This window comes from Streptomyces sp. NPDC101166, from assembly GCF_044768125.1.
In the GTDB taxonomy this organism is placed as follows: domain Bacteria; phylum Actinomycetota; class Actinomycetes; order Streptomycetales; family Streptomycetaceae; genus Streptomyces.
Window position 1 is genome coordinate 1 of sequence record NZ_JBIWPF010000003.1, and the last position, 54,483, is coordinate 54,483.

The 54,483-nt window shown below is 71.8% G+C and carries 57 protein-coding genes (1 of these 57 only partly in view); 26 read left to right on the forward strand and 31 right to left on the reverse strand.

Annotation, left to right across the window (positions count from 1 at the left end; all coding sequences use genetic code 11):
- Positions 1–432: 432 nt before the first annotated feature.
- Positions 433–1,074, reverse strand: a complete 642-nt coding sequence (locus ACIRS4_RS06820; RefSeq protein ID WP_404191100.1) for a DNA-3-methyladenine glycosylase — start codon at positions 1,072–1,074, stop codon at positions 433–435.
- A 154-nt stretch (positions 1,075–1,228) separates the two neighbouring features.
- Here ACIRS4_RS06820 and ACIRS4_RS06825 point away from each other — a divergent pair, with 154 nt between their 5' ends.
- From ACIRS4_RS06825 to ACIRS4_RS06835, 3 genes are all read left to right on the forward strand, one after another.
- Positions 1,229–2,011, forward strand: a complete 783-nt coding sequence (locus tag ACIRS4_RS06825; RefSeq protein ID WP_130437498.1) for a sporulation protein — start codon at positions 1,229–1,231, stop codon at positions 2,009–2,011.
- Positions 2,012–2,074: 63 nt separating this feature from the next.
- Positions 2,075–2,614 carry a YbhB/YbcL family Raf kinase inhibitor-like protein gene (locus ACIRS4_RS06830; RefSeq protein ID WP_404191104.1) on the forward strand — a complete coding sequence of 180 codons (540 nt, stop codon included), beginning with the start codon at positions 2,075–2,077 and terminating at the stop codon, positions 2,612–2,614.
- Between the two features lie 198 nt (positions 2,615–2,812).
- Complete coding sequence (locus tag ACIRS4_RS06835; protein WP_130437496.1) at positions 2,813–3,319, forward strand: HNH endonuclease; 507 nt, start codon at positions 2,813–2,815, stop codon at positions 3,317–3,319.
- A gap of 35 nt (positions 3,320–3,354) precedes the next feature.
- On the opposite strand, the gene ACIRS4_RS06840 is transcribed toward ACIRS4_RS06835, so the two are convergent.
- From ACIRS4_RS06840 to ACIRS4_RS06850, 3 genes are all read right to left on the reverse strand, one after another.
- Complete coding sequence (locus ACIRS4_RS06840) at positions 3,355–4,314, reverse strand: SPFH domain-containing protein (RefSeq protein ID WP_404191107.1); 960 nt, start codon at positions 4,312–4,314, stop codon at positions 3,355–3,357.
- A 141-nt stretch (positions 4,315–4,455) separates the two neighbouring features.
- Positions 4,456–4,887: an NfeD family protein gene (locus tag ACIRS4_RS06845; RefSeq protein WP_404191110.1), complete on the reverse strand. Its 432-nt coding sequence runs from the start codon at positions 4,885–4,887 to the stop codon at positions 4,456–4,458.
- A gap of 84 nt (positions 4,888–4,971) precedes the next feature.
- The gene (locus ACIRS4_RS06850; RefSeq protein ID WP_404191113.1) at positions 4,972–5,769 is read right to left on the reverse strand and encodes an ABC transporter ATP-binding protein; all 798 of its coding nucleotides are present in this window, start codon (positions 5,767–5,769) and stop codon (positions 4,972–4,974) included.
- A 208-nt stretch (positions 5,770–5,977) separates the two neighbouring features.
- On the opposite strand from ACIRS4_RS06850, the gene ACIRS4_RS06855 reads away from it, so the two are divergent.
- Positions 5,978–6,760 (forward strand): hypothetical protein, encoded by a 783-nt coding sequence (locus ACIRS4_RS06855; RefSeq protein WP_404191115.1) that lies wholly within the window; start codon positions 5,978–5,980, stop codon positions 6,758–6,760.
- A 28-nt stretch (positions 6,761–6,788) separates the two neighbouring features.
- Here ACIRS4_RS06855 and ACIRS4_RS06860 read toward each other — a convergent pair whose 3' ends face one another.
- Positions 6,789–7,430 (reverse strand): response regulator, encoded by a 642-nt coding sequence (locus tag ACIRS4_RS06860; protein ID WP_404191117.1) that lies wholly within the window; start codon positions 7,428–7,430, stop codon positions 6,789–6,791.
- Positions 7,423–8,592, reverse strand: coding sequence for a GAF domain-containing sensor histidine kinase (locus tag ACIRS4_RS06865; protein ID WP_404191120.1), 1,170 nt, complete (start codon positions 8,590–8,592; stop codon positions 7,423–7,425). The genes ACIRS4_RS06860 and ACIRS4_RS06865 overlap by 8 nt, the downstream gene beginning before the upstream one ends.
- A gap of 238 nt (positions 8,593–8,830) precedes the next feature.
- Between ACIRS4_RS06865 and ACIRS4_RS06870 the strand changes: the two genes are divergently transcribed.
- The 3 genes from ACIRS4_RS06870 (at position 8,831) to ACIRS4_RS06880 (ending at position 11,709) form a co-directional block, all read left to right on the forward strand.
- Positions 8,831–9,526: an SDR family NAD(P)-dependent oxidoreductase gene (locus ACIRS4_RS06870; protein WP_404191123.1), complete on the forward strand. Its 696-nt coding sequence runs from the start codon at positions 8,831–8,833 to the stop codon at positions 9,524–9,526.
- Complete coding sequence (locus ACIRS4_RS06875; protein WP_404191126.1) at positions 9,526–10,605, forward strand: S-adenosylmethionine:tRNA ribosyltransferase-isomerase; 1,080 nt, start codon at positions 9,526–9,528, stop codon at positions 10,603–10,605. The genes ACIRS4_RS06870 and ACIRS4_RS06875 overlap by 1 nt, the downstream gene beginning before the upstream one ends.
- Positions 10,606–10,956: 351 nt before the next feature.
- Positions 10,957–11,709 carry a transglycosylase SLT domain-containing protein gene (locus ACIRS4_RS06880; RefSeq protein WP_404191129.1) on the forward strand — a complete coding sequence of 251 codons (753 nt, stop codon included), beginning with the start codon at positions 10,957–10,959 and terminating at the stop codon, positions 11,707–11,709.
- 84 nt (positions 11,710–11,793) lie between these two features.
- Here ACIRS4_RS06880 and ACIRS4_RS06885 read toward each other — a convergent pair whose 3' ends face one another.
- The gene (locus ACIRS4_RS06885; protein WP_404191132.1) at positions 11,794–14,334 is read right to left on the reverse strand and encodes an FHA domain-containing protein; all 2,541 of its coding nucleotides are present in this window, start codon (positions 14,332–14,334) and stop codon (positions 11,794–11,796) included.
- A gap of 387 nt (positions 14,335–14,721) precedes the next feature.
- On the opposite strand from ACIRS4_RS06885, the gene ACIRS4_RS06890 reads away from it, so the two are divergent.
- A complete protein-coding gene (locus ACIRS4_RS06890) occupies positions 14,722–16,491 on the forward strand; it encodes a streptophobe family protein (RefSeq protein ID WP_404192076.1) in 1,770 nt (589 codons plus the stop codon).
- Between the two features lie 130 nt (positions 16,492–16,621).
- Positions 16,622–17,833, forward strand: a complete 1,212-nt coding sequence (gene serB / locus ACIRS4_RS06895; RefSeq protein WP_404191135.1) for a phosphoserine phosphatase SerB — start codon at positions 16,622–16,624, stop codon at positions 17,831–17,833.
- Between the two features lie 57 nt (positions 17,834–17,890).
- Here the strand turns inward: serB and ACIRS4_RS06900 are convergent, their stop codons facing one another.
- The 4 genes from ACIRS4_RS06900 to ACIRS4_RS06915 all read right to left on the reverse strand — a co-directional run bounded on the left by ACIRS4_RS06900 (position 17,891) and on the right by ACIRS4_RS06915 (position 20,782).
- Positions 17,891–18,409, reverse strand: a complete 519-nt coding sequence (locus ACIRS4_RS06900) for a SixA phosphatase family protein (RefSeq protein ID WP_404191138.1) — start codon at positions 18,407–18,409, stop codon at positions 17,891–17,893.
- Positions 18,410–18,517: 108 nt separating this feature from the next.
- Entirely contained in the window at positions 18,518–18,727 is a 210-nt protein-coding gene (locus tag ACIRS4_RS06905) for a hypothetical protein (RefSeq protein ID WP_404191140.1), read from the reverse strand.
- Between the two features lie 197 nt (positions 18,728–18,924).
- Positions 18,925–19,041, reverse strand: coding sequence for an SGM_5486 family transporter-associated protein (locus tag ACIRS4_RS06910; RefSeq protein ID WP_278044734.1), 117 nt, complete (start codon positions 19,039–19,041; stop codon positions 18,925–18,927).
- Between the two features lie 433 nt (positions 19,042–19,474).
- A complete protein-coding gene (locus ACIRS4_RS06915) occupies positions 19,475–20,782 on the reverse strand; it encodes a CynX/NimT family MFS transporter (protein ID WP_404191143.1) in 1,308 nt (435 codons plus the stop codon).
- Positions 20,783–20,831: 49 nt separating this feature from the next.
- Here ACIRS4_RS06915 and ACIRS4_RS06920 point away from each other — a divergent pair, with 49 nt between their 5' ends.
- The gene (locus ACIRS4_RS06920; RefSeq protein ID WP_404191146.1) at positions 20,832–21,512 is read left to right on the forward strand and encodes a FadR/GntR family transcriptional regulator; all 681 of its coding nucleotides are present in this window, start codon (positions 20,832–20,834) and stop codon (positions 21,510–21,512) included.
- A gap of 27 nt (positions 21,513–21,539) precedes the next feature.
- On the opposite strand, the gene ACIRS4_RS06925 is transcribed toward ACIRS4_RS06920, so the two are convergent.
- From ACIRS4_RS06925 to fabG, 3 genes are all read right to left on the reverse strand, one after another.
- Positions 21,540–21,890: a hypothetical protein gene (locus ACIRS4_RS06925; protein WP_404191149.1), complete on the reverse strand. Its 351-nt coding sequence runs from the start codon at positions 21,888–21,890 to the stop codon at positions 21,540–21,542.
- A 163-nt stretch (positions 21,891–22,053) separates the two neighbouring features.
- Positions 22,054–22,821: an enoyl-ACP reductase FabI gene (fabI, locus tag ACIRS4_RS06930; RefSeq protein ID WP_130437479.1), complete on the reverse strand. Its 768-nt coding sequence runs from the start codon at positions 22,819–22,821 to the stop codon at positions 22,054–22,056.
- Between the two features lie 5 nt (positions 22,822–22,826).
- Positions 22,827–23,531: a 3-oxoacyl-[acyl-carrier-protein] reductase gene (fabG, locus tag ACIRS4_RS06935; protein ID WP_404191153.1), complete on the reverse strand. Its 705-nt coding sequence runs from the start codon at positions 23,529–23,531 to the stop codon at positions 22,827–22,829.
- Between the two features lie 237 nt (positions 23,532–23,768).
- Here fabG and ACIRS4_RS06940 point away from each other — a divergent pair, with 237 nt between their 5' ends.
- The 3 genes from ACIRS4_RS06940 (at position 23,769) to tyrS (ending at position 28,205) form a co-directional block, all read left to right on the forward strand.
- A complete protein-coding gene (locus ACIRS4_RS06940; protein WP_404191155.1) occupies positions 23,769–25,292 on the forward strand; it encodes a TldD/PmbA family protein in 1,524 nt (507 codons plus the stop codon).
- Positions 25,293–25,460: 168 nt separating this feature from the next.
- On the forward strand, positions 25,461–26,855 hold the full coding sequence (locus ACIRS4_RS06945) for a metallopeptidase TldD-related protein (protein ID WP_404191156.1): 1,395 nt from the start codon (positions 25,461–25,463) through the stop codon (positions 26,853–26,855).
- A gap of 66 nt (positions 26,856–26,921) precedes the next feature.
- A complete protein-coding gene (gene tyrS / locus ACIRS4_RS06950; RefSeq protein ID WP_404191160.1) occupies positions 26,922–28,205 on the forward strand; it encodes a tyrosine--tRNA ligase in 1,284 nt (427 codons plus the stop codon).
- Positions 28,206–28,411: 206 nt separating this feature from the next.
- On the opposite strand, the gene ACIRS4_RS06955 is transcribed toward tyrS, so the two are convergent.
- Positions 28,412–28,690: a GlsB/YeaQ/YmgE family stress response membrane protein gene (locus ACIRS4_RS06955; RefSeq protein WP_404191163.1), complete on the reverse strand. Its 279-nt coding sequence runs from the start codon at positions 28,688–28,690 to the stop codon at positions 28,412–28,414.
- Positions 28,691–28,891: 201 nt separating this feature from the next.
- Here ACIRS4_RS06955 and ACIRS4_RS06960 point away from each other — a divergent pair, with 201 nt between their 5' ends.
- Both ACIRS4_RS06960 and ACIRS4_RS06965 read left to right on the forward strand, forming a co-directional pair.
- Positions 28,892–29,308 (forward strand): DUF3099 domain-containing protein, encoded by a 417-nt coding sequence (locus ACIRS4_RS06960; RefSeq protein ID WP_404191165.1) that lies wholly within the window; start codon positions 28,892–28,894, stop codon positions 29,306–29,308.
- A gap of 211 nt (positions 29,309–29,519) precedes the next feature.
- Positions 29,520–29,738 carry a hypothetical protein gene (locus ACIRS4_RS06965; protein WP_404191167.1) on the forward strand — a complete coding sequence of 73 codons (219 nt, stop codon included), beginning with the start codon at positions 29,520–29,522 and terminating at the stop codon, positions 29,736–29,738.
- A gap of 26 nt (positions 29,739–29,764) precedes the next feature.
- Here the strand turns inward: ACIRS4_RS06965 and moaA are convergent, their stop codons facing one another.
- The 3 genes from moaA to ACIRS4_RS06980 all read right to left on the reverse strand — a co-directional run bounded on the left by moaA (position 29,765) and on the right by ACIRS4_RS06980 (position 32,877).
- On the reverse strand, positions 29,765–30,754 hold the full coding sequence (moaA, locus tag ACIRS4_RS06970; protein WP_404191170.1) for a GTP 3',8-cyclase MoaA: 990 nt from the start codon (positions 30,752–30,754) through the stop codon (positions 29,765–29,767).
- A 150-nt stretch (positions 30,755–30,904) separates the two neighbouring features.
- Entirely contained in the window at positions 30,905–32,524 is a 1,620-nt protein-coding gene (locus tag ACIRS4_RS06975) for a cation acetate symporter (RefSeq protein ID WP_404191173.1), read from the reverse strand.
- On the reverse strand, positions 32,521–32,877 hold the full coding sequence (locus ACIRS4_RS06980; protein ID WP_404191176.1) for a DUF485 domain-containing protein: 357 nt from the start codon (positions 32,875–32,877) through the stop codon (positions 32,521–32,523). Before ACIRS4_RS06980 ends, ACIRS4_RS06975 begins: the two co-directional genes overlap by 4 nt.
- A gap of 293 nt (positions 32,878–33,170) precedes the next feature.
- Here ACIRS4_RS06980 and ACIRS4_RS06985 point away from each other — a divergent pair, with 293 nt between their 5' ends.
- Positions 33,171–34,703: a S8 family peptidase gene (locus ACIRS4_RS06985; RefSeq protein ID WP_404191178.1), complete on the forward strand. Its 1,533-nt coding sequence runs from the start codon at positions 33,171–33,173 to the stop codon at positions 34,701–34,703.
- A gap of 72 nt (positions 34,704–34,775) precedes the next feature.
- On the opposite strand, the gene ACIRS4_RS06990 is transcribed toward ACIRS4_RS06985, so the two are convergent.
- The gene (locus ACIRS4_RS06990; RefSeq protein ID WP_404191181.1) at positions 34,776–35,474 is read right to left on the reverse strand and encodes a lysoplasmalogenase; all 699 of its coding nucleotides are present in this window, start codon (positions 35,472–35,474) and stop codon (positions 34,776–34,778) included.
- Positions 35,471–36,373: a sterol desaturase family protein gene (locus ACIRS4_RS06995; protein ID WP_404191183.1), complete on the reverse strand. Its 903-nt coding sequence runs from the start codon at positions 36,371–36,373 to the stop codon at positions 35,471–35,473. The genes ACIRS4_RS06990 and ACIRS4_RS06995 overlap by 4 nt, the downstream gene beginning before the upstream one ends.
- A gap of 336 nt (positions 36,374–36,709) precedes the next feature.
- Here ACIRS4_RS06995 and ACIRS4_RS07000 point away from each other — a divergent pair, with 336 nt between their 5' ends.
- The 3 genes from ACIRS4_RS07000 (at position 36,710) to ACIRS4_RS07010 (ending at position 38,871) form a co-directional block, all read left to right on the forward strand.
- Positions 36,710–37,717 carry a DEDDh family exonuclease gene (locus ACIRS4_RS07000; RefSeq protein ID WP_404191186.1) on the forward strand — a complete coding sequence of 336 codons (1,008 nt, stop codon included), beginning with the start codon at positions 36,710–36,712 and terminating at the stop codon, positions 37,715–37,717.
- Positions 37,718–37,796: 79 nt separating this feature from the next.
- Positions 37,797–38,030 carry a hypothetical protein gene (locus ACIRS4_RS07005; protein ID WP_188291435.1) on the forward strand — a complete coding sequence of 78 codons (234 nt, stop codon included), beginning with the start codon at positions 37,797–37,799 and terminating at the stop codon, positions 38,028–38,030.
- Positions 38,031–38,079: 49 nt separating this feature from the next.
- On the forward strand, positions 38,080–38,871 hold the full coding sequence (locus ACIRS4_RS07010) for an SURF1 family protein (RefSeq protein ID WP_404191189.1): 792 nt from the start codon (positions 38,080–38,082) through the stop codon (positions 38,869–38,871).
- 125 nt (positions 38,872–38,996) lie between these two features.
- Here ACIRS4_RS07010 and ACIRS4_RS07015 read toward each other — a convergent pair whose 3' ends face one another.
- Both ACIRS4_RS07015 and ACIRS4_RS07020 read right to left on the reverse strand, forming a co-directional pair.
- Positions 38,997–39,212, reverse strand: coding sequence for a YbdD/YjiX family protein (locus ACIRS4_RS07015; RefSeq protein WP_404191191.1), 216 nt, complete (start codon positions 39,210–39,212; stop codon positions 38,997–38,999).
- Positions 39,209–41,365 (reverse strand): carbon starvation CstA family protein, encoded by a 2,157-nt coding sequence (locus ACIRS4_RS07020; protein WP_404191194.1) that lies wholly within the window; start codon positions 41,363–41,365, stop codon positions 39,209–39,211. Before ACIRS4_RS07020 ends, ACIRS4_RS07015 begins: the two co-directional genes overlap by 4 nt.
- 239 nt (positions 41,366–41,604) lie before the next feature.
- Here ACIRS4_RS07020 and ACIRS4_RS07025 point away from each other — a divergent pair, with 239 nt between their 5' ends.
- The 5 genes from ACIRS4_RS07025 (at position 41,605) to ACIRS4_RS07045 (ending at position 47,253) form a co-directional block, all read left to right on the forward strand.
- A complete protein-coding gene (locus ACIRS4_RS07025; protein ID WP_404191197.1) occupies positions 41,605–43,161 on the forward strand; it encodes a sodium:solute symporter in 1,557 nt (518 codons plus the stop codon).
- 593 nt (positions 43,162–43,754) lie between these two features.
- Positions 43,755–44,360 carry an RNA polymerase sigma factor gene (locus ACIRS4_RS07030; protein ID WP_404191200.1) on the forward strand — a complete coding sequence of 202 codons (606 nt, stop codon included), beginning with the start codon at positions 43,755–43,757 and terminating at the stop codon, positions 44,358–44,360.
- Positions 44,357–44,671, forward strand: coding sequence for a hypothetical protein (locus ACIRS4_RS07035; protein WP_404191202.1), 315 nt, complete (start codon positions 44,357–44,359; stop codon positions 44,669–44,671). Before ACIRS4_RS07030 ends, ACIRS4_RS07035 begins: the two co-directional genes overlap by 4 nt.
- Positions 44,672–44,704: 33 nt before the next feature.
- On the forward strand, positions 44,705–46,492 hold the full coding sequence (locus tag ACIRS4_RS07040) for a glycoside hydrolase family 15 protein (protein ID WP_404191205.1): 1,788 nt from the start codon (positions 44,705–44,707) through the stop codon (positions 46,490–46,492).
- Positions 46,493–46,497: 5 nt separating this feature from the next.
- Positions 46,498–47,253 (forward strand): SDR family oxidoreductase, encoded by a 756-nt coding sequence (locus ACIRS4_RS07045; RefSeq protein WP_404191208.1) that lies wholly within the window; start codon positions 46,498–46,500, stop codon positions 47,251–47,253.
- 24 nt (positions 47,254–47,277) lie between these two features.
- On the opposite strand, the gene amaP is transcribed toward ACIRS4_RS07045, so the two are convergent.
- Genes amaP through ACIRS4_RS07070 form a run of 5 tightly spaced genes read right to left on the reverse strand, consistent with a single transcriptional unit; the run spans position 47,278 to position 49,653 of the window.
- A complete protein-coding gene (amaP, locus tag ACIRS4_RS07050; protein WP_404191210.1) occupies positions 47,278–47,856 on the reverse strand; it encodes an alkaline shock response membrane anchor protein AmaP in 579 nt (192 codons plus the stop codon).
- A gap of 4 nt (positions 47,857–47,860) precedes the next feature.
- Positions 47,861–48,562 (reverse strand): DUF6286 domain-containing protein, encoded by a 702-nt coding sequence (locus ACIRS4_RS07055; protein WP_404191212.1) that lies wholly within the window; start codon positions 48,560–48,562, stop codon positions 47,861–47,863.
- A complete protein-coding gene (locus ACIRS4_RS07060) occupies positions 48,559–48,942 on the reverse strand; it encodes a hypothetical protein (RefSeq protein ID WP_404191214.1) in 384 nt (127 codons plus the stop codon). Before ACIRS4_RS07060 ends, ACIRS4_RS07055 begins: the two co-directional genes overlap by 4 nt.
- A gap of 5 nt (positions 48,943–48,947) precedes the next feature.
- The gene (locus ACIRS4_RS07065) at positions 48,948–49,133 is read right to left on the reverse strand and encodes a hypothetical protein (protein WP_351096822.1); all 186 of its coding nucleotides are present in this window, start codon (positions 49,131–49,133) and stop codon (positions 48,948–48,950) included.
- A 40-nt stretch (positions 49,134–49,173) separates the two neighbouring features.
- Positions 49,174–49,653 carry an Asp23/Gls24 family envelope stress response protein gene (locus ACIRS4_RS07070; protein WP_404191217.1) on the reverse strand — a complete coding sequence of 160 codons (480 nt, stop codon included), beginning with the start codon at positions 49,651–49,653 and terminating at the stop codon, positions 49,174–49,176.
- 108 nt (positions 49,654–49,761) lie between these two features.
- On the opposite strand from ACIRS4_RS07070, the gene ACIRS4_RS07075 reads away from it, so the two are divergent.
- On the forward strand, positions 49,762–50,511 hold the full coding sequence (locus tag ACIRS4_RS07075) for a nucleopolyhedrovirus P10 family protein (RefSeq protein ID WP_404191220.1): 750 nt from the start codon (positions 49,762–49,764) through the stop codon (positions 50,509–50,511).
- Positions 50,512–50,541: 30 nt separating this feature from the next.
- On the opposite strand, the gene ACIRS4_RS07080 is transcribed toward ACIRS4_RS07075, so the two are convergent.
- The 3 genes from ACIRS4_RS07080 to abc-f form a co-directional block, all read right to left on the reverse strand.
- Positions 50,542–51,345 (reverse strand): enoyl-CoA hydratase/isomerase family protein, encoded by an 804-nt coding sequence (locus ACIRS4_RS07080; RefSeq protein ID WP_404191223.1) that lies wholly within the window; start codon positions 51,343–51,345, stop codon positions 50,542–50,544.
- Positions 51,346–51,508: 163 nt separating this feature from the next.
- Positions 51,509–51,730 (reverse strand): helix-turn-helix domain-containing protein, encoded by a 222-nt coding sequence (locus ACIRS4_RS07085; RefSeq protein WP_004002281.1) that lies wholly within the window; start codon positions 51,728–51,730, stop codon positions 51,509–51,511.
- A gap of 358 nt (positions 51,731–52,088) precedes the next feature.
- Positions 52,089–53,687: a ribosomal protection-like ABC-F family protein gene (gene abc-f / locus ACIRS4_RS07090; protein ID WP_404191225.1), complete on the reverse strand. Its 1,599-nt coding sequence runs from the start codon at positions 53,685–53,687 to the stop codon at positions 52,089–52,091.
- 284 nt (positions 53,688–53,971) lie between these two features.
- On the opposite strand from abc-f, the gene ACIRS4_RS07095 reads away from it, so the two are divergent.
- Complete coding sequence (locus ACIRS4_RS07095; RefSeq protein WP_404191228.1) at positions 53,972–54,385, forward strand: VOC family protein; 414 nt, start codon at positions 53,972–53,974, stop codon at positions 54,383–54,385.
- Between the two features lie 83 nt (positions 54,386–54,468).
- On the opposite strand, the gene ACIRS4_RS07100 is transcribed toward ACIRS4_RS07095, so the two are convergent.
- Positions 54,469–54,483 carry the end of a hypothetical protein gene (locus ACIRS4_RS07100; RefSeq protein WP_404191232.1) on the reverse strand. Its footprint extends 1,419 nt past the window's final position, so only the last 15 of its 1,434 coding nucleotides appear in the window; the start codon falls outside the window, past its right edge; it ends in the stop codon at positions 54,469–54,471.

A 54,483-nucleotide genomic window follows, 5' to 3' on the forward strand; every position in this document is an offset into this window, starting at 1 on the left:
ACGGCTATCACTGCCGCAGACGGGGTATCAACATATCTGGCGTTGATTTTTGGCACGCTGTTGAGTTCTCAAGGAACGGACGCTTCCTTTGTACTTACCCGAGAGACTCTCTCAGGCTTTCCTCCGGGCGCTTCCCTTCGGTCTTGCGTTTCCGACTCTATCAGACCCTTTCGGTGTCCGATTCCCAGTCGGCGGGTTTGTCTTCGGGCTTTCAGCTTTCGCCTGTCGGCCTTTCGACATTCACTACGTTAGCCGATCCCCTCGCCAACTCATAATCGAGTTCAATCGAGTTCGAATTCAGGCATGCGGACATGACGAATTCGACCCCGCTGAGGGGCGTCGTAGGTAGTGGGTTGGCCGCTTCCAGCTACTGGCGAACGCCGTAACCGGGTCAAGCGGCTCGGGCTACATTACGCCCCGGCCCAAGGCGCGTCAACTTCGTCGGCGCCTGGGGACATGGGCCCGGTACGGGCTCACCGTCGGGTCGTCAGCTACCCAGTAACGCCAGGGGTGGACGGCTCCGTCGCCGGAGACTCCGGTGCGGGGGCCGTTGCGCACCTGGTCGGACGCCACGGGCGTACCCGCCAGGACGCGCAAAGGGGTGTCCGCGGCGGTGCAGGCGTCCGCGCCGTCGAGGGACCGGTCGACGTCCAGAGCTGTCGCCAGGCGGGCGGGGCCTTTGGCGAGTTCGTTGTCGTTGCGGGCCGAGAGCCGACGTTTGCGCACCGGCTCGGCCCCCTCGACGATCTCGCCGGCCCGAAGCAGAACCGCGCTCGCCCGCCCCTCGGGACCGCACACAAGGTTCATGCAGTGCCACATGCCATAGGTGAAGTAGACGTACACGTGTCCGGGTGGGCCGAACATCGTGTCGTTGCGGGCCGTGCGGCCGCGATAGGCGTGGGAGCCGGGGTCGTTCGGGCCGTCGTAGGCCTCGACCTCCGTGAGGCGCAGGGTGATCGGACCGTCCGGCGTCGTGCGGACGAGGAGGCGGCCGAGGAGGTCGGGGGCGACTTCCAGGACGGGGCGGTCGAAGAATGACCGGGGCAGGGGCGTACGGTCGGGGGTCGCGATCATGCCCTCCGAGCGTAGTGCAGACGGGTGGGTGCGTCGGGGTGGTCAGCGGGCACTCGGCTTGCCAGGGTGGGATCGCGGAACCGACCGCGGCTGGATCGCGTTGGTAGGGATCAGGGATCCCGTCACAGAGGTCGTAGGTCGTAAAGGGAGAGTCATGGCGTTCAAGAAGCTGCTCGCGAGTCTCGGTGCCGGCGGTGCTTCCGTGGAAACGGTGCTGACCGAGGCCAACGTCGTTCCGGGCGGCGTCGTCCAGGGCGAGGTGCGGATCCAGGGCGGCTCCGTCAACCAGCAGATCGAGGGGCTGTCGGTCGGTCTGCAGGCCAAGGTCGAGGTGGAGAGCGGCGACCAGGAGTACAAGCAGGACATCGAGTTCACCAAGCAGCGGCTGGGCGGGGCGTTCGAGCTGCAGGCCGGCGCGGTGCACGCGGTGCCGTTCGGGCTGGAGATCCCGTGGGAGACGCCGGTCACGATGATCGACGGTCAGGCGCTGCGGGGGATGAACATCGGGGTGACGACCGAGCTGGAGATCGCCCGGGCCGTGGACTCCGGTGACCTGGACCCGATCAACGTGCACCCGCTTCCGGCGCAGAAGGCGATCCTGGACGCCTTCATCCAGCTGGGCTTCCGGTTCAAGAGCGCGGACCTCGAGCGCGGCGTGATCCGGGGTACCCGGCAGAAGCTGCCCTTCTATCAGGAGATCGAGTTCTATCCGCCGGCGCAGTACCGGGGGCTGAACCAGGTCGAGCTGAGCTTCGTGGCCGACGCGCACGCCATGGACGTCGTGCTGGAGATGGACAAGAAGCCCGGGCTGTTCAGCGAGGGCAGCGACACGTTCCGTTCCTTCCAGGTGGGGCTGCACGACTACCAGGGGACCGACTGGGCGGCGTACCTCAACCAGTGGCTCTCGGAGGTCGGCAGCAAGCGCAACTGGTTCTAGCCTGTTCTAGGCTCGGCACGGAACGGAACTACTGACTCCAGAACCGATTCAGGAGGTACCGAGGTGACCGAGCTCAAGCGGCGGCCGCTGCCCCACGACTTCCACCCGCCCGTGCCGTCGTTCACGGTGGCCAGCGAGGATGTCGTGGAAGGCGCGACGCTCAGGAGTGCTCAGGTCCAGGCGGCGGGGAACACCTCGCCGCACCTGCGGTGGGAGGGCTTCCCGCCGGAGACCAAGAGCTTCGCTGTGACCTGCTACGACCCCGACGCTCCGACGGGGAGCGGGTTCTGGCACTGGGTCGTCTTCGACCTTCCGGCCTCGGTGACGGAGCTGCCGGTCGGTGCGGGCAGCGGCAAGTTCGAGGGGCTGCCGGAGGGCGCCGTCCACGCGCGCAACGACGCCGGTACCAAGGAGTTCGTCGGGGCCGCTCCGCCGCCCGGGGACGGTCCCCATCGGTACGTGTTCACGGTGTACGCGGTGGACCAGGAGAAGCTGGGGCCGGACTCCGACGCGTCGCCGGCCGCCGTCGGCTTCAACCTGCGCTTCCACACGATCGCGCGGGCCCAGCTGATCGGTGAGTACGAGGTTTCCGCCGGGGACTGACCCTCGTCATCGTTCATTCAACGTTTGCCCGCCTCTGGTCTTGGAATTGATCAGAGGCGGGCATTTTTGTTGCCGGGGGTCGCGAGGGTCACCCCGCGTCGGAGCAGCAGATATTGCGTTGTCCATCTCGGCGTGCCCGGCCAGAGTTGATCCCAGCCCGCCAGGGGGTGGGCCGGTGCACACAGGAGGTGGGCTGGTATGCGGGACACGCTGGTACTGAACGCGAGCTTCGAGCCGCTGTCGACGGTGACGTTGAACCGAGCCGTCGTTCTCGTGCTTCAGGACAAGGCCGTCGTCGAGCAGGCCCACCCCGAACTGCGGATGCGTGGAGCCGCGGTCGACATACCGGCGCCCCGGGTGATCCGGCTGTGCAGGTTCGTGCGGGTGCCGTTCCGAAGACAAGCTCCGTGGTCGAGGCGGGGTGTGCTGGTCAGGGACCGGCACCGGTGCGCGTACTGCGGGCGGCGGGCGACGACCGTGGACCACGTGGTGCCGCGGGCGCAGGGTGGGCGGGACTCGTGGCTGAACACGGTCGCCTCGTGCGCGGAGGACAACCACCGTAAAGCGGACCGGACTCCGGAGCAGGCGGGGATGCCGTTGCTGCGGGAGCCGTTCGAACCCTCGCCGCAGGACGCCATGTTGCTGGCGCTGGGGCAGGAGGACCTGGCCGCGTTGCCGGAGTGGTTGTCCGTGGACGCGGCTTAGGTATGTCGCCCTGCGGGTCCTGAGGGAGGGCGCCGTCAGTCGATCGACGGCTTCTCGCGGCGTTCCGGGATCCGCTTCTCCGTGCTGCCGCCATTGCCGCCGCTGCTCGAACCGCCTCCGAGGTTGCCGAAGTTGCCCATGGCGCCAGAGAGGCCCTTGAGGGCGTCGCCGATCTCGCTGGGGACGATCCAGAGCTTGTTGGCGTCGCCCTCGGCGATCTTCGGGAGCATCTGGAGGTACTGGTAGGAGAGCAGCTTCTGGTCCGGGTCGCCGGCGTGGATAGCCTCGAAGACGGTGCGGACGGCCTGGGCCTCGCCTTCGGCGCGCAGAGCGGCGGCCTTGGCCTCGCCCTCCGCGCGCAGGATCTGGGACTGCTTCTCGCCCTCGGCGGTGAGGATGGCCGCCTGGCGGGTGCCCTCGGCGGTGAGGATCGCGGCGCGCTTGTCGCGGTCGGCGCGCATCTGCTTCTCCATCGAGTCCTGGATGGAGGTGGGCGGTTCGATGGCCTTGAGCTCGACGCGGTTGACGCGGATGCCCCACTTGCCGGTCGCTTCGTCGAGGACGCCGCGCAGGGCCGCGTTGATCTCCTCGCGGGAGGTCAGGGTGCGTTCGAGGTCCATGCCGCCGATGATGTTGCGCAGTGTGGTGACGGTGAGCTGCTCGATCGCCTGGATGTAGCTGGCGACTTCGTAGGTGGCGGCCCGGGCGTCGGTGACCTGGTAGTAGATGACCGTGTCGATGTTGACCACCAGGTTGTCCTGGGTGATCACCGGCTGGGGCGGGAAGGGCACGACCTGTTCGCGCAGGTCGATGCGGTTGCGGATGGTGTCGATGAACGGGACGACGATGTTGAGGCCCGCGTTGAGCGTCCGCGTGTAGCGGCCGAAGCGCTCGACGATGGCGGCGCTCGCCTGCGGGATGACCTGGATCGTCTTGATCAGGGCGATGAAGACCAACACCACCAGGATGATCAGGACGATGATGACCGGTTCCATCGCGTTCCCCGTACCCTTCTCCGCCTCGGCGCTTCTGGAAGATCTTATGCTTGTCGAAGATCTTGCTGGTCGAGTCTGACAGACCGTCGTGTGGCTCGTGGGGCGTTCGGTTCACTTACGTGGTGCGGGAGTTGTGCAAGGTCAGATGACGATCGCCGTGGCCCCCTCGATCTCCACGACGTCGACCTCCTGTCCGACCTCGTAGGCGCGGTCCGTGTCGAGCGCGCGGGCCGACCAGACCTCCCCGGCGAGCTTGACGCGTCCGCCCGAGCCGTCGACGCGTTCCAGGACGACGGCTTGCTTTCCGCGCAACGCGTCCACTCCGCTGGCGAATTGGGGCCGCTGGGTGCGGTGCCGGTTCGCGATGGGGCGGACTACGGCGATGAGGGCGACGGACACCGCGACGAACACGAGGACTTGGGTGACGGCGCCGAAGCCCAGTGCCGCGGCGACCGCGGCCGCGACGGCGCCGGCCGCGAACATGCCGAACTCCGGCATCGCGGTCACCACGAGCGGAATGCCCAGCGCTGCCGCGCCGACGAGCCACCACACCCACGCGTCGATGTCGTTCACGCGCTCATCGTAGGACCGAGGGTCCCGCTGCCGACAGGGCGCGAAGGGGGGCGGTCGCCGGGATGTGCCGTCCGCGGGGCGGGGTCAGGACATCGGGAGGCCCTGGGCGGTCCAGCGGTCGCCGACCTGTTCCACGACGAGGGGCAGGCCGAAGCAGTGGGAGAGGTTGCGGGAGGTGAGCTCCAGCTCGACCGGGCCGGCGGCGAGGACCTTGCCCTGGCGGATCATGAGGACGTGGGTGAAGCCGGGGGCGATCTCCTCGACGTGGTGCGTGACCATGATCATCGAGGGGGCGATGGGGTCGCGGGCGAGGCGGCCGAGGCGGCGTACGAGGTCCTCGCGGCCGCCGAGGTCGAGGCCGGCGGCGGGCTCGTCGAGGAGGAGCAGCTCCGGGTCGGTCATCAGGGCGCGGGCGATGAGGGCGCGCTTGCGCTCGCCCTCGGAGAGGGTGCCGAACCTGCGCTCCAGGTAGTCGCTCATGCCGAGGCGGTCGAGGAAGGCGCGGGCGCGCTGCTCGTCGATGGCCTCGTACTCCTCCTGCCAGCCGGCCGTCATGCCGTAGGCGGCGGTGAGGACGGTCTGCAGGACGGTCTGGCTCTTGGGCAGCTTGTCGGCCATGGCGATGCCGGCCATGCCGATGCGGGGGCGCAGCTCGAAGACGTCGGTGCCGGGGGTGCCGAGGGTCTCGCCGAGGATGGTGGCGGTGCCCTTGCTCGGGTAGAGGTAGCTGGAGGCGACGTTCAGCAGGGTCGTCTTGCCGGCTCCGTTGGGGCCGAGGATGACCCAGCGCTCGCCCTCCTTGACCGACCAGGAGACCTGGTCCACGAGAGCCCGGCCCTCGCGGACCACGGATACGTCCTGAAGCTCCAGAACATCGCTCATGAGCGCGTTGTCTCCCCTTGCAGTGTGGCCGGACTCGGTCGTCGCGTACGCCTGTGGCTCGGACCGCCGCGCGCGGGTGGGCGCGGCCCTCCGGGAAAATCTACGCCACCGGTCGGGGGACCCGTCCCCTCGGTCCGGTCCTTGGGCCCTTCCGACGGTTCCGGGCGACGCCGGGATGGGTCTCGATCGGTGCGCCTAGGGTGGGGGGATGCTTTCGGAACCGCGCTCTGGTCGCCTTGCCGCTTGGGGAAATGCCCTTTTGGCCGGACTTGTCTCGCCGGACGACGCCGTGCTCGCCATCGTCGGGGAGGACGCCGTGCACCGGGTGGAGGGGCTGCCCGGCGAGGGGGCGCCCGTGGGGCTCACGCTGGCGCTGGGGCGGCTGCGGGCGCTGGGGGTGCGGGGTCTGCGGCTGGCTCTGCCGGCGCCGGGGCATCCGCTGGGGTTGAGCGGGCCGCCGGAGTTCAACGTGCGGGCGTTGGAGGCGCGGGAGGCGGTGGTGTGTCACGGGGCGGCGTTCGGGCTGGTGCCCGAGGTGTTCGAGGCCGGGCCTTCGGGCGATGTGCATGTCGAGGTGGTGTGGCACTGCCTCGCGGTGCGGGAGGCGCCGCCGGCGGATGTTCCGTCGCTGGGTGAGGCGGAGCGGGAGTTGGCGGAGGCGTTGCGGGAGGCGACGGCTGCGCTGTCGCGGTTGGACGTGGCGGGGTCGGGGCCGGTGGCGGAGGCGGCGATCGACGCGTACCGGGCGCGGGCGGAGCGGGGGCGTGAGGTGCTGGCGCCCGGATATCCGCCTCGGGCGGTGCGGGTGCTGGAGTTGGCGCAGCGGGTGTCGTTGCTGGTGTCTCTGGCTCAGCAGCGGGGGGAGGGGGGTGCGGTGAGCGCTTCCGAGATGGCGGCGCGGGGGGAGGCGTTGCGGCCGGTGGAGCGGACGGCCCGGCGGGCGCAGGTCGCCGCGTACAACTCCGTCGGGGAGACGTGGGGGGTGAGGTGAGCCGGGGTTCGGGCCGGTGACGCGGCTGTCAGCCGGCCATTCCGTGGCGTACGGCCCACAGGGCGGCCTGGGTGCGGTCGGCGAGGTCGAGCTTCATCAGGATGTTCGAGACGTGGGTCTTGACCGTCTTCTCCGAGAGCACCAGGGCGCGGGCGATCTCGCGGTTGGAGCGGCCGTCCGCTATCAGGCCCAGCACCTCTCGCTCCCGCTCGGTGAGCGAACCTCCCCTGCCCTGGCCTGAGTTGGCTTCCTCCTGGGACAGGAGCGCGCCTGCGACCTCCGGCTGGAGCAGGATGTGCCCGGCGTGGACGGAGCGGATCGCGCCGGCCAGCGCGTCGGGGTCCACGTCCTTGTAGACGTATCCGGCGGCGCCGGCGCGCAGGGCGGGGACCACCGTGCGCTGTTCGGTGAAGCTGGTGACGATCAGCACGCGCGCGGGGTTGTCGAGTTCGCGGAGGGTGCGCAGCGCCTCCACACCGTCCATGCCGGGCATCTTGACGTCCATCAGCACGACGTCGGGCCTCAACTCCTCGGCGCGGGCGACGCCTTCGGCGCCGTCGGAGGCCTCGCCGACGACTTCGATGTCGTCCTGCACCTCGAGGAACGTGCGCAGTCCGCGGCGGACGACCTGGTGGTCGTCGACGAGCAGCACCTTGATTGGGTCAGCCACCGGGGGCCTCCATCTCGATCGTGGTGCCCTTCCCGGGCGCCGAATCCACCGTCAGGCTGCCGCCGATCCCGCCGGCCCGGTCCCGCATCGACACCAGGCCGAGGTGGCGGCCGGCCCGGCGGACCGTGGTGGGGTCGAAGCCCTCGCCGTCGTCGGTTATGCGCAGCACCGTGTCGGGGCCGCGTTTGTGGAGGGTGACGTCGACGTGGTCGGCCCCGGAGTGGCGCAGGGCGTTGTGCAGCGCCTCCTGGGCCACGCGCAGCAGGGCCTCCTCCTGTGCGGCGGGCAGGGCGCGGACGCCTCGGCTGGTGAAGGTGACGCGCGCGGTGTGGGCACGGTCGAGGACCTGGGCGTGGGTGCGCAGGGTGGCGACGAGGCCGTCCTCGTCCAGTGCGGCGGGGCGCAACTCCACCACGGCGGCGCGCAGTTCGTCGGCGGCCTCGGCGGCGAGCGCGGTGACCTGCTGGAGTTCGCCTTTGGCGCGGGAGGGGTCGCGGTCGACGAGGGCGGCGGCGGCCTGGGCCGTCAGGCGCAGGGAGAACAGCTTCTGGCTGACCGCGTCGTGCAACTCGTGGGCGAGCCGGGAGCGTTCCTCGGCGATGGTCAGTTCGCGGCTGCGCTCGTAGAGGCGGGCGTTGGTGAGGGCGATCGCGGCGTGCTGGGCGAGGATGGACAGGAGTTCCTCGTCGTCCTCGGTGAAGCCGCAGCCGCTCTCGCACTGCCGGTTCGAGGAGTCCGTGCTTTCCGGGCGCAGTTTGTTGGCCAGGAAGAGGGCGCCGATGATCTCGTCGCCGTCGCGGATGGGCAGGCCCAGGAAGTCGGACATGTCGGGGTGGGCGGCGGGCCAGCCCTCGAAGCGGGGGTCCTCGCGGACGTCGGCGAGTCGCTCGGGGCGGGCCTGGTGCAGCATGGCGGCGAGGATGCCGTGCTGGCGGGGCAGAGGGCCGATGGCCTTCCACTGCTCCTCGCTGACGCCGTCGACGACGAACTGGGCGAAGCCGCCGTGGTCGTCCGGGACGCCGAGCGCGGCGTACTGCGCGTCGAGCAGCTCGCGGGCGGAGGCGACGATCGTCTTGAGGACGTCGCGCACCTCCAGGTGCCTGCTCATGGCCAGCAGCGCGGAGCTCACCGCGGCGAGGCCGGACCGGGGGCCTTGACTCATGTCCTCACGGTACCGGCGGGGTGTGACAGCGCGGATCGGGCCTGTGACGCACCGGGGTAGGACCGCGGACCTAGGACCGGGGTCCCTCTCTCGTGGACGTGGATCGCGGGGCCCGGGTGCCGGGGCGTACGACGAAGGGTCCCGGTGGCACCGGTCCGACGGCCGAGGCGGTGGGGGTGTGCGCGTTCCTAGCGTGAGGGGACCGCCGTGCGGCGGTTCGGACGAGGGGACGGTTGTCATGCCGGTAGCGATCATCACGGGGGCGTCGAAGGGGCTGGGGCGGGCGCTGGCCGAGGCGCTGGCCGCGCGGGGCTGGGATCTGGTGCTGGACGCCAGGAACGCGGAGGTGCTGAAGGAGACGGCGGCGGCGGTCGCGGTGCATGGGACGAGGGTGGAGGCGCTCGCGGGGGACGTCGTGGACGCGGGGCACCGCTCGGCGCTGGTGGCAGCGGCCTGGGGGCTGGGGGGCTGCGATCTGCTGGTGAGCAACGCGAGCGCGCTGGGCGCCGAGCCGCTGGTGCGGCTGGAGGAGCTGGCCCTGGACGGGCTGCGGCGGGCGCTGGAGGTGAACGTGGTGGCGGCGCTGGGTCTGGTGCAGGAGGCGCTGCCGCTGCTGCGGGCGGCGCCGGCCGGGGCGGTGATCGCGGTCAGTTCGGACGCGGCGGCCGAGGCGTATGCGACGTGGGGCGGTTACGGGGCGTCGAAGGCGGCCCTGGACCAGCTCGCGGCGGTGCTCGCGGCGGAGGAGCCGGGGCTGCGGGTGTGGGCGGTGGATCCGGGGGACATGGCCACCGACCTGTACGCGGCGGCCGTGCCGGGGGACGGGGACGCGCGGCCGGAGCCGGGCGTCGTGGCGCCGGCCTTCCTGCGGCTGGTCGAGGAGCGGCCGGCGAGCGGCCGGTACGCGGCGCCGGCGCTGCTGGAGGTGCGGTGATGTCGTCGGCCGTGCGGGCGCCGGGCGGGCTTTCGGCGGGGAGGTCGGCGCGGGTGCCGGCCGAGCGGCGCGGGCCGGGGTGGGGGCGGGACGACGTACGGCTGCTGGTGTCGCGGGGCGCCGAGGTGACGCATCACGCGTTCCGTGAGCTTCCGTCGATGCTGCGGGCCGGGGATCTGCTGGTGGTGAACACCTCTCCCACGCTGGCGGCGGCGGTGGACGGGTCGATCGGGTCCGCGCGCGTGGTGGTGCACTTCTCCACCCGGGGCGACGACGGCCGGTGGGCGGTCGAGCTGCGGGACCCGGACGGGAAGGGGACCACGCGTGCGCGTGCGGGCGGGCCGGCGGGGGTGCGGGTGGGGCTGCCGGGCGGTGCGGGGCTGGTGCTGGAGGAGCCGCTGAGCGGGGGCAGCGGGCGGCTGTGGTGGGCGCGGGTGTCGGGTGGGGCGGTGCCGGGGCTGCTGCGGGAGCACGGGCGTCCGATCCGGTACGGGTACACGGAGCGGGACCAGCCGTTGTCGGCGTACCAGACGGTGTTCGCGTTGCCTTCGGCGGACGGGGCGGGCAGTGCGGAGATGCCGAGTGCGGCGCGGCCGTTCACGGCGCGGCTGGTGGCGGAGCTGGTGAGCCGTGGTGTGGGGTTCGCGCCGGTGACGCTGCACACGGGGGTGGCCTCGGCGGAGTCGCACGAGCCTCCGTATCCGGAGCGGTTCGCGGTGTCCGAGGCGTCGGCGCGGGCGATCGGCGCGGCGCGGGCCGCCGGCTGCCGGGTGATCGCCGTGGGGACCACGGCCGTGCGGGCCGTGGAGTCGGCGGTCGGGGCGGACGGGGTCGTACGCGCGCGGGAGGGGTGGACGGATCTCGTCGTCACTCCGGAGCGGGGAGTGCGGGCGGTGGACGCCCTGCTGACCGGGCTGCACGAGCCGGAGGCCTCGCATCTGCTGATGCTGGAGGCGGTGGCGGGGCGGGCCGCGCTGGAGCGCGGGTACGCGCAGGCGGTGCGGGGGCGGTATCTGTGGCACGAGTTCGGCGATGTGCACCTCCTCCTGCCGGGGACGGGCGGCGCGGACGGGCCGTGAAGCAGACCGGCGCACTCACACAGAGCATTGCTGCCGCAACTATCGGTGAGAACGATCGAGGGGCCGTGTGAGCCCGCACATAGGGCGCACATCACGTACGAAAGTCAATAGGACACAAACCGCCCCCCTCCGAACGGGACAGACGTGTTGGTCTGTCCCGTTTTGCCCTTCCCTGATCCACTACCGGGGATCGTACGTCACACCTTTGCCACCGGATTTTGCGGCCGCTAAGAATTGCTCTCGTCGCTCAGCGCCGCGGGTTTCGGACCGCGGCGTTCGTGCCGGAAAAGCACCCGTGTCCGCCGTCGGACGAAAGAGCGACCTCCCGTCTATTCGAAGAGGTCCTTCCGCATGCCCAAGAACACTCACAAGATCGCGATCGCCGGTGTCGCCACGCTCGGGGCCGCCGCCATCGCCTTCTCGGTGGTCCCGGCCGACGCGCACACGACCACGACGGACGCCGCTCCCCTGTCCCAGGTCGCCTACCGCTCCGAGCCCGTGCGGGACGTCAAGGCCGGTGTGACCGACCAGCTGGCCGGCGCCAGCCTGAAGGTCCAGGCGATCGAGGCGAAGAAGAAGGCGGCCGCGGACGCGGCGGCCGCGAAGAAGGCCGCCGCCGCTGCCTCCGTGGCGAAGAAGAAGGCGGCCGCCGCTGCCGCCGAGAAGAAGGCCGCCGCCGAGCGTGCGGCCAAGCGTGCGGCCGAGCGCGCCGCGGCGAGCCGTTCCGTGCAGCGCGTCGCCGTCCAGCAGGTCGCCGTGAAGAAGGTCGCCGCCAAGAGCTACTCCGACAACCTCGACGGCTGGATCCGCGAGTCGCTCGACATCATGAAGAAGCACGGCATCCCCGGCTCCTACAGCGGCATCCACCGCAACGTGATGCGCGAGTCCTCCGGGAACCCGAAGGCGATCAACAACTGGGACATCAACGCCATCAACGGCATCCCGTCGAAGGGCCTGCTGCAGGTGATCCCGCCGACCTTCGCGGCCTACCACGTCCCGGGCACCTCCTGGAACATCTACGACCCGGTCGCCAACATCACCGCCGCGTGCAACTACGCGGCCGACAAGTACGGCTCCATGGACAACGTCGACAGCGCGTACTGATCCCCCACCCGGACACGCGGAAGGGCGGCCTCCCGGACCGGGGTGCCGCCCTCGGGCGTCGTACGGGCGCGGCCCGCGGCGACGCTACTTGCGCATGACCTCGGGCTCGTGCCGGCGCAGGAAGCGGGACACGAAGAACCCGCAGATCACGCCGAGGGCGATCAGGGCGGCCATGTCCAGGCTCCACGCGCCGACGGTGTGCTCCCACAGCGGGTCGTTGTCGCCGGGCGTCTCCGGCGGGCTGATCCGGTTGAAGTCCAGCGTGGCGCCCGCGGCGCCGACCGCCCAGCGCGACGGCATCAGGTACGAGAACTCGTTGGCGCCGATCGAGCCGTGCAGGGCGAACAGGCAGCCCGTGAAGACGACCTGGATGATCGCGAACATCACCAGCAGCGGCATGGTCTTCTCGGCGGTCTTCACCAGCGCCGAGATGATCAGGCCGAACATCATCGACGTGAAGCCCAGGGCCATGATCGGCAGGGAGAGCTCCAGCAGCGTGAGCTTGCCGAGGACCAGGCCCTCCTGCGGGATCTCCCGGCTGGACAGGCCGATGACGCCGACCAGCAGGCCCTGCAGCACGGTGATCATGCCCAGCACGAACACCTTGGACATCAGGTACGCGGAACGGGAGAGGCCGGTCGCACGCTCCCGCTCGTAGATCACCCGCTCCTTGATCAGCTCACGCACGGAGTTGGCCGCGCCGGCGAAGCAGGCCCCGACCGCGAGGATCAGCAGGACGGTGGTGGCCGTGCCGTTGGGGACGATCCGGCCGCTGCGGGGGTTGACCGGGTTGGGCAGCAGCCCCCGGTCCGGGTCGATCAGCAGGCTCACCGCGCCCAGGACCGCCGGAAGGATCACCATCAGCGCCAGGAAGCCCTTGTCGGAGGCGATCACCGAGGTGTAGCGGCGCACCAGTGTGACGAACTGCGACATCCAGCCCTGCGGCTTCGGCGGCTTCATCGCCTGCATCGGCGGCACCTGTACGGACTGCGGCGCGATCGCGTCGATGTCCGCGGCGTACATCTGGTAGTGCTGCGAGCCCTTCCAGCGGCCGGCCCAGTCGTAGTCGCGGTAGTTCTCGAAGGCGGAGAAGACGTCGGCCCAGGTGTCGTAACCGAAGAAGTTCAGCGCCTCCTCCGGCGGGCCGAAGTAGGCGACCGCGCCGCCCGGGGCCATCACCAGCAGCTTGTCGCACAGGGCGAGCTCGGCCACGGAGTGGGTGACGACGAGGACCGTGCGGCCGTCGTCGGCGAGGTCGCGCAGCAGCTTCATGACATCGCGGTCCATGCCCGGGTCGAGGCCGGAGGTCGGCTCGTCCAGGAAGATCAGCGACGGCTTGGTCAGCAGTTCCAGGGCCACCGAGACGCGCTTGCGCTGGCCGCCGGACAGGGAGGTGACCTTCTTCTCCTTGTGGATGTCCAGCTTCAGCTCGCGCAGCACCTCGTCGATGCGGGCCTCGCGCTCGGCGGCCGTGGTGTCGGCCGGGAAGCGCAGCTTGGCCGCGTACTTGAGGGCCTTCTTGACGGTCAGCTCCTTGTGCAGGATGTCGTCCTGCGGGACCAGACCGATGCGCTGGCGCAGCTCCGCGAACTGCTTGTACAGGTTGCGGTTGTCGTAGAGGACGTCGCCCTCGTTGGCGGGCCGGTAGCCGGTCAGCGCCTTGAGCAGCGTCGACTTGCCGGACCCGGACGGGCCGATGACCGCGACCAGGGACTTCTCCGGGACGCCGAAGGAGACGTCCTTCAGGATCTGCTTGCCGCCGTCGACCGTGACGGTCAGGTGCCGGGCGGAGAAGGAGACGGCGCCGGTGTCGACGAACTCCTCGAGCCGGTCGCCGACGATCCGGAACGTCGAGTGGCCGACGCCCACGACGTCGGTCGGGCCGAGCAGTTGCGATGCGCCCTTGGCGATCGGCTGGCCGTTGACGTACGTGCCGTTGTGGGAGCCGAGGTCGCGGATCTCCATGCGGCCGTCGGGCGTCGAGTGGAACTCGGCGTGGTTGCGGGAGACCTGGAGGTCGGAGACGACGAGGTCGTTCTCCAGGGCGCGGCCGATGCGCATGACACGGCCGAAGGAGAACTGGTGGAACGTGGTCGGGCTGCGGTCGCCGTAGACCGGCGGCGCCCCCGCGCCGTCGCCGGCCTCCTTGGACACGTAGGGCTCGCTGGGTCCCGGCTGCTGCGGGACGTGCGGCGCGGGCTGCTGCGCCTGCTGCGGCTGCGGCTGCGGCTGCGGCCAGTCGGCCTGCGGCTGGGGCGGAGCCGGCTGGGACCAGCCGGCGTTCGCCGACTGGGCGGCGTAGGGCTGCTGTTGAGGCTGGGCGACGGGGTCCGCCGCTCCGGAGAGGTTCAGGCGCGGCCCGTCGGTGGCGTTGCCCAGGTGCACCGCCGAGCCGGGGCCGACGTCCACCTGCTGGACCCGCCGGCCCTGCACGTACGTGCCGTTGGTGCTGCCGTGGTCCTCCAGGACCCAACCGCGGCCGTTGAAGCTGACCGTGGCGTGCCGCCAGGAGACCCTGGCGTCGTCGAGGACGATGTCGCCCTGCGGATCACGTCCGAGGGTGTAGTTCCTGGACGGATCGAGCGTCCAGGTGCGTCCGTTCAATTCCAGTACGAGTTCCGGCACTCCATGCCCCACTGAGTAGTCCCCCGAGTTACCCCCGTCGCAGGGAGTCTAGGGATGTCGAACATCGTCGGGAACTATTTCAGGCGGTGCCCCTTGTCCGAAAGTCGGGCCTTGTGAAGACCGCACGGACGGGTAACGGCACGTGCCGTTGACGGGGTTGAAACCGGGCCGGAGAGTGGTAAACGCACGCGAGGGGGGACGGAAGCGGCGATCTTCGCCGCCGCGCCGCGGTTCGCCGCGGGTCGGGGGGTCTGTATGAGTGCCCGCAGCGGAGTCGGGAACGACGGAGTCCGGAACGAGGGGAACGGCCGGAGCGAGGGGAATGGCCGGGGCGGGGGAAACGGCCGGGGCGAGGGAGACGGCCGGGGCGGGGAGCGTGGCGTGGGCGTGCCCTGGGCGGATGTGCTGGTGTGCGCGGTCGCCGCGGTGAGTTGGGCGTTGATCGCGATGGCGGGCGCGGCGGCGCTCGGACTGAGTCTGCTGGGGGCGGACGCGGCGGGTTCGCTGGGCCCGATGACGGCGGCGGTCGTGGCGCTCGGGGCGGGCGGCTCGGTGACGCCGTCGGGCGATGTGTCCGCGTTCGGGCTGACGGGCGCGCAGGCGACGACGGCCATCGAGATCACGCCACTGGGCGTGAGCCTGGTCGGGGCGCTGCTGCTGTCGTGGTTCTTCCTGCGGTCGCTGCGCACCGCGGGGGCTGTGATCGCGCCGGCCGAACTCGTCGCGCGGGCGGGGTCGGTGGTCGCGCTGTTCGTGGCGACGATGGGCGGACTGGCCTGGGCGGGGCACGACGTCATCACCTTCGACGGATCGTCCCTGGGGCTGGACGACGTGTCCGGCGGAGGCGGGGGCTCGGGCGGCGGGGGCGGCGTCACGATCCCCGGGCTGGGGGACCTCGGCGATCCGGGCGGCGTCGGCGGGCTGTTGCCGGACCGGCTCGGCGATCTTGTCGACGCGCGGGCGGCGGTGGGCTTCACCGTCGACACCGTGCCGACGCTGCTCGGCGCGTCGGGCTGGTCGGCGGGGGTGCTGCTGATCGCCCTCCTGGCCTCGCGCCGTGCGCCGCTGCCTCGCGGATGGGAGGCGGTGCACCGGGTGGTGCGGCCCGCGGTGTCCGCCGTCGTGACGGTGCTGCTGGTCGCCGTGGCGGCCGGGTTCGCGGCGGCGGCGTACGCGGCGGCCGACGACGACCATCCGAAGCGGATCGCCGGAGCGGCGCTGCTCGGCGCCCCGAACGGGGTGTGGCTGGGCGTCGGACTGGGCCTGCTCGTCCCCTGGGACGGCCGCGCGACGGGCGCGCTGACGCACGTACTGCCGGACCCGCTGGACGACTTGCTCGCCGTGCGCACCGACCAGCCGGTGACACTGGGACGTCTGGCCGAACTGGACTCCCGCGTCTGGCTGTTGGGGGTCGCCGCGGCGGCGATGATGCTGTTGGCGGGGGTGTTGACTGCGGTACGGACTCCGGTGCGGCGGGGTGCGGTCGGCCGTGAGCCGGGGTTGGCCGGCTTCGTCGCGCGGTGCGCGCTGCCGTTGGGTGCCGCGACGGCGGTGGCGTCGCCGCTGCTCGCCTGGCTGACGGGTGTCTCCGTGGACGCCTCCCTGTCGGTGCTCGGCTTCGACGCCTTCGGGGCCGGCATCGACCTGCACGGCCGCCTCGGCATGGCGCTGCTCCTCGGCGCGGTGTGGGGCGGGGCGGCGGGAGCCGTCGGCGCGCTTCTGGCCTGGGCGACCGGAGCGGCGGGGGGACGGGCGTCGGTATCGGCCCGGGCGGAGGGCGTGGCGGCCGCGGCTCTCCCGTCCCGGAGCGGGCCCGGGCCGGGGTCCGGCGGGGCCGGCTCGGCGGCGGGCGGTCCGGCCGGGCCGTACGTCCCGGGTGCGCCGTACCGGCCGCCCGACCCGGCGACGAATCCGTATCTGCGGATGCCGAAACATCTGCGGGAGCCGGGGGACGCGCGTCCGGGGGACGGTCTCCACAACGCTCCGACGGTGATCGGGCCGATCGGCGCTCCGCCGCGCTCGCCGAACCGGAGGGACGACTCCGAGGAGCGTTCGCCGGGCTACTGCCGGCCGCCACCGCCTCCTCCCCCACCGCGGTCCTCTCCCCCACCGGGGTCCTCTTCGTCACCGGGGTCCTCTTCGTCACCGGAGGAGTGACCGGTCGGGGTGGCCTCGACACCCGCTCGCGGCTCACTCGACGTCACCCGCACGACGCCTGGAGTTCCCTGTCCGTCAGGCGGACCTCGGCGGCGGTGGGCACGGCGTCCCGGATACGGTGGATACCACCATGAACGCTTCACAGATCACGTCCTCCGACGTCCCGACTCTCCTCGTCAAGATCTTCGGCAAGGACAGGCCGGGCATCACGGCAGGTCTCTTCGACACCCTCGCCGCCTACTCCGTCGACGTGGTCGACATCGAGCAGGTCGTCACGCGGGGACGGATGGTGCTGTGCGCGCTCGTGACCGAGCCGCCGCAAGGGATGGAGGGGGAGCTGCGCAAGACCGTCCACAGCTGGGCGGAGTCGATGAAGATGCAGGCGGAGATCATCTCCGGCATCGGCGACAACCGGCCCCGTGGCCTCGGCCGCTCCCTCGTCACCGTGCTCGGTCATCCGCTGACGGCGGAGGCCACAGCCGCCGTCGCCGCCCGGATCACCAAGGTCGGCGGCAACATCGACCGTATCTTCCGGCTCGCCAAGTACCCCGTCACCGCCGTCGAGTTCGCCGTCTCCGGCGTGGAGACGGAACCGCTGCGCACGGCCCTGGTCACCGAGGCCGCGGCGCTCGGCGTCGACGTGGCCGTGGTGGCGGCGGGCCTGCACCGGCGCGCCCAGCGGCTCGTCGTGATGGACGTGGACTCCACCCTGATCCAGGACGAGGTGATCGAGCTCTTCGCCGCGCACGCCGGCTGTGAGGAGAAGGTCGCCGATGTGACCGCGGCGGCGATGCGCGGCGAGCTCGACTTCGAGCAGTCGCTGCACGCGCGTGTGGCACTGCTGGAGGGACTGGACGCCTCGGTCGTGGAGAAGGTGCGCGCGGAGGTGCGGCTGACGCCGGGCGCGCGCACTCTGATCCGCACCCTCAAGCGGCTCGGCTACCAGGTGGGCGTCGTCTCCGGCGGTTTCACCCAGGTCACCGACGATCTGAAGGGGCGGCTCGGGCTGGACTTCGCCCAGGCCAACACGCTGGAGATCGTCGACGGCAAGCTGACCGGCCGGGTCACCGGCGAGATCGTGGACCGCGCGGGCAAGGCGCGGCTGCTGCGCCGGTTCGCCGCGGAGGCGGGGGTGCCGCTCTCGCAGACCGTGGCGATCGGTGACGGCGCGAACGATCTGGACATGCTGAACGCGGCCGGTCTCGGCGTCGCCTTCAACGCCAAGCCCGTCGTACGCCAGGCGGCGCACACGGCGGTGAACGTGCCGTTCCTGGACACCGTCCTGTACCTGCTGGGCGTCACCCGCGAAGAGGTCGAGGCGGCGGACACGCACGTCGAGTAGTCCCGGTCGGCCGGGGCCCGGTGGGATGCCGGGCCCCGCGTCACCGTCACGGGATCTTCACTCCGAGGGCGCCCAGTAGTCGAGCAGCGTGGCCGTGCCGGGCTCCAGGGACTTCCAGGGGCCGTCGAAGGAGACGACCGCGAAGGCGGCGGCGGGGAAACCGCGGCCGTTCATCCGCTCGCGAGCGTCCCCCTCCGACGTGCCGGAGAGGATGTCGGCGAGGCCCTGCACGCCGGGGTTGTGGCCGACCAGGATGACGTTGCGGACGTCGTCCGGGGTCTCGTTGAGCAGAGCGATCAGCTCGCCCGGGGAGGCCTCGTAGATCCGCTCCTCGTAGACGGTCTTCGGCCGGTGCGGGAATTCATGGACGGCGAGCTTCCACGTCTCCCTGGTCCGGGTCGCGGTGGAGCACAGGGCGAGGTCGATGGACATGCCGGTGTCGGTCAGCTTGCGTCCGGCGACGGCGGCGTCCTGGCGGCCTCGCTCCGCGAGCGGCCGCTCGTGGTCGGTCACCTGTGGCCAGTCGGCTTTCGCATGCCGGAAGAGGACGATCCTGCGGGGTTCTGCGACGCTCATGGCTCCCAGCTTCGCATGAAACACGCCATGTGGCGCAGGGAGTTGACATGGGTCTTCACCGGTGACCCGGGGTGTGTGAAGCGTGTGCCCGGGGCGTGATCGACTTCGCTACCGCACGAGCAGTCGTCTCACGTGGTCGGCGAGCTGTGCGAGCGCCGGGTCGCCCGTGGCAGCGTGGGCGTCGGAGGGATTCATCATCAGCAGGAGCAGGCTGACGAAGGCGAGGACGGGCAGGGCGAGGGCCCACCAGGGCAGCAGGGCGCCGACGCCGCCGCCCTGGGCGGCCGGGTGGGGCCGGGTCTGCGTGTGCGCCGACATGGGTGCCTCCGCTGGTCTTCGAGTGGTCCGTGGACCGCCCCCTGCGGCCACACTTCGAAGATACGGACGCGGAGGCTCTCGGCCCATCCGGTGATCCACCTACTTGACCCTGACCCTGACCCCCTAGGGGATGGGGGGTCAGCCCCACCCTCGTACGAGGGACCGGGCGCGGGCGGCGGGTGCGGACGGCAGGTGCGTCAGGGCGAGGCGATCGTCGCGATGACGGCGATGACCACGAAGATGAGGAAGAACGAGCCGAAGACGAGCAGCATCTTCTTCTGGCCGTTCCCGGGGTTCGGATCGAGCACTGGCATGGGCCAAGTCTCGCACCCGGCGTACCGGGGCATCGTCCGGGGGTGCGCCGAAGATCCGCCCCGGGGCCCGAGGTCCGGGGTCCGGGGCCCGGGGCCCGGGGCCCGGGGTCCGGGGTCGCGGGGTCGGCCGTCGGTCAGCGGGGCGACCGTCCGTCCGGGGGTTGCGGCGGCGGCAGCCGGTCAGCGGGGGCGACCGCCCGACAAGCCCGAGCACGACCATCGACCAGCAGGCACCACCGCCCGACCGACCCACGAGCAGACGCCGACCAGCAACCGCCACCGCTCGACAAGCCCGAGCACGACCATCGACCAGCAGGCACCACCGCCCGACCGACCCACGAGCAGACGCCGACCAGCAACCGCCACCGCCCGACAAGCCCGAGGGCGCCGCCGCCCGGGGCCCGGAGGGGCCCGACGGGGCAGCCGACCGGGGTCAGCGGGTCGCCTCGTCCTCCACCGTGCGGTCGCGGCCCGCCAGGATGCCCACCGCCATTTGCGGGATCATGAGCGCCGCCATCAGCGCGAGCGGCAGTCCCCAGCCGCCGCTGTGCTGGTAGAGCACGCCGACCAGCAGCGGGCCCGGGATGGAGATCAGGTAGCCGGTGCTCTGCGCGAAGGCCGACAGCTGGGCCACGCCCGCGCCCGTCCTGGCGCGCATCCCGACCATCGTGAGCGCCAGCGGAAACGCGCAGTTGGAGATGCCGAGCAGCAGCGCCCAGGCCCAGGCGCCGGCGGCGGGCGCGACGTAGAGGCCGGTGTAGCCGACGAGTCCGCAGAGGCCCAGCGCGACGACGATCGGCCCCTGGTGCGGCAGCCGGGTCGCCACGCGCGGGATGACGAAAGCCAGCGGCACGCCCATCGCCATGGTGACGGCGAGCAGCAGGCCGGCCGTGCCGGCGGCGACTCCCGCGTCGCGGAAGATCTGCGCCATCCAGCCCATGGTGATGTAGGCGGCGGTGGCCTGGAGCCCGAAGAACACGGCGAGCGCCCAGGCGGTGCGGCTCCGGGTCATCCGCAGCCCGCCGGCAGCCCCGCCGGCGGCCGACTCGGTCCGTGCCGCGGCCGCCTCGCCCCGCTCGCGTCGCGTCAGTGGCAGCCACGAGAGGGCGGCCACTGCGGCGAGGGCGGCCCATACGGCGAGTCCGGACCGCCAGTCCCCGCCGAGCGCCTCGGTCACGGGCACCGTGGCGGCCGCGGCGCTGGCGGTGCCGAGGGCGAGGGCCATGGAGTACAGCCCGGTCATGGAGCCGACCCGGTCGGGGAACCAGCGCTTGACGATGGCGGGCATCAGGACGTTGCTGACGGCGATGCCCATGAGGGCGAGGGCGCTGGCGGCCAGAAAGCCGGCCGTGCCGCCTGCGTACGGCCGTATGAGCAGGCCCGTGCCGATGGCGGCCATGCCCGCGCAGACGACCGCCCCCGGACCGAAGCGGCGGGCGAGCCGCGGTGCGGCCAGGCCGAAGACGGCGAAGCAGAGCGGCGGCACGGAGGTGAGCAGCCCGGCGACGCTGCCGCTCATGCCGAGGTCGTCACGGACCTCTTCGAGGAGGGCGCCGAGGCTGGTGATGGCGGGGCGCAGGTTGAGGGCGGCCAGCACGATGCCCACGACGATCAGTCGGGTCCACCACGCGGGCGCGGGCGCGCCGGGCGTCCGCATCGGCTCGCCGGTGGCCGCCCGGGCTCCGGGCATGGTTGTGGACGTGGATGTCCGTGTCTCCTCGCTCACCATGACGCCCATCATAGAATCATAGGATGATTGACTGTCCACTCCGCCCGGACGAAGGTGTGCCATGCCCCTGAGCCATCCCCGCCGCTCGGCTCTCTCCGAGCAGGTCATCGCCGCGCTGCGCACCCAGATCACCTCGGGCGAGTGGCCGGTGGGCTCGCGCATCCCCACGGAGCCGGAGCTGGTCGAGCAGCTCGGCGTCGCCCGGAACACGGTCCGTGAGGCGGTCCGCGCGCTGGCGCACAACGGCCTGCTGGACATCCGGCAGGGTTCGGGCACCTACGTCGTCGCCACGAGCGAGCTGGCCGGCGTGATGCACCGCCGCTTCGCCGGCGCCGACCCCCGCCACATCGCCGAGCTGCGCTCCACCCTGGAGTCGGGCGCGGCGAAGCTGGCCGCCGAGCGGCGTACCGAGAGGGACCTCAAGCAGCTCGACGCGCTGCTGCTGCGGCGCGAGGAGGAGTGGCGGTCGGGCGACGCGGAGGCGTTCGTCGCGGCGGACGCGACGTTCCACCTGGCGGTGGTGGCCGCTTCCCACAACGACGCGATGACGGCGATGTACGCGGACCTGGGAGAGGTGCTGCGGGACTGGCTGCGGGCCGACGTCGGCGAGGAGCTGACGCCGGAGTCGTACATGGATCACACGCCTCTGGTGGACGCGATCCGGGCCAGGGACGCGGCGGCGGCCGGCGCGGAGGCGGCGGGCTATCCGTTCCAGTGCCGGCCCGGGACCGCCCCCGTGTGAGAGCTCACCGCCGCTTGTGCGTGCGGCTCACCGCCACTGATGGCTGACCCAGGCCGTGCGGACCTCCATCCAGCAGCGGCCGGCCAGTCGTACGGTCACGGCGGGCCCGGCGTCGGCGGGAGCGCTGTCGGTGTCGAGGTCCCACCAGCGCGCGCACTCGATGTGCAGGCGCACGCGGTCCACGCCGGCGTCGGGATTGTGGCAGTGGGCGACCACATGGGAGCCGCGGACGTCGATCCGGCATTCCGCGCCGTACGTCTCCGGCGTGGCGGTGGGTTCCGGTGCCTCCACGCGTGTGTGCGACAGCGCGTCGTACGGCAGCGCGAGGACGAGGCAGACGGCGACGGTCAGTGGGGCGAGGCTGCGAGACAGGCGCACAAGGGAACCTCCTCGACCGTGCTGGGGAGGGGACCGCGGTGACGAACCCGCACCTCAGAGTGGCGTGCCGGACCCGTCCGGCGCCCGATCAGCTAGGCCGAACGGGTGAGGGCCCGCGCCCTCTCGGACGCGGGCCCTCACCCGTGCTGCGCGCTGTGCGGCGTCAGGCGCCGATGGCGTGCAGACCGCCGTCGACGTGGATGATCTCGCCGGTGGTCTTCGGGAACCAGTCGCTCAGCAGCGCGACGATGCCGCGGCCGGCCGGCTCGGGGTCCTTCAGGTCCCACTCCAGCGGGGAGCGGGTGTCCCACACGGAGGCCAGCTCGCCGAAGCCCGGGATGGACTTGGCGGCCATGGAGCCGATGGGGCCCGCCGAGACGAGGTTGCAGCGGATGTTCTGCTTGCCGAGGTCGCGGGCCATGTAGCGGCTGGTGGCCTCCAGGGCGGCCTTGGCGGGGCCCATCCAGTCGTACTGCGGCCAGGCGAACTGCGCGTCGAAGGTCAGACCCACGACGGAGCCGCCGTTCTGCATCAGCGGAAGGCAGGCCATGGTGAGCGACTTCAGGCTGTACGCCGAGACGTGCATGGCCGTGGCGACCGACTCGAACGGCGTGTTGAGGAAGTTGCCCCCGAGGGCGTCCTGCGGGGCGAAGCCGATGGAGTGGACGACACCGTCGAGGCCGCCGAGCTCCTCGCCCACGATGTCGGCGAGGCGCCCGAGGTGCTCGTCGTTGGTGACGTCGAGCTCGATGACCTTGGTGGGCTTGGGGAGCTTCCTGGCGATGCGCTCGGTCAGCGTGGGCCGCGGGAACGCGGTCAGGATGATCTCGGCGCCCTGCTCCTGGGCCAGCTTGGCGGCGTGGAAGGCGATGGAGGACTCCATCAGCACACCGGTGATCAGGACGCGCTTGCCCTCGAGAATTCCGCTCATGGTGATCAGTGACCCATTCCCAGTCCGCCGTCAACGGGGATGACGGCTCCAGTGATGTACGAGGCGTCGTCCGAGGCGAGGAACCGCACCGTCGCGGCGATCTCCTCCGGCTGCGCGTACCGGCCGAGCGGCACCTGGGAGACGATGCCCTCGCGCTGCTCGTCGGTGAGCGCCTTGGTCATGTCGGTGTCGACGAAACCGGGCGCGACGACGTTGAAGGTGATGTTGCGCGAGCCCAGCTCACGGGCGAGGGAGCGCGCGAAGCCGACCAGACCGGCCTTGGAGGCGGCGTAGTTGGCCTGCCCGGGCGAGCCGTACAGACCCACGACCGAGGAGATCAGCACGACGCGGCCCTTCTTGGCGCGCAGCATGCCGCGGTTGGCGCGCTTGACCACCCGGAAGGTGCCGGTGAGGTTGGTGTCGAGGACGGACGCGAAGTCCTCCTCGGACATGCGCATCAGCAGCTGGTCCTTGGTGACGCCGGCGTTGGCGACGAGGACCTCGACGTTGCCGTGCGCTTCCTCGACCTCCTTGTAGGCCTGCTCCACCTGCTCGGGGTCGGTGATGTCGCACTTGACGGCCAGGAAGCCTGCCGGCGGCTCCCCCGAGCGGTATGTGATCGCGACCTTGTCGCCGGCGTCGGCGAACGCGCGGGCGATGGCGAGGCCGATGCCCCGGTTTCCTCCGGTGACGAGAACCGAGCGGCTCAACGGATCACCCTTTCGATCGGCAGTCTGGTACTCGTCGAAACTATCCTTCTGAGGCACCGGCCGCCGAAGCCGGGGGCGACAGGGCGATGCGGTGGGAACTGTCGGGTCTCCACAGTCACCACCCGGCCCGCCGTCCCGTGCTCAACGGAAACGCGCTCGGAAAGCTTGTGGTCGGGAGCCGTTCGGCGCGACATGATCGAGGGCATACACGCGCGACGACCACAGGGAGCTACGCAGGTGCCTCATACGATCGACGAGAGTTTCACGGCGCTACCCCTGCGTGCCCTCGCCGACGCCGCGCTCGCTCGCGCGCGGGCGCTCGGGGCCGAGCACGCCGACTTCCGGTTCGAGCGGGTGCGCAGCGCGTCCTGGCGGCTGAGGGACGCCAAGCCGGCCGGGTCGTCGGACACGACCGACCTCGGGTACGCGGTGCGGGTGGTGCACGGCGGGACCTGGGGGTTCGCGTCGGGTGTGGACCTGACGATGGACGGGGCGGCCAAGGTGGCCTCGCAGGCCGTGGCGATGGCCAAGCTGTCGGCGCAGGTGATCAAGGCGGCCGGGTCGGACGAACGGGTGGAGCTGGCCGAGGAGCCGGTGCACGCCGACAAGACGTGGGTGTCGTCGTACGAGATCGACCCGTTCACGGTGCCCGACGAGGAGAAGGCGGCACTGCTCGGCGACTGGAGCCGCCGACTGCTGGCCGCCGACGGGGTCGACCATGTGGACGCCTCGCTGCTCACCGTCCACGAGAACAAGTTCTACGCCGACACGGCCGGGACGGTGACCACGCAGCAGCGCGTGCGGCTGCACCCGTCGCTGACGGCGGTGTCGGTGGACGAGTCCAGCGGCGAGTTCGACTCGATGCGGACCATCGCGCCGCCGGTCGGGCGGGGCTGGGAGTACCTGACGGGCACCGGCTGGGACTGGGACGACGAGCTGGAGCGGATCCCCGGGCTGCTCGCCGAGAAGATGCGGGCGCCCAGTGTGGAGCCGGGGCTGTACGACCTGGTCGTCGACCCGTCCAATCTGTGGCTGACCATCCACGAGTCCATCGGCCACGCCACCGAGCTGGACCGCGCGCTCGGCTACGAGGCCGCCTACGCCGGCACCTCCTTCGCCACGTTCGACCGGCTCGGCAAGCTGCGCTACGGCTCGGAGCTGATGAACGTCACCGGCGACCGCACCGCCGAGCACGGCCTGGCGACGATCGGGTACGACGACGAGGGCGTCGAGGGCCAGTCCTGGGACCTGGTGAAGGACGGGACGCTCGTCGGCTACCAGCTGGACCGCCGGATCGCGAAGCTCACCGGGCTGGGGCGTTCCAACGGGTGCGCCTTCGCCGACTCCCCCGGGCACGTGCCCGTGCAGCGCATGGCCAACGTCTCGCTCCGGCCCGACCCGGCGGGCATGTCGACCGAGGACCTGGTCGGGAGCGTCGACCGGGGCATCTACGTCGTCGGTGACCGGTCCTGGTCGATCGACATGCAGCGGTACAACTTCCAGTTCACCGGGCAGCGCTTCTTCCGGATCGAGAACGGGCGCATCACCGGGCAGTTGCGGGACGTGGCCTACCAGGCGACGACGACCGACTTCTGGGGTTCCATGGCGGCGGTGGGCGGGCCGCAGACGTACGTCCTCGGCGGCGCGTTCAACTGCGGCAAGGCACAGCCGGGCCAGGTGGCCGCGGTGTCGCACGGCTGCCCTTCCGCCCTGTTCAAGGGCGTCAACATCCTCAACACCACGCAGGAGGCCGGTCGATGAGCGCCCGCACCGAGTCCGGCCTGGGGTCCGGGGGTCGTCCCCCGGGCAAGCACAGTCTCAACACCACGCAGGAGGCCGGCCGATGAGCGCCCGCACCGAGTCCGGCCGGGGGTCCGGGGGTCGTCTCCCGGGCAAGCACAGTCTCGACACCACGCAGGAGGCCGGCCGATGAGCGCCCGCACCGAGAAGCCGCACGAGGTCGTGGAGCGGGCGCTGGAGCTGTCGCGGGCCGACGGCTGTGTCGTCATCGCGGACGAGCGGTCGAGCGCCAACCTGCGCTGGGCGGGCAACGCGCTCACCACCAACGGCGTGACGCGGTCCCGCACGCTCACCGTGATCGCGACGGTGGACGGCGCCCAGGGCACGGCCTCCGGGGTCGTCTCCCGGGCGGCGGTCACCTCGGACGAACTGGAGCCGCTGGTGCGGGCCGCCGAGGCCGCCGCACGTGGGGCGGGCCCCGCGGAGGACGCGCAGCCGCTGGTGACGGGCGTCGCGCCGTCCCCGGAGTTCACGGAGGCGCCCGCGGAGACCTCGTCCGCCGTCTTCGCCGACTTCGCGCCGGCGCTGGGCGAGGCGTTCGCACGCGCGCGTGCGGGCGACCGGGAACTGTACGGCTTCGCCAACCACGAGATGGTGTCGACGTACCTGGGCACCTCGACGGGGCTGCGGCTGCGGCACGACCAGCCGAACGGGACGCTGGAGCTCAACGCCAAGTCGCCGGACCGTACGCGTTCGGCGTGGGCGGGCCGGTCGACGCGGGACTTCAAGGACGTCGACCCGGCGGCGCTCGACGCGGAGCTGGCCGTACGGCTGGGCTGGGCGCGGCGGCGGATCGAGCTGCCCGCGGGGCGGTACGAGACGCTGCTGCCGCCGACCGCGGTGGCGGACCTGATGATCTACCTGCTGTGGTCGGCGTCGGGGCGGGACGCGGTCGAGGGCCGGACGGTGTTCTCCAAGCCGGGCGGCGGCACGCGGGTGGGCGAGCGGCTGGCCGCGCTGCCGCTGTCGTTGCGCAGCGACCCGTACGAGCCGGGTCTGGAGTCGCCGCCCTTCGTGATCGCGCACTCCTCCGGCGGCGACCAGTCGGTCTTCGACAACGGGCTGCCGATCGCCTCCACGGAGTGGATCCGCGAGGGCGATCTGGAGCACCTCAGCACCAGCCGGCACAGCGCCGCCCTGACCGGCCTCCCGGTCGCCCCCGGCGGCGACAGCCTGATCCTGGACGGCGGCGAGGACCGCTCCCTGGAGGAGATGGTGGCGAACACCACGCGCGGGCTGCTGCTGACCTGTCTGTGGTACATCCGTGAGGTCGATCCGGCGACGCTGCTGCTGACCGGTCTGACCCGGGACGGCGTGTACCTGGTGGAGAACGGCGAGGTGGTGGGCGAGGTCAACAACTTCCGCTTCAACGAGTCGCCGGTCGACCTGATGGGCCGGGCGACCGAGGCGGGGCGCACGGAGAAGACGCTGCCCAGGGAGTGGAGCGACTGGTTCACCCGGGCCGCCATGCCCGCGCTGCGGGTGCCGGATTTCAATATGAGCTCTGTCAGTCAGGGCGTATAACCTCGTAGCCGGCGGTCACTCGACCGGCCGAGGGCTCAAGAAGATCACCGAGGAGACACGAGAGACGTGACGGACATCGTCGACGAGCTGAAGTGGCGGGGGCTGTTCTCCCTGTCCACCGACGAGGACGCTTTGCGCAAGGCGCTCGCGGACGGTCCCGTCACGTTCTATTGCGGCTTCGACCCGACCGCGCCGTCCCTGCACGTCGGGCATCTGGTGCAGGTGCTCACCGTGCGCCGGCTCCAGCAGGCCGGTCACCGGCCGCTGGCGCTGGTCGGCGGCGCCACGGGTCTGATCGGCGACCCCCGCCCGACCGCCGAGCGCACGCTGAACGCGCCGGAGACGGTGGCGGGCTGGGTGGACAAGCTGCGCGGCCAGATCGAGCCGTTCCTGTCCTTCGAGGGCGAGAACGCGGCCGTGATGGTCAACAACCTCGACTGGACGGCCGGCCTGTCCGCGATCGAGTTCCTGCGGGACATCGGCAAGCACTTCCGCGTCAACAAGATGCTGACGAAGGACTCGGTGGCCCGCCGGCTGGAGTCCGACCAGGGCATCAGCTACACGGAGTTCAGCTACCAGATCCTCCAGGGCATGGACTTCCTCCAGCTCTACCGGCGCTACGGCTGCACGCTCCAGCAGGGCGGCAGCGACCAGTGGGGCAACCTCACGGCCGGCCTGGACCTGATCCACCGGCTGGAGCCGGGGGCGTCGGTGCACGCGATCGCGACGCCGCTGATGACGAAGGCGGACGGCACCAAGTTCGGCAAGACCGAGGGCGGCGCCGTCTGGCTCGACCCGGAGATGACGACGCCGTACGCGTTCTACCAGTTCTGGCTGAACGTGGACGACCGGGACATCTCCCGGTACATGCGCATCCTGTCCTTCCGCTCGCGGGAGGAGCTGGAGGAGCTGGAGCGGCAGACCGAGGAGCGGCCGCAGGCGCGGGCCGCGCAGCGTGCGCTGGCCGAGGAACTGACCACGCTGGTGCACGGCGCCGAGCAGACGGCCGCCGTGATCGACGCGAGCCGTGCCCTGTTCGGGCAGGGTGAGCTGGCCGGCCTGGACGACCGGACGCTGGCGGCGGCGCTGTCGGAGGTGCCGCACGTCGAGGTCACCGAGCTCGGCCCCGTCGTCGACCTGTTCGCCGAGGTCGGGCTGGTGGCCAGCAAGTCGGCCGCGCGGCGGACGGTGAAGGAGGGCGGTGCCTACGTGAACAACGTGAAGGTCACCGCGGAGGATCATGTCCCGGCGCGGGAGGAGCTGCTGCACGGGCGGTGGCTGGTGCTGCGGCGCGGAAAGAAGAACCTGGCGGCGGTGGAGGTCGTCGCCGACAGTTCACTCCGCGGCTAGCGCCGCAGGGGGTGCGGTGCGCTCCACGGGGTGCGTTGCGCTCCGCGGGGTGCGTTGCGCTCCGCGGGGTGCGCCGTGGGGGTGCGGGTTTGTTGCGGGCCGCGCGTACGTCGTGGCTGGTCGCGCAGTTCCCCGCGCCCCCTTTGCGGCGCCCTCCGGGCGCCTGCAGGGGGCTGCGTACTCCGGGCGCCTTCGACCAGTGGCTGTCAGACCCGTTGCTTCCTCTTGCCCAGCGTCTTCATGTACAGCATGTCGCCGAAGGCGACGATGATGATCGCCGCGATCAGCTGGAAGATGTGCCGGCTCCAGTCGATGCCGGGGGTCTCGTCGACGCCGAACCCCCGGGCGACGGCGTTGCCGACGACCGCGCCGAGGATGCCGAAGATGGTGACCAGCCAGAGCGGGCTGTGCTGTTTGCCCGGGATGATCGCCTTGGCTATCAGGCCCAGTACGAATCCCACGATGATCGCCCACAACCAGCCCATGGCTGCCTCCTCGTACGGCTCGACGTGAGCATTGCCCCCAGTTTCAGCCCGTCCGCCGTACGGCGCATGTCGGGTGATGTCGTACACGTGACGGCGTAGCGGACCCTCGCGCGCCGGAGCGGCCCCGGTCTCGAAGGCGGCCGGGCCGCGGCGTACGGTGGAGGCCGGGGAGTGTTCGACGCGGGCGGATGGTGGAACGCGATGCGGAAGCAGAGTGGCGGCGGGAACGTCCAGGTGTTCCGGATCACCGGGGCCCGGCAGGGGCTGCAGGACGACGTCCGGGCCCGTCAGCGGCGGTATGTGATCTCGATGTCCGTCCGTACGGTGTCGGTGGTCCTGGCCGCGGTCCTGTGGAACGTGGAACGGCATGTGGCGATCGTGGCGCTGGTCCTCGGCCTGGTGCTGCCGTACATCGCGGTGGTGATCGCCAACGCCGGGCGGGAGAACGCGCCGGGGCTGCCGACGACGTTCGTGACGATGCCGACGCGGCCGATGATCCAGCCGCCCGAGGCGGACGAGCGCGGGCCGCAAGAGGAGCGTTCCGCGGAATCCGGCGGGCGGGGCGGGCAGTCCCTCCACGAGGAACCGCAGGGCGGTCCGGGTGAACCGCGGCCGTGAGGCGGCGGTGAGTCGACTGTGAGCCAAGCTCAAGAAAAGCTCAGATCAATCATGTTGTTCCGGTGCCCTGGGGCCAGTTGGCCGTGACATACTTCGTACGACGCTCCGCATCCCCCGTCGGAGCGACAGACCGACGCCGGGCAGCTCCCCCCGTGGCTGCTCGGCGTCGCCTTTTGTGTGTGCAGGCGAGATGAATCTGTGAGTGACGTCCGTGAGTGACGAGACCCCCATCTGTTCCGCCAAGGGCTGCCGCGTCGACGCGGTGTGGGTGCTGGCGTGGAACAACCCGAAGATCCACACGCCCGAGCGGCGCAAGACCTGGCTGGCCTGCGAGGAGCACCGCGAGCATCTGTCGCAGTTCCTCGGCGTCCGGGGGTTTCTGAAGGACGTGGTGCGCTTCGAGGACTGGCAGGAGCCCGCGGGCTCCTAGGGCCTGGCTGGGGCTGGCGGGTGGCTTCAGCCGCCGATGGCGGACATCGGCCGGTCCGGCTGGACGAACGAGGGGTCGTCCAGGCCCGCGCCGGCCTTCTTGCCCCACATCGCCTCACGCCAGAGGCCGGCTATCTCCTCGTCGGGGGCGCCGGAGCGCAGGGCCGCCCTGAGGTCGGTCTCCTCGCGGGCGAAGAGGCAATTGCGGATCTGGCCGTCGGCGGTGAGGCGGGTGCGGTCACAGGCCGCGCAGAACGGGCGGGTGACCGAGGCGATCACGCCCACGCGGTGCGGACCGCCGTCGACGATCCAGCGTTCCGCCGGGGCGGAGCCGCGCTCCTCGGTGCTCTCGGCGGTGAGGTCGAAGCGGGTGCGCAAGGAGGCCAGGATGTCCCCGGCCGTGACCATGCCGTCGCGCTTCCAGCCGTGCTGGGCGTCCAGCGGCATCTGCTCGATGAAGCGCAGCTCGTAGTCGTGCTCGACGGCCCAGGCCAGAAGGTCGGGGGCCTCGTCCTCGTTGAGGCCGGGCATCAGGACGGTGTTGACCTTGACCGGGTCGAGGCCGGCGTCGCGGGCGGCCTGGAGGCCGTCGAGGACGTCCTTGTGGCGGTCGCGGCGGGTGAGGGCCTTGAAGACGTCGGGGCGCAGCGTGTCGAGTGAGACGTTGACGCGGTCGAGGCCGGCGGCCTTCAGGGCCGTCGCCGTGCGCTTGAGGCCGATGCCGTTGGTCGTCAGGGACGTCTGGGGGCGCGGGGTCAGGGCGGCGACGCGTTCCACGATGCCGACGAGGCCGGGGCGCAGCAGCGGTTCGCCGCCGGTGAAGCGGACCTCCTCGATGCCGAGGGAGGTGACCGCTATGTCGATCAGGCGGACGATCTCGTCGTCCGTGAGGAGGTCAGGCTTGGCCAGCCACTGCAGGCCCTCCTCGGGCATGCAGTACGTGCAGCGCAGATTGCAGCGGTCGGTCAGCGAGACCCTCAGGTCGGTGGCCACTCGGCCGAAGGTGTCGATGAGCACGGGGCCCCCTCCCTCGTCGCGGATCAATCCTCTTCTTCCGTCACTTGCGAGCCTACGCGACGGCTCCGACATCGGGGGAGGCGCGATCACCGGAACGCGGCGCGGGGCCGCCGCGAATGGTCTGCGACGGCCCCGCGTGCGCGTACGGGGTCAGTGGGCGCCGGTGCCCGTGAGGGAGCGGACCTCCAGCTCGGCGTACTTGCCGGTGTCCGGGCTCTCCTTGGACAGGATCGTGCCGAGGAAGCCCATGAGGAAGCCGAACGGGATGGAGATGATGCCGGGGTTCTTCAGCGGGAACCAGGCGAAGTCGGCGTCGGGGAACATCGCCTTGGGGTCGCCGGAGACGACCGGCGAGAACAGCACCAGTCCGACGGCGACGACCAGGCCGCCGTAGATCGACCACAGGGCGCCCTGGGTGGTGAACCGCTTCCAGAAGAGGCTGTAGAGGATGGTCGGCAGGTTGGCGGAGGCGGCGACGGCGAAGGCCAGGGCGACCAGGCCGGCCACGTTGAGGTCGCGGGCGAGGGCGCCCAGGGCGATGGAGACGACGCCGATGAAGACGGTCGCCCAGCGGGCCGCCTTCATCTCCTCCTTCTCCGTGGCCTTCCCCTTGCGGATGACGTTGGCGTAGATGTCGTGCGCGAAGGACGAGGAGGAGGCGAGGGTGAGGCCGGCGACCACGGCGAGGATCGTCGCGAAGGCGACCGCGGAGATGGTGGCGAGCAGGATCGCGCCCCAGGTCGAGTCGACGCCGCCGAGGTGCAGGGCGAGCAGGGGGGCGGCCGTGTTGCCGGACGGGTTGGAGGCGATGATCTCCTTCTGGGAGATCAGGGCGGCCGCGCCGAAGCCGAGCGCGATGGTCATCAGGTAGAAGCCGCCGATGATGCCGATCGCCCAGTTGACGGACTTCCGGGCCGCCTTGGCGTTGGGGACGGTGTAGAAGCGGATCAGGATGTGCGGCAGGCCGGCGGTGCCGAGGACCAGGGCGATGCCCAGGGACATGAAGTCCAGCTTGGAGGTGCCGGTCGCGCCGTACTGGAGGCCCGGCTCCAGGAAGGCGGTGCCCTTGCCGCTGTTCTCGGCGGCCTTGCCGAGCAGGTCGGAGATGTTGAAGTCGAACTTCAGCAGGACCAGGAAGGTGATCAGCAGGGTGCCGCCGATGAGGAGTACGGCCTTGACCATCTGGACCCAGGTGGTGCCCTTCATGCCGCCGATGGAGACGTAGACGATCATCAGGAGGCCGACCAGGGCGACGATGAGGATCTTGCCGGCGTCGGAGGTGATGCCGAGCAGCAGGGAGACCAGGACGCCGGCGCCCGCCATCTGGGCCAGCAGGTAGAAGATCGACACGACGATGGTGGAGGTGCCCGCGGCGGTGCGGACGGGGCGCTGGCGCATCCGGTACGCGAGGACGTCGCCCATGGTGTAGCGGCCGGAGTTGCGCAGCGGTTCGGCGACCAGGAGCAGGGCGACCAGCCAGGCGACGAGGAAGCCGATGGAGTAGAGGAAGCCGTCGTAGCCGAAGAGGGCGATGGCGCCGGCGATGCCGAGGAACGACGCGGCCGACATGTAGTCGCCGGACACCGCGAGCCCGTTCTGGAAGGCGCTGAACTGGCGTCCGCCCGCGTAGAAGTCGGCGGCGTCCTTGGTCTGGCGGCCCGCCCAGACGGTGATGACGAGGGTGGCGACGACGAACAGGCCGAACAGGGTGATGATCAGGGGCCGGTGCTCGCTCGCCTCGCCGGCTGCCAGTGTGATCGCGGGGCTCATGCGCCGCCCTCCATCCGGGACTTGATGGCGTCCGCCTTGGGGTCGAGCTTCGCGGCGGCGTGCCGCGAGTACCACCAGGCGATGAGGAACGTGGTGCCGAACTGGGCGATGCCGAGGGCGAAGGCGACATTTATGTTGCCGAAGAGCTTGGTGCCCATGAAATCGCCGGCGTAGTTGGACAGCAGGACGTACAGCAGGTACCAGGCGATGAAGGCGACGGTCAGCGGGAACGCGAAACCCCGGTGGGCGCGGCGCAGTTCACCGAACTCCGCGCTCTCCTGCACCGCGACGAACTCCTCGGTGGACGGGAGTCGGGCTTGCGTCTTCGAGGGGGGCGGTGTCTCGGTGGCCACGGAGTCTCCTCGCGTTGCGGACGACGGGTGGAGCGGGGGCTCGATCGTAGGCTCCCTGCCCAAGGTCACGGCGGTGCGCCGGGGGCGGTTCAACTCGATCGGGTTCTTTCGGAAGTCGACGTCCTGGCGGCGTTTCGCCCGTCGCGGACCGGATGGTTCCGGAAGTAGTCGTCAAAGGTCATTGCTGGCCGGCGAGTCAGGAAGATAGCTTCGGGTGGTACCACCCGTCATGTACCTGTCCAGGCACGACAGTTGCCCGGACCGGTCCCGTTTCCGGATGATGTGGAGACCCCATGGCTCATCTGCCTTCCAGACGCCGTATCGCTCTCGCGGTGCCCGTCGTGCTGTCGCTGACCGCCTCCCTCGGCTTCCTGCCGACGGCCGCCTCCGCGGCCCCGGTCACGGCTCCCGCCGCGCAGACGGCCGCCGCCGGCACCTTGACGTACGTCGTCAACACGAAGGTGGATCCCCGCACGATCAAGTCGGTGGAGAAGGCGATCGCCTCCTCCGGCGGCACCGTCGTGACGACGTACGAGAAGATCGGCGTGATCGTCGTCCACTCGGCGAACCCCGACTTCGGTCCGCAGATACGCGCGGTGCGCGGGGTGCAGTCGGCGGGCGCGACCCGCACCGTGCCGCTCAGCGCCGCGGGGACCACCGACGAGGGTGCGGCGAAGCTGCTGACGGCGGCCGAGGCCGCCAAGACCGCGAGCGCGTCGGCGAAGGCGGGCGCGGGCGAGCCCCTGGAAGCCGACCAGTGGGACCTGCGCGCGATCGGCGCCGACAAGGCCGCCGAGATCAACCCGGGCAGCAAGGACGTGACCGTCGCCGTCATCGACACCGGCGTCGACGACACCCACCCGGACCTCGCCCCGAACTTCTCCCCGTCGCAGTCGGCGAACTGCGTCGGCGGCGTCGCGGACACCTCCGAGGGCGCCTGGCGCCCGTACACCGAGCAGGACTACCACGGCACGCACGTCGCCGGTGAGATCGCCGCCGCCCGCAACGGCATCGGCGTCGCCGGCGTCGCGCCCGGGGTGAAGGTCGCCGGCATCAAGGTCAGCGACCCCAAGGACGGCCTGTTCTACCCGGAGAACGTGGTCTGCGCGTTCGTGTTCGCCGCCGAGCACAGCGTCGAGATCACCAACAACAGCTACTACGTCGACCCGTGGCTGTACAACTGCATGGACGACCCGGACCAGAAGGCCATCGTCGACGCGGTCAACCGGGCCCAGGTGTACGCCCAGCGCAGCGGCACGCTCAACGTGGCCTCGGCGGGCAACTCCAACCACGACCTGGACTCCGACGCGATCGTCGACTCCAGCAGCCCGGACGACTCCACCACCCCGGTGACCCGGACGATCGACCCGCACAAGTGCTTCGACGTGCCGACCCAGTTGGAGGGCGTCGTCACGGTGAGCGCGACGGGCGTCAAGGGCGCCAAGTCGTACTACTCCACGTACGGTCTGAACGCGGTCGACGTGGCGGCGCCGGGCGGCGACCGCTACCAGATCCCGGACACCCCGTCGGCCAACGGCCGCATCCTGTCGACGATGCCGAACAACGCGTACGGCTTCCTCCAGGGCACCTCGATGGCGTCCCCGCACGTGGCCGGTGTGGCCGCGCTGCTGAAGTCCACGCACCCGTGGGCGTCGCCGGGGGCCCTGCAGAAGCTGCTCAAGAAGCAGGCGGACAACCCGGGTTGCCCCGCCGAGCCGTACGACGGCAACGGTGACGGCGTCGTCGACGCGACGTGCGTCGGCGACGACGAGGTCAACGGCTTCTACGGCTCCGGCATCGTGAACGCGCTGCGTGCGGTGAAGTAGCCGACGCGGGCTTGCCGTTCAGGGTGAGGGCCGGGCGGTTCGCCGTCCGGCCCTCACGCGTGTCGACGACACTCACGCGAGGACGCGTCGTGTCTCCCGCGGCAGGGTGGACGCGGGCCGTGTGCCGAGGGCGCCGTGGGCCAGCAGCGACTGGGCCGCGATGTAGGTGAGCATGATCCAGAAGTCGGGGCGCGGGAGTTGGGGCCAGTCGGCGACGCCGGTCGCGATGAGGGTGTCGGACAGCAGGAAGAGCGCGCCGCCGAGCCCGGCGACGAACCCGAGGCGGGCCGCCGCGGTGAACGCCGTCACCGTGAGGAGCGTGCTGTAACCGGCGACGGGGATACGGAGATCCGCCGGCAGGTCGGGCCACAGCAGGGCGAGGGCGACGATCAGGGTGACGGCGTAGCAGGGGGCCAGGAGGGCTGCACGCGCGCGGGACGGGCCGGGCGCGTGCCGGTGGAAGAGAGCCAGGTAGCAGACGTGGCCGGCGGCGAAGGAGGCCATGCCGGCGAGGAAGGCCGGTTCGGCGCCGGAGAGCAGCAGGACGTCGCCGCCCCAGCCGCACAGAAGGGCCGCCAGGAGGAGCCGGGGCGCGCCGCGGAGCCCCGCCCAGGCGGCCAGCAGGGGCATCAGCAGGGGTTTGGCCGCCTGATGGCCGGGGGTGAACTCGACCGCGAGGCTGAGGAGATCGGCGGCGGCTGCGAGGGCGAAGGCGGCGAGGAGGAACCCGGGCAGGCGGCCGGAGGCGAGGCGGCGACGGGAGCCGGTCACGCGGCGGTGCTCTTCTCGGCCGGGTTGACGGGCGTCGCCCGGGAGGTAGTCGAGGGAGCGGTCGTCGTGGGCGTCGGCTGCCAGCCGGGGCCGCCGAACACCCTCCCGGCGCGCTCCCGCCAACTGCGCGCCGCCCGCAGGTCCTTGGCGATGGCGACGTACTCGTGGGTGGCCACCTTCAGGGGGTTGTAGGTGTGGATGTTCTTCGTCAACCCGTAGACGGGCCGCTCCACTTCCGGCACGAACGACCCGAAGAGCCGGTCCCAGACGATGAGGATGCCGCCGAAGTTGCGGTCCAGGTAGCCGCCTTGGGAGGCGTGGTGGACACGGTGGTGCGAGGGCGTGTTGAAGAGGAACTCGAACCACCGGGGCATCTTGTCGATGCGCTCGGTGTGGATCCAGAACTGGTAGACGAGGTTCGCCGAGGAGCAGAACGCGAGGGCGGCCGGGTGGACGCCGGCGGCGACGAGCGGGACGTAGAAAGGCCAGACGGTCAGCGAGGTCCAGGGCTGGCGCAGGGCGGTGGTGAGGTTGAACTTCTCGCTGGAGTGGTGGACGACGTGGCAGGCCCACAGGATGCGGATGACGTGGTGGCCGCGGTGGGACCAGTAGTAGAAGAAGTCCTGCGCGAGCAGCATCAGGGGGACCGTCCACCACAGGACGGGGACGCGCAGCGGCGTCAGTTCGTACACCGCGGTGTAGACGGCGACGATGGGGATCTTCCACAGGAAGTCGAAGGCGAGGCTCCCGAGCCCCATGCCGACGCTCGTGGCCGCGTCCTTGGCCTCGTATCCGGCCGCGTCCTCGTCGGGATGGAGGCGGACGCTGATCATCTCGACCACGGAGAGCAGCACGAAAGCGGGTATCGACCACAGCACGACATCGGGCAGGTTCGGCATGTGGGCACGGTAGATCCGCCGTTGGCCTGCGGCTAGTCGTTGTTACCCACAAGTATTGAGGGGGGTACGCGCTTGCTTCTTGGCGATCTCCGCCAACGTCCCGGCCCGAGGGGCGGGGCAGTTCGGCCGGGTCGAGTGCGAGAAGGGTGTCGGGGGCCGCGTGCGGCGTTTCGGTGGCCCAGGTCAACTGCGCGTCGGCGGGGACCAGATGGTCGGCGCCGTCACGGTCGTGCCGTGGTCCGCGCAGTGGACGAGGACTGTTCCGTCCCGGGGACGCACCCGTCGCGGCGGGCGGTGTGCGGGGGCTGTCGGTGGGGGACCGTATCCTCAGTGACCATGCTCGAAGACCGTACGACCACAGCGCCCTCCCCCATGGAGTGGCCGGCCGCGTATCCCCAGGGGTACGCGGTCGTCGACGTGGAGACCACCGGACTGGCCCGCGACGACCGGATCATCTCCGCCGCCGTCTACCGGCTGGACGGGCGCGGCGAGGTCGAGGACCACTGGTACACCCTGGTCAACCCGGAGCGCGATCCGGGGCCGGTGTGGATACACGGTCTGACGAGCGAGGCGCTCGAAGGGGCGCCCCTGTTTCCGGAGGTGGCCCAGGAGTTCGCCGACCGGCTCGCGGGCCGGGTGCTCGTCGCGCACAACGCGGTCTTCGACTGGCAGATGATCGCGCGGGAGTACGCGCGCGCGGAGCGCGAGGCGCCGGTGCGTCAGCGGCTGTGCACCATCGCCCTGTCCAAGGAGCTGAGGCTGCCGCTGCCCAACCACAAGCTGGAGTCGCTGGCCGCCCACTTCGGCGTCGTCCAGCAGCGGGCGCATCACGCGCTGGACGACGCGCGCGTGCTCGCGGAGGCGTTCCGGCCGAGTCTGCGGGCCGCGGCGGCGGGCGGGGTGCGGCTGCCGCTGCACGAGTGCCGTCCGCTGACGGAGTGGCAGGACCGGCCCGTGCCGCGCATCGGCCGGCAGGCGAGCGGCCCCGGCGACCACGGGGCCGGCGGATACCGGCCCAGCAGTTGGCGGGCGTCCCGCAAGCGGCCCGCCTGCCCCCACCCCAACCCCGGCCGGTACGAACCGGGCGAACGACTCAAGCAGGGCATGCGGGTCGCGTTCTCCGGGGACACCTCCGTCGAGCGCGAACTGCTGGAGGACCGCGCGACCGAGGCGGGCCTGCATGTGGCCACGTCTCTCTCGCGGCTGACCAGTCTGCTGGTGACCAACGATCCCGACTCGGGCACCTCGAAGGTGGTCAAGGCCCGGCAGTACGGCACGCCGGTGGTGGACGAGGCGGCGTTCGGGCAGTTGCTGGGCGACGTGGAGCCGGCCTCGCAGGGGTGACCGTACGGACGGGTGATTGACGGGCGACTCGCCTGGAGCCGACTCGCCCGCGCCGCGCCGACGGCTCACCCTGTGGCGCATGGCGACATGTGAAGTCTGCGGCAACAACTACGGCATGACCTTCGAGGTGCACGCGCAGGGCGCGGTGCACGTCTTCGACTGCTTCTCCTGTGCGATCCACCGCATGGCACCGATCTGCGAGCACTGTCGTGTGCAGATCATCGGGCAGGGCGTCGAGGTCGAGGGCCACTGGTACTGCGGCGCCCACTGCGCTCGCGCGGAGGGGAAGGTGGGGATCGTCGACCGGGTCTGAGACCGCCCCCACGCGCGTGCGCCCCACGGCCGAGTTGTACGGTCGTGGGGTGTACCGCTTCCTGTTGTCCCGGCAGTGGGTGATCCTCACGCTGGTCGCCCTGCTGCTCATCCCCACGATGATCAGGCTGGGCATCTGGCAGATGCACCGCTACGAGGAGCGCACCGCCCGCAACCAGCTGGTCTCGGACGCGCTCGCCTCCGAGCCGGTGCCGGTGGAGCGCATGACGTCCGCGGGGCACGTCGTGACCAGGAACGAGCGGTACCGCAACGTGAGCGCCACGGGCCGGTTCGACACCTCGCGGGAGGTCGTCGTCCGGCGGCGCGTCAACGCCGACGAGGCGGTCGGTTTCCACGTCCTCACCCCGTTCGTCCTGACCGACGGCAAGGTGCTGCTGGTCAACCGGGGCTGGGTCCCGGCCGACGCCCCGACGCAGACCGCCTTCCCCGAGGTGCCCGCGCCGCCCGCCGGGCGGATCACCGTCACCGGGCGGCTCATGCCCGACGAGACGACCGCGGCGAGCGGCATCAAGGACCTCAAGGGCCTCCCCGACCGGCAGGTCATGCTGATCAACAGCGAGCAGGAGGCGCGCCGCCTCGGCGCGGTGGTGCTCGGCGGTTACATCGCGCTGACCTCGCCCGCGCCCAGGGGCGACACCCCGCAGCTCATCGGCCGTCCCGGTGACGAGGACGCCGCGCTGAACTACGCGTACGCCATCCAGTGGTGGCTGTTCTCCGCCGCTGTGCCGGTCGGCTGGGTCGTGCTGGTCCGCCGCGAGCTGCGCGACCGGCGGGAGAGCGCACAGGAGCAGACCGAGCGGACGGAACCGGCGGCGGTGTAGCCGACGGTCCCGTCCGGGCGCTTCATCAGCGGCTGCGGCGGCGACCCTGCGAGGGCCCTGCCGGGGGCTGCGCCCGAGCGCTTCGGCGCAGCGGCAGCCGCTCGGCGAGTGCTCCGCTCAGCGCGTCAGCAACAGCGGCTCTGCGGGTGGTCCTCGCGGTGCCGCGTGCGCAGCGCCTGGTACTCACGGCGGGTGGGGACGGGGGCGTGCGGGTGGTCGCGGCGACGCCGTTCGCAGTGACGGTCGTACTCCGCCTCGCCGGTCAGCTCGCGCAGATACCAGCGCACCGCCCGCAGCACGCGCACCGCCGACGCCGCGAGCGTCCCGCGCGCCGTCCTCACCGGCGGGCCTGCGCCAGCGGCTTCGACGGGGCCTGGGCCGGGACGCCGATGCGGGACTCGACGTAGGGGGCCTCCGTCGTCGGGAGGGTCCCCGGGGCGCGGACGGCGCGGACGCACACCACCGCCGCGTTCACGACGACCACCGCGACCAGGAGCAGGAAGAGGGCGATCAGGACGCCGTCGACCGTGGAGTTGGTGATCACCGTGTGCATGTCGTCGGCAGACTTGGCCGGCGGCAGGAGCTGTCCCGCGTCGACGGCGTCGGCGTACTTCGCGCGCTGGGCGAAGAAGCCGATCCTGGGGTCGTCGGAGAAGATCTTCTGCCAGCCGGCGGTGAAGGTGATCGCGACGACCCAGGCCAGCGGGACGCCCGTGACCCAGGCCCAGCGCAGTCGGCCGGACTTGACGAGGACCGTCGTGCAGACGGTCAGGGCGATGGCGGCCAGCAGCTGGTTGGCGATGCCGAACAGCGGGAAGAGCTGGTTGATCCCGCCGAGCGGGTCGGTGGCGCCGGCGTGGAGGAAGTAGCCCCAGGCGGCCACGACGAGGGCGCTGCACAGCCAGATCCCCGGCTTCCAGTTGACCCGGCCGACGGGCTTCCACACGTTGCCGAGCATGTCCTGGAGCATGAAGCGGCCGACCCGGGTGCCCGCGTCCACCGTGGTCAGGATGAACAGCGCCTCGAACATGATGGCGAAGTGGTACCAGAAGGCCTTCATCGCGGTGCCGCCGAAGACGCCGGAGAAGATCTCCGACATACCGACGGCCAGAGTCGGGGCGCCTCCGGAGCGGGCGATCAGGGTCTGCTCCTCGACGGCCTCGGCGGCCTGGGTGAGCTGGTCGGGCGTGATGGTGAAGCCGAGGCCGGCCACCGCGTGGGACGCGGACTCGACGGTGCCGCCCAGCAGGCCCGCCGGTGCGTTCATCGCGTAGTAGAGGCCCGGCTCCAGGGTCGCCGCGGCGATCAGCGCCATGATCGCGACGAACGACTCCATCAGCATGGCGCCGTAGCCGATCATCCGGATCTGGGACTCCTTCTGGATCAGCTTGGGGGTGGTCCCGGAGGCGACCAGGGCGTGGAAGCCGGAGAGCGCGCCGCAGGCGACGGTGATGAAGAGGAACGGGAACAGCGAGCCCGCGAAGACCGGGCCGGCGCCCGAGGAGGCGAAGTCGGTCACCGCGTCCGCCCTGAGCACGGGCGCGGCCACGACCACACCGACCGCGAGCAGCGCGATGGTGCCGACCTTCATGAACGTGGAGAGGTAGTCGCGCGGCGCGAGCAGCATCCACACGGGCAGGACGGAGGCGACGAAGCCGTAGCCGATCAGGCACAGGACGAGGGTGGTGGGGCTGAGGGTGAAGGCCCCGGCCAGGGAGGAGTTCTGCACCCAGCCGCCGCCGACGATCGCGAGGAGCAGCAGGGCGACGCCGATGAAGCTGGTCTCCACGACCCGGCCGGGGCGGACGCGGTGCAGCCACAGGCCCATGAAGAGGGCGATGGGGATCGTCATCGCTACGGAGAACGTGCCCCACGGGGAGTGGGCGAGCGCGTTGACGACGACCAGCGCGAGCACCCCGAGCAGGATGATCATGATGGCGAAGACGGCGATCAGGGCCGCGGCGCCGCCCACCCGGCCGATCTCGTCCCGGGCCATCTGGCCGAGCGACGTGCCGTCCCGGCGCATCGACAGGAACAGCACGACCATGTCCTGCACGGCCCCGGCGAAGATCACGCCGGCGACGATCCACAGGGTGCCGGGCAGGTATCCCATCTGGGCCGCGAGGACCGGGCCGACCAGCGGTCCGGCGCCGGCGATGGCGGCGAAGTGGTGGCCGAGCAGGACCCGACGGTCGGTGGGGTGGAAGTCGACGCCGTCCTCCAGCCGCTCGGCTGGGGTGGCACGGCGATCGTCCGGCCGCAGCACCCGGCGGGCGATGAACCGCGAGTAGAAGCGGTAGGCGATGGCGTACGAGCCGAGCGCGGCCGTCACCAGCCAGACCGCGGAGATCTCCTCGCCCCGGGCCAGCGCGACCACGCCCCAGGCGAGGGCGCCGAGCAGGGCGACGGCCGTCCATGACAGGACCGCACGCAGTGACATACGCGACTTTTCCGGCACCGGTCGGTCGGTTTCGGGCAGGGTGGACGCAGGCATGGCGGCTCCTCGCTCCTACTGCGGGGTGAAAGCGTCCGGCCGCTCGGGCGAGCGGGCGGAGCGGCGACGACGTGGGCCGTGGGGGTCCCGTCCCGTCGTCGGTCTGTGCAAGAGTTGCCCGCCCTCCGGAACCGGTTGACAGCGAAAGTCCGGAATCTTTCCTGCGGCTCTCCGTCAACCGAACGGGCCTTTCGCGCAACCAACGCGTGAGGGCACAGGCACACCAAGGACGGTGACCCATGGCCGACGGAGCCATGACCGCGACGTTCCTCGCCGTGATCGGCGGGGCGTCGCTGCTCGCCGTGACCGCGCGCCGGCTGCGCCCGAACGACCGGCTGCCCTCCCTGGAGGGCTGGGCGCTGGCCGACCGTTCCCTAGGCCCGGTGTGGACCTGGCTGCTGCTCGGCGGAACGATGTTCACCGCGTACACCTTCACGGCCGTGCCGGGACTGGCGTACGGCAACGGCGCGCCCGCGTTCTTCGCCGTGCCGTACACGGTGATCGTCTTCCCGCTCGCCTTCGTCCTGCTGAGCCGGCTGTGGAGCGTGGCCCGCCGGCACGGCTATGTGACCGCTGCCGACTTCGTGCGCGGCCGGTACGGGTCGCCGGCGCTGGCCCTTGCGGTGGCGCTGACCGGGATCCTCGCGACGATGCCGTACCTGGCGCTGCAACTGCTCGGGATCCGGGCGGTGCTGACGGCCGGCGGCGTCTCCCCGCGCGGGCCCGCCGGGGATCTGCTGATGGTGGGCCTGTTCGCAGGGCTCGCGGTGGCCACCTACCGGCACGGGCTGCGCGCGCCGACGCTCATCTCGGCGCTGAAGGCGGTCGCGGTCTTCGTGTCGGTGACGGCGGTCTGCTGGCTGGTGCTGCGACGGCTCGGCGGGCCGGGGGCGGTGTTCGAGGGGGCGGCGCGGCGGATGGGCGGCCCGGACGTGGCCCACTCGCCCCTGGTCCTCTCCCCCGGACAGCAGCCGGCGTACGCCACCCTCGCGCTCGGCTCCGCGCTGGCCCTGCTGATGTACCCGCACGTGCTCACCGCGGCGTTCGCCGCCGACGGCCCGCGCACCCTGCGCAAGGTGACGGTGGCGCTGCCGGCCTGGACCGGGCTGCTCGTCCTCTTCGGCCTCCTCGGCGTCGCGGCGCTCGCCGCCGGGGTGCGCGCTCCGGAGGGCGCCGCCGAGTCGGCCGTCCCGATGCTGGTCGACCGGCTGCTGCCCGGGCCGCCGGCGGGACTGGTGTTCGCGGCGATCACGGTGGGCGCGCTGGTCCCGGCGGCGGTGATGTCGATCGCCGCCGCCACGAGCTTCGTACGCAACGTCTACGTCGAGTACGTCCATCCGACGGCCACGCCCAAGCGGCAGGTGCGCGTCGCCAAGGCGGTGTCGCTGACCGCGAAGGCGGGGGCGGTGGCGTTCGTGCTCGGGCTGCGCGACCAGGACGCCGTCAACCTCCAGCTGCTGGGCGGGGTGTGGATCCTCCAGGTCTTCCCTGCGGTCGCCATCGGACTGTTCACGGGACGGCTGCGCCCGCGGGCGCTGCTCGCCGGGTGGGCGGCGGGCATGGTGAGCGGCACCTTCCTGGTGGTGCGCGAGGGGTTCTCTCCCATCGTGCGCCTGGGCTTCGGACCGCTGGAGATCTACGCCGGGCTCGCGGCCCTGCTGGTGAACCTGACCGTCGCGGTGGCGGGCAGCGCCGTCCTCACGCGTCTCGGCGTGCCGCGCGGCGCCGACTCGACCGACCTGCCGTCCCGCCTGTCCCTCAGGCGACACCCCGAGACGGGAGCGAACAACCCGTGAGACGCAGACCTCCGACGCCACTGCAACGCCCCGACACCGGCGAGCCGCCCGACCTCGTGCCACCCCCGCGCACGGGCGGACCCCTTGACCACCCAACACACGTCGGCACGGGCGGGCACCCTGACCGCCCAGCGCCCTCCGGCACGGGCACGCCCACCAACCTGATGAGCCCCGCCGACCCGAGCACTCCCGGCCTCGTGACACCCGCCGACCCGAGCGGAGCCAGCGATCCGGTGCGGCACCCCGTCACGGTCAGGCACCCTGACCACCCAGCACGCATTGGCACAGGCACGCCCACCGACCTGACGAGCCCTGCCGGCCCGAGCGCTCCCGCCGGCCTCACGACACCCACCGGCCCGAGCGGAGCCACCGATCCGATGCGGCACCCCGTCACGAGCAGACACCCTTACAGCCCAGCAGCCGCCGACACGCGCGGGCCCACCAACCTGATGAGCCCCGCCGACCCGAGCACTCCCGCCGGCCTCACGAGACCCACCGGCCCGAGCGGCGCCACCGATCCGGTGCGGCAACCCGTCACGGGTGGACCCCCTGGCCGCCCAGCACCCGCCGGCACAGGCGGGCCCGCCGGCCTCGTGCCGCACCCAGGCGCAGGCGGGCCCGCCGAGCCGCTCGGGGCTGCGGGGGCCGGTGACCCGGCGGAGCCGCCCGCCGTCGCCGGTGCACCGGCGGAGCCGCTCGCCGAGGAGCGGGAGGCCGGCGTCGCACGGCTCTTCGAGCTGCACTACTCCTCCATGCTGCGGCTCGCCGTGCTGCTCGGCGCCGACGATCCGGAGAACGTGGTCGCCGAGGCGTACTACCAGATCTACCGCAAGTGGCGGCGGCTGCGGGACACCGAGGCGGCGGAGGCCTATCTGCGCTCCACGGTCTGCAATCTGACCCGGATGCGGATACGCCACCTCCAGGTCGCCCGCCGGCACGTCGAGGTCCCCCCGGAACTGCCCGACGAGGCCGTCGCCTCCGCCGAGAGCACGGCGCTGCTGCGCGACGACCAGCGCGTGCTGATCGACGCGCTCCAGCAGTTGCCGGCCCGGCAGCGCGAGGCGCTCGTGCTGCGACACTGGCTCGGGCTGCGGGAGGGCGAGATCGCCGCCGCGATGGGCATCTCCTGCGGCTCCGTGAAGACCCACACCTCCCGCGGCCTGGCCGCGCTCACCCAGGCGATGGAGGCCCGGCGATGACGCACCGAGACGCGACCGGGTCGCCCGGCACCGGCCAGGACCGCACCGAGCGGGAGCTGCGCGAGGCGCTGGAGGCGCTGGCGGGCGGCGTGCGGCCCGCCCCGGACGCCTACCGCACGGCGCGCGGCGAATGGCTGCGCCGCGAACGCCGCCGGCGGCTCGTGCTGGCCGTGCTCGTCGCCGTCGTCTTCGCGCTGGCCACGCTGATCGGGCTGTGGGTGCTGAACCAGGCCCCCGCGCACCCCGGCGTGATCTTCTCCGGCGCGGACGGCGGGGCGAGCCACGCTTCACTCCCCCGGCCGCACCCCTGATTGCCCCCGGGGCCCGCCGGGAACCCGCACCCCGTGCATCCCCGCATCGAGGACTACGCCGTCATCGGCGACGAACAGACCGCGGCCCTGGTCGGCAGGGACGGCTCGATCGACTGGCTGTGCCTGCCCCGCTTCGACTCCGGCGCGTGCTTCGCCCGCCTCCTCGGCACTGAGGACAACGGCCACTGGCGGATCGCGCCCTCCGGCGCCGAGGGCCCCTGCACCCGCCGCGCCTACCGCCCAGACACCCTGGTGCTGGACACCGAGTGGGAGACGGCCGACGGCGCGATCCGGGTCAGCGACCTGATGCCGCAACGCGACCGCGCCCCCGACGTCGTACGCGTCGTGGAGGGTCTGCGCGGCCGGGTCACCGTGCGCAGCACGCTGCGGCTGCGCTTCGACTACGGCTCGGTCGTGCCGTGGATGCGGCGCTCCGACGGGCACCGGGTGGCGGTCGCGGGGCCGGACGCGGTGTGGCTGCGCAGCGAACCGGAGGTGCTCACCTGGGGCGAGGACTTCTGCACGTTCTCCGAGTTCACCGTCGAGGAGGGCGAGTCCGTCGCGTTCGTCCTGACCTGGCACCCCTCGCACCATCCGCGTCCGCCGCTGGTCGACCCGCGCGAGGCGCTGCGCGTCAGCGTCGCGGACTGGCAGGCGTGGTCGGCGCGCTGCCGCTACGACGGGCCGCACCGGGACGTCGTCGTACGCTCGCTGATCACCCTGAAGGCGCTCACCTACGTGCCCACCGGCGGGATCGTCGCCGCGCTCACCACCTCCCTGCCGGAGGAGCTGGGCGGGGTGCGCAACTGGGACTACCGCTACTGCTGGCTGCGCGACTCCACCCTCACCCTCGGCGCCCTGCTCGCCGTCGGCTACGAGGAGGAGGCCGAGGCCTGGCGCAACTGGCTGCTGCGCGCCGTCGCGGGCGACCCGGCCGACCTGCAGATCATGTACGGGCTGGCGGGCGAGCGCCGGCTCCCCGAGTGCGAGCTGCCGTGGCTGTCGGGCTACGCCGGCTCCGCGCCGGTACGCATCGGCAACGGGGCCGTCGACCAGCTCCAGCTGGACGTGTACGGCGAGGTCATGGACTCGCTGTCGCTGGCCCGGGTCGCGGGGATGACGCCGCCGCCGCACATGTGGGCGCTGCAGTGCGCGCTGATGAAGTGGCTGTGCGAGCACTGGCGGCAGCCGGACGAGGGACTGTGGGAGGTGCGCGGCGGCCGGCGGCAGTTCACGCACTCCAAGGTGATGGTGTGGGTGGCCGCCGACCGGGCCGTGCGCACGCTGGAGCGCTACCCGGCGCTCGACGGCGAGCCGCAGCGGTGGCGGGAACTGCGCGACGAGGTGCACGGCGAGGTGTGCGAGAAGGGCTACGACCCCGAGCGGAACACCTTCACGCAGTACTACGGCTCCCGTGAGCTGGACGCGTCCCTGCTGCTCATCCCGCGGGTCGGCTTCCTGCCCCCGGACGATCCGCGCGTGATCGGCACCGTGGACGCGGTCCGGGCGGAGCTCGGCCACGACGGGCTGGTGCGCCGCTACAGCACCGAGCAGGCCACCGTGGACGGCCTGCCGGGCGACGAGGGCGCGTTCCTGGCCTGCTCGTTCTGGCTCGCGCAGGCCCTGCATCTGACGGGCCGTGCCGACGAGGCGCGGGAGCTGTTCGAACGGCTCGTGGGCCTCACCAACGACGTGGGGCTGCTGGCGGAGGAGTACGACCCGGTGGCGGGCCGTCACCTGGGGAACTACCCGCAGGCCTTCAGTCACATCGGTCTGGTGAACACCGCCCTCGCCCTGTTCGACGGCGAGAAGGCAGGATAGGAGCCATGGATCTTGGACTGAGGGACCGGGTGTACATCGTCACGGGAGCCACACGCGGGCTCGGCAACGCCGCCGCGCGCGAGCTGGTCGCGGACGGCGCGAAGGTCGTCGTCACCGGGCGGGACGAGCAGCGGGTCGCCGGCGCGGCGGCGGAGCTGGGGCCGAACGCGCTCGGCGTCGCCGTCGACAACGCCGACCCGGAGGCGGCCGCACGGCTGATCGCCGTCGCGCGGGAGACCTTCGGCCGCTTCGACGGGATCCTGGTGAGCGTGGGCGGGCCGCCGCCCGGGTTCGTCGCCGACAACTCGGACGAGCAGTGGCAGGCGGCGTTCGAGTCGGTGTTCCTGGGCGCGGTGCGGCTGGCTCGGGCGGCGGCGGCCGAGCTGGAGGGCGGGGGCGTCATCGGGTTCGTGCTGTCCGGGTCGGTGCACGAGCCGATCCCGGGGCTGACGATCTCCAACGGGCTGCGCCCCGGGCTCGCCGGCTTCGCGAAGTCCCTCGCCGACGAGCTGGGTCCGCGGGGCATCCGGGTGGTGGGGCTGCTCCCCTCACGCATCGACACGGACCGCGTCCGCGAACTGGACGGGCTGTCCGCCGACCCGGAGGCCACCCGAGCCGCCAACGAGTCCCGTATCCCGTTGCGCCGCTACGGCAGCCCTGAGGAGTTCGGCCGGGTGGCCGCCTTCCTGCTCTCGCCGGGCGCCTCTTATCTGACCGGGATCATGCTCCCGGTGGACGGCGGGATGCGGCACGGCTTCTGAGTCGTGAGCCGGGCCTGAAAGGGCTCAACTCACCCTTTCCGCCGGGTGCTTGGCGGTCTTGAGGCGCACCTCGGCGGGGAGCGCCGCCAGGGCGGCGGAGTCCCTGGCGTGCGTGAGGGACTGGTTCGTCAGGTGGTCCAGGGCGTCCGCCGGGTCGACGTGGGGCTCCAGGGTGAGATGCACGCGAGCCTCGGGGGCGTCCCTGCGGCCGGTGAGGTGGGTCCGGGCGTGGGCGACACCGTCCAGGCGGGCGGCATCGCCGTTCAGGACGCCCTCCAGGGCCCGGCCCCGCAGCAGGGCGCCCGCGCCGTCCCCGGTGTCGACCAGGACCTCGCCCAGCCGACGGCGGCGCAGGTCGGCGATCAGCCACCACAGGGCGAGCAGCACGAGCAGCGTCAGTACGGCGATGACGGTCGGCCACCACCAGGGCTCGTCCCGCCAGCGGGTGCGTTCGGCGGTGCTGAGCAGCACGTCCCGTTTGCCGTCGTGGATCCACCAGGAGGGCGGCGGGGCGCCGAGGCCCACGGCGAGCACGGCTCCGCCGACGGCCAGCAGGACGAGTCCCACGAGTCCGATCACGACGCGGTTGACGGTCCTGAGCATCGCCTCACCCCTTCCTGCCGAGCCGGCGCACCCGTACCGACAGCGCGGGCGGCCGGGCCAGGCCCAGTCCGCGGATGGCGTCGCCGAGCACGGCGTCGAGGTCGGCGCGTACGTCGTCCAGGTCGCGGAAATGGGAGACCGCGTGCACGTCGGCCTTGCGGCGTCCGGCGTGCACCCGGACCGACTGCACGCCGGCGACCTCCATGGCCCGGTCGCGCAGCACCAGTGCGGCCGCGCCCCGGTGGAGCCCGGCGCGCACGTCGGGGTGAGTGCGCCGCATGGGCAGGACCCGGCGCATGCCGGGCGTGACGGCGAGGAGGACCAGCCACAGGCCGAGGACGGCGGCGACGCCCGCGCCGACGAGCACCCAGGTGTCGTCCAGGGGCCGTTCGGCCAGTTGGCGGGCGAGTTCGCGCCGCGCGCGCAGGGCGGGCCGGTGCGCGCGGACGGCGGCGACGTCGTAGAGGAGGGCGCCCGCGAGGACGAGGACGAGGAGCGCGACGACCGCCGCCGGGACGCGCCGCGCGGACCAGAAGCGTCCGCCGCGCTTGGTCGGGGCGGACCCCGGGCCGGCGTCCGGCGGATCGTGCGGTTCGCGCGGGTCCTGGGAGTCGGGCGGGTCGTGGGGGTCGTGCGGGTCCTGGGGGGACTTGTCCAGGACCGGCAGTCGTCGTGTGGTGCCCTCGGAACTCCGGGGCTCGCTCATCGAGTCCTCCCGTGCGCCGGGCCGTGTGCCGCCGTCAGGTGCAGCCGTTCGACCTGCACGGCGACTTCCGGCACCTCCATTCCCACCAACGCGCCTACCCGCTCGGTGACATGCCGACGCACCGCGTGACAGCGGGGGCCGATGTCCGTCGGGTAGTCGAGTTCCAGGTGGACGCGGACACGGGCCGCCTCGTGGTGCTGCACGACGACGGTGGCGTGCGGTCGGGCGGCCTCGGGCGGCAGCGGTCCGACGGCTTCGCGGGCGGCCTGCGCGGCCACCTTGGCGACGACCCGGTCGGCGATCCGGGTCGCGCCGCGTTCTCCGGGCGGGACGCCCGCCGCCGCGGGGCGTCCGCCGGAGACGCCGGTCCGCTCGTTCACGGCGGTCACCTGCGCCGGTGCTCACGGGTGCGGAAGAAGTCGCCGAGGTCCAGGTCCCCCTCCAGGAACCGGCCCACGACGAAGCCGACGGCGCCCAGCGCCGCCACCAGCACGAAGGCTCCGAACCCGCCGAAGTATCCGGCGAAGCCCAGTGCCATGCCGGCGATCATGCCGACCACGGCCATGTTCAAGATGCACTCCCCTCAGCGGCCCGGTCACCCGGCCGACGCGTCACTGGATCCGGGGCTCCGGCTCCTCGTCCTCTTCCTCCGGCAGCTTCACGTCGCTCACAGCGATGTTGACCTCGACGACCTCCAGGCCGGTCATCCGCTCCACCGCGGCGACGACGTTCTCCCGCACGTCCCGGGCGACGTCCGAGATCGACACGCCGTAGTCGACGACGATCTCCAGGTCGAGCGCGGTCTGCACCTCGCCGACCTCCGCCTTGACGCCCCGGGTCACCGACTTGCCGCCCCCGGGAACGCGGTCCCGTACGGCGCCGAAGGTGCGGCTGACTCCGCTGCCCATGGCGTGGACGCCGACGACGTCGCGCGTCGCCATCCCGGCGATCTTCTCCACGACTCCGTCGGCGATGGTGGTCCGCCCACGGCTCGCCGGGTCTCCGACCCTTCGGGTGGTCCTGCGGGTCTGCATCGGCTCGGCGCCGCCGTCCGGGGTCTGCGTCCGGTTCTGCTCCGTCGTCTCACTCATCACCGCACGTCCTTTTATGCGATTTACCCTCTATGTCAATTATCGCCCTTATTGCAACGTTAAGCGCCGTTTCCTGAACTCGCTCCGGGGATGCGGCAGGCTGGAGGAATGACGGCTGAACGGTGGACACGTGCGGTGCGGGAGCAGCTGGGGCTGGGCAGGCTGCTGCCGCTGGGCGGGCCGCGGGACGGCGTGTGGATCGCGGAGGCCGCAGCGGAGACGGCGCTGCGGCGTGCGGTGCGGATGGTGGGTGGCGTACGCCTGGGGGCTCTGCGGATCGCGCTCGCGGATCCGTCCGGGGCGTACGAGCCGGCCGTGCCGCCGCCACCGAGCGGGCTCCCGCCGGGGCCGCTGCGGGTGACGGCCGACTGCGCGGCGACGGCGTCCGAACCGCTGCCGGCCGCGGCGTCCCGTCTGCGCGAGGCGCTGGCCGCGGCGGCGCAGGGGGTGGGGCTGGCGGTGACGGAGGTGGATCTGCGCGTGACGGCACTGCTGGAGGGAGAGCCCGAAGGGGCCGATGAGGCCGGCGGTGGTCTCGGTGAGCGGGAGCGGGGGCCCGAGCCGCCGTCGGCGACCGCGCCGGATCGGCCCGCCCGGGAGGGCGACGAGCTCCGGGTGGGTGTCGCGGCGCTCGCCGTGCCGGGGGTAACGGGGCTGACGTCGGCGCTCGGGCGGAGCGTCCGCATCGAGGAGCGGCAGCTCACCGACCTCGCACTCCCCCGCCGCCATGTGCGGGTGGAGCTCGCGGTGAGCGCGGACCACCGGGCGCTGGACGTGGCCCGGCGGGTCCGCGAGGCGGTGACGACGGCACTGCCCGATCACCCCACGGTGACGGTGCTGGTCACCGCCTTGCGATGACCCGGACCAGGTCGCCCCGGTGCGGCCGGCTCACTCGCCGAGGCCGGCCAGGTCGCGCAGCCGGCGGGCCTGCGCGGCCCGCTCGGCGGCGCGCTGCTCGTCGTAGGTCCGCTCGCCCGCGCCCCGCAGCAGCGCCTTGGTCTCGATGACGGCCTCGCGGGGCGCGGCCAGGAGCGCCGCCGCAAGTTCGCCGACGGTCGCGTCGAGGTCCGCCGCGGGCACGGAGATGTTGGCGAGGCCGGAGCTCACCGCCTCCTCGGCGTGCACGAAGCGGCCGGTGAGGCAGATCTCGACGGCGCGGCCGTAGCCGACCAGCGAGACGAGCGGGTGGGTGCCGGTGAGGTCGGGGACCAGACCGAGGCTCGTCTCGCGCATGGCGAACTGCACGTCGTCGGCGACGACGCGCAGGTCACAGGCGAGCGCGAGCTGGAAGCCCGCACCGATGGCATGGCCCTGCACGGCGGCGACGGACACGAGGTCGTTGCGCCGCCACCAGGTGAAGCCCTCCTGGAACTCCGCGATGGCGCCGTCGAGTTCGGCGTCGCCACTGCGTGCGAGTTCGATGAAGGACGGTTCGCCCTCGATCCCCTCGGGCGTGAACATCTGCCGGTCGAGTCCGGCGGAGAAGGACTTGCCCTCGCCGCGCAGCACGACCACGCGGACGGAGCCCGGCAGCTTCCGCCCGGCCTCGGCGAGCGCGCGCCACATGGCGGGGCTCTGCGCGTTGCGCTTGGCCGGGTTGGTCAGCGTCACCGTGGCGAGCGCGTCGTCGACGGTGAGCCGTACGCCGTCCTTGTCGAGCAGGGGAACGAGTTCCTGGTCGGGCGAAGCCATGGGGCGCCTCCGATGGGTGCGGTCAGCAGAGCATGCTGTGAGCGGTGCTAAGTGACTGCACAGTAACCACCCGGCCGGCCGTCGGTCGCCCCGGGCCCCTCGCGGGGACCGGGGAGCGACCGGCCGTGTGGTCACCTTCGAAGGCGCTGGGGCCGCGCCCGGTTCAGGACGAGGCGGCCTTCTTGCCGCGCGTCGCCCCGCCACGCCCACGGAGCGTGACGCCCGACTCGCTGAGCATCCGGTGCACGAAGCCATACGAGCGGCCGGTCTCTTCGGCCAGCGCTCGGATGCTCGCACCGGAGTCGTACTTCTTCTTCAGGTCTGCCGCGAGCTTGTCGCGCGCGGCGCCGGTCACCCGGCTGCCCTTCTTCAGAGTCTCGGCCACCCGTGCCTCCTCATGGGAAGTGCGCTCTGGTCCCCTCATGATCACCCCTCCGGGCCTGGTTGGCCACCCATTCGGCAAGGTCCGTGCGACATGGTTTTGACGACAGGAGCGCGTACCCACGAACGGAAGCTCATGTTCCAGACGGTGATGTTCGTACGGCCGAACGGGTTGTATCGCGAAACCGCAGGTCAGAGACGCGAGACGGCCGACCCCCCGCCACTTGGGGGATCGGCCGTGAAATCGGTGTAGGACACACCTCGATACGAGGAGATATCACTCAGATGATGGATCACCGGTGGGCCGAATGATCCATGAGCCGTGGATCACGTCATGAGCATGCCGTGATTCACACCTGTGGTCACGCCAGGGCGACGAGATCCGCGTAGTCGGCGCCCCACAGGTCCTCGACGCCGTCGGGGAGCAGGATGATCCGCTCGGGCTGGAGCGCCTCCACGGCGCCCTCGTCGTGGGTGACCAGCACGACGGCGCCCTTGTAGGTGCGCAGCGCGCCGAGGATCTCCTCGCGGCTGGCGGGGTCGAGGTTGTTGGTCGGCTCGTCGAGCAGCAGCACGTTCGCCGAGGAGACCACCAGGGTGGCCAGGGCGAGACGGGTCTTCTCGCCGCCGGAGAGGACCCCGGCGGGCTTGTCCACGTCGTCGCCGGAGAACAGGAACGAGCCGAGCACCTTGCGGACCTCGACCAGATCCAGGTCGGGGGCGGCGGAGCGCATGTTCTCCAGGACCGTGCGCTCCGGGTCCAGGGTCTCGTGCTCCTGGGCGTAGTAGCCGAGCTTGAGGCCGTGGCCCGCGACGACCTCGCCGGTGTCGGGCTGCTCCGCCCCGCCGAGCAGCCGCAGCAGGGTCGTCTTGCCGGCGCCGTTCAGACCGAGGATGACGACCCGGGAGCCCTTGTCGATGGCCAGGTCGACGTCGGTGAAGATCTCCAGCGAGCCGTACGACTTCGACAGGCCCTCCGCCATCAGCGGCGTCTTGCCGCAGGGCGCGGGCTCCGGGAAGCGGAGCTTGGCGACCTTGTCGGAGACGCGGACGGCGTCCAGGCCCGAGAGCAGCTTGTCGGCGCGGCGGGCCATGTTCTGCGCGGCGACCGTCTTGGTGGCCTTGGCGCGCATCTTGTCGGCCTGCGAGTGCAGGGCCGCCGCCTTCTTCTCGGCGTTGGCGCGCTCGCGCTTGCGGCGCTTCTCGTCGGCCTCGCGCTGCTGCTGGTACAGCTTCCAGCCCATGTTGTAGACGTCGATCTGGGAGCGGTTGGCGTCCAGGTAGAACACCTTGTTGACGACCGTCTCGACCAGGTCGACGTCGTGGCTGATGACGATGAAGCCGCCGCGGTAGGTCTTGAGGTAGTCCCGCAGCCAGACGATGGAGTCGGCGTCGAGGTGGTTGGTCGGCTCGTCGAGGAGCAGGGTGTCCGCGTCGGAGAACAGGATGCGGGCCAGCTCGACTCGGCGGCGCTGACCGCCGGACAGCGTGTGCAGGGGCTGGCCGAGGACGCGGTCGGGCAGGTTGAGCGCGGCGGCGATGGTGGCGGCCTCGGCCTCGGCGGCGTACCCGCCCTTGGTGAGGAACTCCGTCTCCTGGCGCTCGTACTGCCGCAGGGCCTTCTCTCGGGTGGCGCCCTGGCCGACCGCGATGCGCTGTTCGTTCTCGCGCATCTTGCGGATCAGGACGTCCAGGCCGCGCGCGGAGAGGATGCGGTCACGGGCGAGGACGTCGAGGTCGCCGGTGCGGGGGTCCTGGGGGAGGTAGCCGACCTCGCCGGAGCGGGTGACGGTGCCGCCGGCGGGCATGCCCTCGCCGGCGAGGACCTTGGTGAGGGTGGTCTTGCCTGCGCCGTTGCGGCCGACGAGGCCGATGCGGTCGCCCTTGGCGACGCGGAAGGAGGCGTTCTCGATGAGGATGCGGGCGCCGGCGCGCAGCTCGATGCCGGAGGCGGAGATCATGGACAGACTCCAGGGCGGGTGGGAGGCGGGATGGACGGCTGAGGGCGTTCCCGCCGTCTAATGCGCGAGGAGAGTGGCCATAAGGCCATTCTAACGGGGTTGTGCAACCAGTTTTCCGGGCTTCGGCGGCCGGTCGGCGGTGCGCCCGTCCGAGTCGAGGTCAGCGGCTTGCCGGGGCGTTGTCAGTGGCGGGTGCCAGACTGGGCGGCGGGTGATATTCCCGACAAGGGCACCCATGAGGAGCGAGTGACAGGACCGGCGGGGACCACGAGGGAGTGATCGGCATGACGGGGACGGGCGGCGGGCGTCCGGGCATCAGCCCGACGGTGACGTACAGGGACGCGAAGGCGGCGATCCGGCAGCTCACAGAGGCTTTCGGCTTCACCGAGCTGGCGGTCCACGAGGGCGCGGACGGGACGGTGGCGCACGCCGAGCTGACGCAGTCCGGCGGGGTGGTGATGCTCGGTTCGAAGGGCACCGGCAGCGCCTTCGACATGGCGATGAAGGACGCGGGCCCGGCCGGGGTGTACGTCGTGGTGGACGACGTCGACGCCCACCACCGGCGGGCCGTGGAACACGGAGCGGAGATCCTGATGCCGCCGACGGACCAGGACTACGGCTCACGCGACTACATGGCCAGAGACGCCGAGGGCAACGTCTGGAGCTTCGGGACGTACCAGCCGTCGGTGCCGGGCTGACGGCCGGCTGAGGGACGCGGGGCTGGCGGTCGCGGGGCTGACGGCCTGCCGGGCGGGGCGGCCGGCGTGGCCGCCCCCGCGGCTCAGCTGCCGCCGGT

What these genes read in the sequence shown, in the direction of transcription:
- ACIRS4_RS06820 (WP_404191100.1), bottom strand. Translation starts at nt 1,074, where the DNA reads ATGATCGCGACCCCCGACCGTACGCCCCTGCCCCGGTCATTCTTCGAC.
- ACIRS4_RS06825 (WP_130437498.1), top strand. Translation starts at nt 1,229, where the DNA reads ATGGCGTTCAAGAAGCTGCTCGCGAGTCTCGGTGCCGGCGGTGCTTCC.
- ACIRS4_RS06835 (WP_130437496.1), top strand. Translation starts at nt 2,813, where the DNA reads ATGCGGGACACGCTGGTACTGAACGCGAGCTTCGAGCCGCTGTCGACG.
- ACIRS4_RS06840 (WP_404191107.1), bottom strand. Translation starts at nt 4,314, where the DNA reads ATGGAACCGGTCATCATCGTCCTGATCATCCTGGTGGTGTTGGTCTTC.
- ACIRS4_RS06850 (WP_404191113.1), bottom strand. Translation starts at nt 5,769, where the DNA reads ATGAGCGATGTTCTGGAGCTTCAGGACGTATCCGTGGTCCGCGAGGGC.
- ACIRS4_RS06855 (WP_404191115.1), top strand. Translation starts at nt 5,978, where the DNA reads ATGCTTTCGGAACCGCGCTCTGGTCGCCTTGCCGCTTGGGGAAATGCC.
- ACIRS4_RS06865 (WP_404191120.1), bottom strand. Translation starts at nt 8,592, where the DNA reads ATGAGTCAAGGCCCCCGGTCCGGCCTCGCCGCGGTGAGCTCCGCGCTG.
- ACIRS4_RS06870 (WP_404191123.1), top strand. Translation starts at nt 8,831, where the DNA reads ATGCCGGTAGCGATCATCACGGGGGCGTCGAAGGGGCTGGGGCGGGCG.
- ACIRS4_RS06875 (WP_404191126.1), top strand. Translation starts at nt 9,526, where the DNA reads ATGTCGTCGGCCGTGCGGGCGCCGGGCGGGCTTTCGGCGGGGAGGTCG.
- ACIRS4_RS06880 (WP_404191129.1), top strand. Translation starts at nt 10,957, where the DNA reads ATGCCCAAGAACACTCACAAGATCGCGATCGCCGGTGTCGCCACGCTC.
- serB (WP_404191135.1), top strand. Translation starts at nt 16,622, where the DNA reads ATGAACGCTTCACAGATCACGTCCTCCGACGTCCCGACTCTCCTCGTC.
- ACIRS4_RS06900 (WP_404191138.1), bottom strand. Translation starts at nt 18,409, where the DNA reads ATGAGCGTCGCAGAACCCCGCAGGATCGTCCTCTTCCGGCATGCGAAA.
- ACIRS4_RS06905 (WP_404191140.1), bottom strand. Translation starts at nt 18,727, where the DNA reads ATGTCGGCGCACACGCAGACCCGGCCCCACCCGGCCGCCCAGGGCGGC.
- ACIRS4_RS06910 (WP_278044734.1), bottom strand. Translation starts at nt 19,041, where the DNA reads ATGCCAGTGCTCGATCCGAACCCCGGGAACGGCCAGAAGAAGATGCTG.
- ACIRS4_RS06915 (WP_404191143.1), bottom strand. Translation starts at nt 20,782, where the DNA reads ATGATGGGCGTCATGGTGAGCGAGGAGACACGGACATCCACGTCCACA.
- ACIRS4_RS06920 (WP_404191146.1), top strand. Translation starts at nt 20,832, where the DNA reads ATGCCCCTGAGCCATCCCCGCCGCTCGGCTCTCTCCGAGCAGGTCATC.
- fabI (WP_130437479.1), bottom strand. Translation starts at nt 22,821, where the DNA reads ATGAGCGGAATTCTCGAGGGCAAGCGCGTCCTGATCACCGGTGTGCTG.
- ACIRS4_RS06945 (WP_404191156.1), top strand. Translation starts at nt 25,461, where the DNA reads ATGAGCGCCCGCACCGAGAAGCCGCACGAGGTCGTGGAGCGGGCGCTG.
- ACIRS4_RS06955 (WP_404191163.1), bottom strand. Translation starts at nt 28,690, where the DNA reads ATGGGCTGGTTGTGGGCGATCATCGTGGGATTCGTACTGGGCCTGATA.
- ACIRS4_RS06960 (WP_404191165.1), top strand. Translation starts at nt 28,892, where the DNA reads ATGCGGAAGCAGAGTGGCGGCGGGAACGTCCAGGTGTTCCGGATCACC.
- ACIRS4_RS06975 (WP_404191173.1), bottom strand. Translation starts at nt 32,524, where the DNA reads ATGAGCCCCGCGATCACACTGGCAGCCGGCGAGGCGAGCGAGCACCGG.
- ACIRS4_RS06985 (WP_404191178.1), top strand. Translation starts at nt 33,171, where the DNA reads ATGGCTCATCTGCCTTCCAGACGCCGTATCGCTCTCGCGGTGCCCGTC.
- ACIRS4_RS06995 (WP_404191183.1), bottom strand. Translation starts at nt 36,373, where the DNA reads ATGCCGAACCTGCCCGATGTCGTGCTGTGGTCGATACCCGCTTTCGTG.
- ACIRS4_RS07000 (WP_404191186.1), top strand. Translation starts at nt 36,710, where the DNA reads ATGCTCGAAGACCGTACGACCACAGCGCCCTCCCCCATGGAGTGGCCG.
- ACIRS4_RS07005 (WP_188291435.1), top strand. Translation starts at nt 37,797, where the DNA reads ATGGCGACATGTGAAGTCTGCGGCAACAACTACGGCATGACCTTCGAG.
- ACIRS4_RS07020 (WP_404191194.1), bottom strand. Translation starts at nt 41,365, where the DNA reads ATGCCTGCGTCCACCCTGCCCGAAACCGACCGACCGGTGCCGGAAAAG.
- ACIRS4_RS07025 (WP_404191197.1), top strand. Translation starts at nt 41,605, where the DNA reads ATGGCCGACGGAGCCATGACCGCGACGTTCCTCGCCGTGATCGGCGGG.
- ACIRS4_RS07035 (WP_404191202.1), top strand. Translation starts at nt 44,357, where the DNA reads ATGACGCACCGAGACGCGACCGGGTCGCCCGGCACCGGCCAGGACCGC.
- ACIRS4_RS07045 (WP_404191208.1), top strand. Translation starts at nt 46,498, where the DNA reads ATGGATCTTGGACTGAGGGACCGGGTGTACATCGTCACGGGAGCCACA.
- amaP (WP_404191210.1), bottom strand. Translation starts at nt 47,856, where the DNA reads ATGCTCAGGACCGTCAACCGCGTCGTGATCGGACTCGTGGGACTCGTC.
- ACIRS4_RS07055 (WP_404191212.1), bottom strand. Translation starts at nt 48,562, where the DNA reads ATGAGCGAGCCCCGGAGTTCCGAGGGCACCACACGACGACTGCCGGTC.
- ACIRS4_RS07070 (WP_404191217.1), bottom strand. Translation starts at nt 49,653, where the DNA reads ATGAGTGAGACGACGGAGCAGAACCGGACGCAGACCCCGGACGGCGGC.
- ACIRS4_RS07075 (WP_404191220.1), top strand. Translation starts at nt 49,762, where the DNA reads ATGACGGCTGAACGGTGGACACGTGCGGTGCGGGAGCAGCTGGGGCTG.
- ACIRS4_RS07080 (WP_404191223.1), bottom strand. Translation starts at nt 51,345, where the DNA reads ATGGCTTCGCCCGACCAGGAACTCGTTCCCCTGCTCGACAAGGACGGC.
- abc-f (WP_404191225.1), bottom strand. Translation starts at nt 53,687, where the DNA reads ATGATCTCCGCCTCCGGCATCGAGCTGCGCGCCGGCGCCCGCATCCTC.
- ACIRS4_RS07095 (WP_404191228.1), top strand. Translation starts at nt 53,972, where the DNA reads ATGACGGGGACGGGCGGCGGGCGTCCGGGCATCAGCCCGACGGTGACG.